At 49.3% G+C, this 57671-nt stretch carries 49 protein-coding genes, 1 tRNA gene and 1 pseudogene (2 of these 51 only partly in view); 31 read left to right on the forward strand and 20 right to left on the reverse strand.

Annotated elements, in window-relative coordinates; translation table 11 throughout:
* The 3 genes from ACOJUN_RS10235 to ACOJUN_RS10245 all read left to right on the forward strand — a co-directional run.
* On the forward strand, positions 1 to 2275 hold the 3' portion of the coding sequence (locus tag ACOJUN_RS10235) for a hypothetical protein (protein WP_422136528.1). The gene continues 2648 nt to the left of window position 1, outside the view; only the last 2275 of its 4923 coding nucleotides appear in the window; its start codon lies off the left edge, out of view; the stop codon is at positions 2273 to 2275.
* 169 nt (positions 2276 to 2444) lie between these two features.
* Complete coding sequence (locus tag ACOJUN_RS10240; protein ID WP_422136529.1) at positions 2445 to 5477, forward strand: hypothetical protein; 3033 nt, start codon at positions 2445 to 2447, stop codon at positions 5475 to 5477.
* A gap of 121 nt (positions 5478 to 5598) precedes the next feature.
* The gene (locus ACOJUN_RS10245) at positions 5599 to 5820 is read left to right on the forward strand and encodes a hypothetical protein (protein WP_422136530.1); all 222 of its coding nucleotides are present in this window, start codon (positions 5599 to 5601) and stop codon (positions 5818 to 5820) included.
* 506 nt (positions 5821 to 6326) lie between these two features.
* Here ACOJUN_RS10245 and ACOJUN_RS10250 read toward each other — a convergent pair.
* The 7 genes from ACOJUN_RS10250 to ACOJUN_RS10280 form a co-directional block, all read right to left on the reverse strand.
* Complete coding sequence (locus ACOJUN_RS10250; RefSeq protein WP_422136531.1) at positions 6327 to 7100, reverse strand: heme ABC transporter ATP-binding protein; 774 nt, start codon at positions 7098 to 7100, stop codon at positions 6327 to 6329.
* Positions 7100 to 8149, reverse strand: coding sequence for a FecCD family ABC transporter permease (locus tag ACOJUN_RS10255; RefSeq protein WP_422136532.1), 1050 nt, complete (start codon positions 8147 to 8149; stop codon positions 7100 to 7102). The genes ACOJUN_RS10250 and ACOJUN_RS10255 overlap by 1 nt, the downstream gene beginning before the upstream one ends.
* Positions 8150 to 8170: 21 nt before the next feature.
* Positions 8171 to 9064, reverse strand: a complete 894-nt coding sequence (locus tag ACOJUN_RS10260) for a heme/hemin ABC transporter substrate-binding protein (RefSeq protein WP_422136533.1) — start codon at positions 9062 to 9064, stop codon at positions 8171 to 8173.
* A complete protein-coding gene (locus tag ACOJUN_RS10265) occupies positions 9061 to 9489 on the reverse strand; it encodes an ExbD/TolR family protein (protein ID WP_422136534.1) in 429 nt (142 codons plus the stop codon). Before ACOJUN_RS10265 ends, ACOJUN_RS10260 begins: the two co-directional genes overlap by 4 nt.
* The gene (locus tag ACOJUN_RS10270) at positions 9486 to 10172 is read right to left on the reverse strand and encodes a MotA/TolQ/ExbB proton channel family protein (RefSeq protein WP_422136535.1); all 687 of its coding nucleotides are present in this window, start codon (positions 10170 to 10172) and stop codon (positions 9486 to 9488) included. Before ACOJUN_RS10270 ends, ACOJUN_RS10265 begins: the two co-directional genes overlap by 4 nt.
* A gap of 57 nt (positions 10173 to 10229) precedes the next feature.
* Positions 10230 to 10922 carry an energy transducer TonB gene (locus tag ACOJUN_RS10275; RefSeq protein ID WP_422136536.1) on the reverse strand — a complete coding sequence of 231 codons (693 nt, stop codon included), beginning with the start codon at positions 10920 to 10922 and terminating at the stop codon, positions 10230 to 10232.
* Between the two features lie 122 nt (positions 10923 to 11044).
* A complete protein-coding gene (locus ACOJUN_RS10280; RefSeq protein ID WP_422136537.1) occupies positions 11045 to 13096 on the reverse strand; it encodes a TonB-dependent hemoglobin/transferrin/lactoferrin family receptor in 2052 nt (683 codons plus the stop codon).
* A gap of 809 nt (positions 13097 to 13905) precedes the next feature.
* Between ACOJUN_RS10280 and ACOJUN_RS10285 the strand changes: the two genes are divergently transcribed.
* A complete protein-coding gene (locus ACOJUN_RS10285) occupies positions 13906 to 14415 on the forward strand; it encodes a copper resistance protein NlpE (protein WP_422136538.1) in 510 nt (169 codons plus the stop codon).
* 48 nt (positions 14416 to 14463) lie between these two features.
* On the opposite strand, the gene ACOJUN_RS10290 is transcribed toward ACOJUN_RS10285, so the two are convergent.
* Positions 14464 to 15549 (reverse strand): outer membrane beta-barrel protein, encoded by a 1086-nt coding sequence (locus tag ACOJUN_RS10290; RefSeq protein WP_422136539.1) that lies wholly within the window; start codon positions 15547 to 15549, stop codon positions 14464 to 14466.
* Between the two features lie 313 nt (positions 15550 to 15862).
* Here ACOJUN_RS10290 and ACOJUN_RS10295 point away from each other — a divergent pair, with 313 nt between their 5' ends.
* The 3 genes from ACOJUN_RS10295 to ACOJUN_RS10305 all read left to right on the forward strand — a co-directional run bounded on the left by ACOJUN_RS10295 (position 15863) and on the right by ACOJUN_RS10305 (position 19602).
* The gene (locus tag ACOJUN_RS10295; protein ID WP_422136540.1) at positions 15863 to 16906 is read left to right on the forward strand and encodes an endonuclease/exonuclease/phosphatase family protein; all 1044 of its coding nucleotides are present in this window, start codon (positions 15863 to 15865) and stop codon (positions 16904 to 16906) included.
* Between the two features lie 126 nt (positions 16907 to 17032).
* Positions 17033 to 19312, forward strand: a complete 2280-nt coding sequence (locus ACOJUN_RS10300) for a TonB-dependent hemoglobin/transferrin/lactoferrin family receptor (protein WP_422136541.1) — start codon at positions 17033 to 17035, stop codon at positions 19310 to 19312.
* 158 nt (positions 19313 to 19470) lie between these two features.
* The gene (locus ACOJUN_RS10305) at positions 19471 to 19602 is read left to right on the forward strand and encodes a hypothetical protein (protein WP_422136542.1); all 132 of its coding nucleotides are present in this window, start codon (positions 19471 to 19473) and stop codon (positions 19600 to 19602) included.
* A gap of 64 nt (positions 19603 to 19666) precedes the next feature.
* Here the strand turns inward: ACOJUN_RS10305 and ACOJUN_RS10310 are convergent, their stop codons facing one another.
* Entirely contained in the window at positions 19667 to 20080 is a 414-nt protein-coding gene (locus tag ACOJUN_RS10310; protein WP_422136543.1) for a hypothetical protein, read from the reverse strand.
* A 564-nt stretch (positions 20081 to 20644) separates the two neighbouring features.
* Here ACOJUN_RS10310 and ACOJUN_RS10315 point away from each other — a divergent pair.
* The 10 genes and pseudogenes from ACOJUN_RS10315 (at position 20645) to ACOJUN_RS10360 (ending at position 28042) form a co-directional block, all read left to right on the forward strand.
* Entirely contained in the window at positions 20645 to 22036 is a 1392-nt protein-coding gene (locus ACOJUN_RS10315; protein ID WP_422136544.1) for a tyrosine-type recombinase/integrase, read from the forward strand.
* A 79-nt stretch (positions 22037 to 22115) separates the two neighbouring features.
* On the forward strand, positions 22116 to 22679 hold the full coding sequence (locus tag ACOJUN_RS10320) for a hypothetical protein (RefSeq protein WP_422136545.1): 564 nt from the start codon (positions 22116 to 22118) through the stop codon (positions 22677 to 22679).
* A gap of 95 nt (positions 22680 to 22774) precedes the next feature.
* A complete protein-coding gene (locus tag ACOJUN_RS10325; RefSeq protein ID WP_422136546.1) occupies positions 22775 to 22972 on the forward strand; it encodes a helix-turn-helix transcriptional regulator in 198 nt (65 codons plus the stop codon).
* Positions 22973 to 23144: 172 nt separating this feature from the next.
* Positions 23145 to 23438 (forward strand): hypothetical protein, encoded by a 294-nt coding sequence (locus ACOJUN_RS10330; protein ID WP_422136547.1) that lies wholly within the window; start codon positions 23145 to 23147, stop codon positions 23436 to 23438.
* Positions 23435 to 23644 (forward strand): annotated as a pseudogene (locus tag ACOJUN_RS10335) (primase-helicase zinc-binding domain-containing protein); the annotation flags it as partial. The gene ACOJUN_RS10330 and the pseudogene ACOJUN_RS10335, both read left to right, overlap by 4 nt.
* Positions 23645 to 23670: 26 nt before the next feature.
* On the forward strand, positions 23671 to 24390 hold the full coding sequence (locus tag ACOJUN_RS10340) for a toprim domain-containing protein (RefSeq protein WP_422136548.1): 720 nt from the start codon (positions 23671 to 23673) through the stop codon (positions 24388 to 24390).
* Positions 24387 to 25541, forward strand: coding sequence for a helicase RepA family protein (locus tag ACOJUN_RS10345; protein WP_422136549.1), 1155 nt, complete (start codon positions 24387 to 24389; stop codon positions 25539 to 25541). Before ACOJUN_RS10340 ends, ACOJUN_RS10345 begins: the two co-directional genes overlap by 4 nt.
* Positions 25542 to 25694: 153 nt before the next feature.
* Complete coding sequence (locus tag ACOJUN_RS10350; protein ID WP_422136550.1) at positions 25695 to 25922, forward strand: hypothetical protein; 228 nt, start codon at positions 25695 to 25697, stop codon at positions 25920 to 25922.
* Between the two features lie 17 nt (positions 25923 to 25939).
* The gene (locus ACOJUN_RS10355; protein WP_422136551.1) at positions 25940 to 27472 is read left to right on the forward strand and encodes a hypothetical protein; all 1533 of its coding nucleotides are present in this window, start codon (positions 25940 to 25942) and stop codon (positions 27470 to 27472) included.
* Between the two features lie 150 nt (positions 27473 to 27622).
* Positions 27623 to 28042: a hypothetical protein gene (locus ACOJUN_RS10360; protein ID WP_422136552.1), complete on the forward strand. Its 420-nt coding sequence runs from the start codon at positions 27623 to 27625 to the stop codon at positions 28040 to 28042.
* Here the strand turns inward: ACOJUN_RS10360 and ACOJUN_RS10365 are convergent.
* Positions 27967 to 28632: a hypothetical protein gene (locus tag ACOJUN_RS10365; RefSeq protein WP_422136553.1), complete on the reverse strand. Its 666-nt coding sequence runs from the start codon at positions 28630 to 28632 to the stop codon at positions 27967 to 27969. The two genes, ACOJUN_RS10360 and ACOJUN_RS10365, sit on opposite strands and share 76 nt — an antisense overlap.
* 222 nt (positions 28633 to 28854) lie before the next feature.
* Between ACOJUN_RS10365 and ACOJUN_RS10370 the strand changes: the two genes are divergently transcribed.
* The gene (locus tag ACOJUN_RS10370; RefSeq protein ID WP_422136554.1) at positions 28855 to 30318 is read left to right on the forward strand and encodes a phage major capsid protein; all 1464 of its coding nucleotides are present in this window, start codon (positions 28855 to 28857) and stop codon (positions 30316 to 30318) included.
* Between the two features lie 91 nt (positions 30319 to 30409).
* On the opposite strand, the gene ACOJUN_RS10375 is transcribed toward ACOJUN_RS10370, so the two are convergent.
* Positions 30410 to 30486 (reverse strand) — tRNA-Ile (locus ACOJUN_RS10375).
* A gap of 463 nt (positions 30487 to 30949) precedes the next feature.
* On the opposite strand from ACOJUN_RS10375, the gene ACOJUN_RS10380 reads away from it, so the two are divergent.
* The 5 genes from ACOJUN_RS10380 (at position 30950) to ACOJUN_RS10400 (ending at position 37326) form a co-directional block, all read left to right on the forward strand.
* Positions 30950 to 32002 (forward strand): DUF2333 family protein, encoded by a 1053-nt coding sequence (locus ACOJUN_RS10380; RefSeq protein WP_422136555.1) that lies wholly within the window; start codon positions 30950 to 30952, stop codon positions 32000 to 32002.
* Positions 32003 to 32393: 391 nt separating this feature from the next.
* A complete protein-coding gene (locus ACOJUN_RS10385) occupies positions 32394 to 34499 on the forward strand; it encodes a GMC family oxidoreductase (protein ID WP_422136556.1) in 2106 nt (701 codons plus the stop codon).
* Between the two features lie 299 nt (positions 34500 to 34798).
* Positions 34799 to 35110, forward strand: coding sequence for a stress response translation initiation inhibitor YciH (gene yciH, locus ACOJUN_RS10390; protein WP_422136557.1), 312 nt, complete (start codon positions 34799 to 34801; stop codon positions 35108 to 35110).
* A gap of 315 nt (positions 35111 to 35425) precedes the next feature.
* Complete coding sequence (locus tag ACOJUN_RS10395) at positions 35426 to 36802, forward strand: sodium-dependent transporter (protein WP_422136558.1); 1377 nt, start codon at positions 35426 to 35428, stop codon at positions 36800 to 36802.
* Positions 36803 to 36876: 74 nt separating this feature from the next.
* Complete coding sequence (locus ACOJUN_RS10400) at positions 36877 to 37326, forward strand: YaiI/YqxD family protein (protein ID WP_422136559.1); 450 nt, start codon at positions 36877 to 36879, stop codon at positions 37324 to 37326.
* A gap of 694 nt (positions 37327 to 38020) precedes the next feature.
* Here the strand turns inward: ACOJUN_RS10400 and ACOJUN_RS10405 are convergent.
* The 3 genes from ACOJUN_RS10405 to ACOJUN_RS10415 form a co-directional block, all read right to left on the reverse strand.
* Positions 38021 to 38434 carry an AAA family ATPase gene (locus ACOJUN_RS10405; RefSeq protein ID WP_422136560.1) on the reverse strand — a complete coding sequence of 138 codons (414 nt, stop codon included), beginning with the start codon at positions 38432 to 38434 and terminating at the stop codon, positions 38021 to 38023.
* 153 nt (positions 38435 to 38587) lie between these two features.
* Positions 38588 to 40513: an acetate--CoA ligase gene (gene acs, locus ACOJUN_RS10410; protein ID WP_422136561.1), complete on the reverse strand. Its 1926-nt coding sequence runs from the start codon at positions 40511 to 40513 to the stop codon at positions 38588 to 38590.
* Between the two features lie 422 nt (positions 40514 to 40935).
* Complete coding sequence (locus tag ACOJUN_RS10415; RefSeq protein ID WP_422136562.1) at positions 40936 to 41538, reverse strand: outer membrane protein; 603 nt, start codon at positions 41536 to 41538, stop codon at positions 40936 to 40938.
* Between the two features lie 428 nt (positions 41539 to 41966).
* Between ACOJUN_RS10415 and ACOJUN_RS10420 the strand changes: the two genes are divergently transcribed.
* Positions 41967 to 43319, forward strand: coding sequence for an aspartate/glutamate racemase family protein (locus ACOJUN_RS10420; protein ID WP_422136563.1), 1353 nt, complete (start codon positions 41967 to 41969; stop codon positions 43317 to 43319).
* A gap of 84 nt (positions 43320 to 43403) precedes the next feature.
* Positions 43404 to 44282, forward strand: coding sequence for a hypothetical protein (locus tag ACOJUN_RS10425; protein ID WP_422136564.1), 879 nt, complete (start codon positions 43404 to 43406; stop codon positions 44280 to 44282).
* Positions 44283 to 44293: 11 nt separating this feature from the next.
* On the opposite strand, the gene ACOJUN_RS10430 is transcribed toward ACOJUN_RS10425, so the two are convergent.
* The gene (locus ACOJUN_RS10430) at positions 44294 to 44548 is read right to left on the reverse strand and encodes a hypothetical protein (protein ID WP_422136565.1); all 255 of its coding nucleotides are present in this window, start codon (positions 44546 to 44548) and stop codon (positions 44294 to 44296) included.
* A 156-nt stretch (positions 44549 to 44704) separates the two neighbouring features.
* Between ACOJUN_RS10430 and ACOJUN_RS10435 the strand changes: the two genes are divergently transcribed.
* The gene (locus ACOJUN_RS10435) at positions 44705 to 46444 is read left to right on the forward strand and encodes a hypothetical protein (RefSeq protein WP_422136566.1); all 1740 of its coding nucleotides are present in this window, start codon (positions 44705 to 44707) and stop codon (positions 46442 to 46444) included.
* A gap of 178 nt (positions 46445 to 46622) precedes the next feature.
* On the opposite strand, the gene ACOJUN_RS10440 is transcribed toward ACOJUN_RS10435, so the two are convergent.
* From ACOJUN_RS10440 to ACOJUN_RS10460, 5 genes are all read right to left on the reverse strand, one after another.
* Positions 46623 to 46883: a hypothetical protein gene (locus ACOJUN_RS10440; protein WP_422136567.1), complete on the reverse strand. Its 261-nt coding sequence runs from the start codon at positions 46881 to 46883 to the stop codon at positions 46623 to 46625.
* 2 nt (positions 46884 to 46885) lie between these two features.
* Positions 46886 to 48178: a lysine N(6)-hydroxylase/L-ornithine N(5)-oxygenase family protein gene (locus ACOJUN_RS10445; RefSeq protein ID WP_422136568.1), complete on the reverse strand. Its 1293-nt coding sequence runs from the start codon at positions 48176 to 48178 to the stop codon at positions 46886 to 46888.
* Positions 48175 to 49983 carry an IucA/IucC family protein gene (locus ACOJUN_RS10450; RefSeq protein ID WP_422136569.1) on the reverse strand — a complete coding sequence of 603 codons (1809 nt, stop codon included), beginning with the start codon at positions 49981 to 49983 and terminating at the stop codon, positions 48175 to 48177. Before ACOJUN_RS10450 ends, ACOJUN_RS10445 begins: the two co-directional genes overlap by 4 nt.
* Complete coding sequence (locus tag ACOJUN_RS10455; protein ID WP_422136570.1) at positions 49980 to 50999, reverse strand: GNAT family N-acetyltransferase; 1020 nt, start codon at positions 50997 to 50999, stop codon at positions 49980 to 49982. Before ACOJUN_RS10455 ends, ACOJUN_RS10450 begins: the two co-directional genes overlap by 4 nt.
* A 117-nt stretch (positions 51000 to 51116) precedes the next feature.
* Positions 51117 to 53030 carry an IucA/IucC family protein gene (locus ACOJUN_RS10460; RefSeq protein WP_422136571.1) on the reverse strand — a complete coding sequence of 638 codons (1914 nt, stop codon included), beginning with the start codon at positions 53028 to 53030 and terminating at the stop codon, positions 51117 to 51119.
* 110 nt (positions 53031 to 53140) lie between these two features.
* Here ACOJUN_RS10460 and ACOJUN_RS10465 point away from each other — a divergent pair, with 110 nt between their 5' ends.
* The 5 genes from ACOJUN_RS10465 to ACOJUN_RS10485 all read left to right on the forward strand — a co-directional run.
* A complete protein-coding gene (locus tag ACOJUN_RS10465; protein WP_422136572.1) occupies positions 53141 to 54436 on the forward strand; it encodes an MFS transporter in 1296 nt (431 codons plus the stop codon).
* Positions 54437 to 54442: 6 nt separating this feature from the next.
* Positions 54443 to 54829 carry a hypothetical protein gene (locus tag ACOJUN_RS10470; protein ID WP_422136573.1) on the forward strand — a complete coding sequence of 129 codons (387 nt, stop codon included), beginning with the start codon at positions 54443 to 54445 and terminating at the stop codon, positions 54827 to 54829.
* Between the two features lie 228 nt (positions 54830 to 55057).
* Positions 55058 to 55888, forward strand: coding sequence for an ABC transporter ATP-binding protein (locus ACOJUN_RS10475; RefSeq protein ID WP_422136574.1), 831 nt, complete (start codon positions 55058 to 55060; stop codon positions 55886 to 55888).
* Positions 55888 to 56793, forward strand: a complete 906-nt coding sequence (locus ACOJUN_RS10480; protein ID WP_422136575.1) for an iron-siderophore ABC transporter substrate-binding protein — start codon at positions 55888 to 55890, stop codon at positions 56791 to 56793. The genes ACOJUN_RS10475 and ACOJUN_RS10480 overlap by 1 nt, the downstream gene beginning before the upstream one ends.
* On the forward strand, positions 56793 to 57671 hold the 5' end (the start) of the coding sequence (locus tag ACOJUN_RS10485; protein ID WP_422136576.1) for an iron ABC transporter permease. The gene runs 1128 nt beyond the window's last position; 879 of the gene's 2007 nt are visible here — the first part of the coding sequence; its start codon is at positions 56793 to 56795; the stop codon falls past the right edge of the window. The genes ACOJUN_RS10480 and ACOJUN_RS10485 overlap by 1 nt, the downstream gene beginning before the upstream one ends.

Consider the following 57671-nt stretch of genomic DNA (forward strand, 5'->3'; position numbering starts at 1 on the left):
GAGTTATGAAAATCAACTGACCCTCACCTTTGGGGGACACAATAAAACGGTGGTTGAAGCATTGTTCAGGGAGCTGGCAGAGCTGGGCATTGACGGGGAGCGGCCGGATACCAGTGATCTGGAGGCGATATGGCTGGACGCCCTGGCCGACTACCACGGCTGCCTTGGTAATATGAACCGTGCCGTGGCAGCGGATATCAATACCCCGGTAAACACCAGCAAAAAAGCGTTTCTTAAACGGTTGCTGAATCTCAGTGATGAAGAACTGAAATGGGACACCCACTCTCGTATTCGCGCAGGACGTTGGGTGCAATTCCTTCCGGGGTTTCCCCATGGCATTTCGGCAAACCCCGCAAGGAACTTCTGCCTTGGGCACAATTTAAACTTTCATGCAGAGGAGGAGCGGAACAGTGAACAGTTTTTGCTCAGCCTGGAAAATGAAGCTGCCCTGAACTCTTTTGAAAGACGTAGTCAGATCGGTATGGAACCCCATGATATCGGTGCGATGCATACGGTAACAAGGATGAATTGCGACACAAAATACATATTTTTCCGAGTCATGGAGGGGCTGGAGGATAAGTCCAGATACAAACCTGGTGGGGCCATGTCTTTGCGCCTGACTTCTGAAACACTCGGTCGTATGGATGCAGAAATTTATAGAGATGAAAAGCATTATGGGAAGGAATTTTCTGGTTTGGAAGCCTTCACACGTAATGAAAAAATCATTACGCGATCGACCTATGACTACCGAAGTGTGATTGAGCACAGTAGTTTACAAGAGACTCGTTTTTCCAATCCCGTGTCCCTGCTTGACGAGTTATACAAGCTTGAGATGAGTTCTCTCGAAGGACAGCGGCAATTGTTGGGTACACTAAAGAAACGCTTTAGCCACTGGCCCGATGGACGTCCGCTGGAACAGCTTTTCCGGGAATCCTGGTCAATCTATTACCACGAGTTAATCTCTGAAGGCAGCGAGTATCACGAAGGCATCAAAGGACTCGTCAAGTGTTGTGGCAAAGAGCAAATACAGTTGCTGTTTCAGCAAAACCCACAACTGTTGGAGGGCAAGCTGGATTCCCTGGATGGTCTTACGTTAAATAGTGAGGGTCGTATAGAAAGGATTGATTTCAGCGGCTGTTCAATGGAGGGAACAAGACTGAAATCCACTCTTTTTAACAAATGTAAATTTAATACAGAGTTGTTAAACAGTGCCAAAGTTGACTATGGCTTTTTCAGCAAATGTTCTTTTGAAGGTAAGCGGTTTTCATCATTGGTATTAGACAAGGTTCGCTTTTACGCTCCAGCTGGTAAGGATGGCCTGGTACTTGAAAGTACACACCATCTTTCCCGAATCATATATCAGTCGTGTATTAATCAAAACAATGAGTTCAATCTGGGGCAATGGCTGGATGTGATGATAAAAAGTGATTTTCTACACTACGACTCAACACCGCTGGAGAATTTAATCAGTGATGTGCTGTCCCAAAATATTAATGAAATTAAAAGCACTTATCCAAAAAAACTTTGTCAAATTACTGATGTACTTTTTTTCTTTGAATTTGAAAATACTGCCAATGCAGTAAGTTTTATCGAAAATAATCCGGAATTCTGTGATTGCAAAATCAAAGATCTCAAAGATTGGTATTTTGATTTAAGAGCGACCTTCCTAAAAGAAGTACGTTGTGTCAACATGCGATTAAGTCCATTGGAAAGATTATTTGCCAAGAATCGCCTGAAACACAATGATTCTTCCCGGCAAGCGGTTTTGGCATTGATATTAAATGTTATTAATCTTGTTCTGTTCCCTGAATACAATGATAAATACATAGACTTTAGCGGTAATACCAACAGCGCGGATGAGCATGACGATTGCTTGAAGGATATTCCTGAGGTCAATCGCGAAAGTACAGAAAATAACTCCATTTTATCCCTGAAAACAGACGGCTTGCCTCTGGTTAAAATGCGAGAGTTCAAAGCTCATTTTTGTAAATTACACCTTAGTGAGTGCCGGGAATATTTTCATCGACTCTGGAAAGAATGCTCAGAAGAGAGTCAATTAACAATAGCCAAACACTGTTTGCGTCATCAAAATATTGCCGTTAGTCCTATAACAACCAAGGAATTTATGGATTTGTTGTCTAAAGACCAGGACGAGCAATATTGGCTGGAAATCTATCTCGCTAACATGGGTAAACATACAAAAAATGAGGATGAGTGGAACCGCTTGATTCCGGAATATTTTCGAGGGTGGGCTAATAATAACGAATTTTATTGAGCTCGAATTGCCTGCCTGCGAGCCTATGAATGACCAGTGACCAGGACACCCACACCTTTTTCAGCCTGCCTGCGAGCATATTACGCATCGTCTGGATTTTTAGCCCTGACAATGGAGGAAACCAACTGGTTAGGTACTTATTACAAGGACAGCAGTGAGGGCTAAAAAAATGGATTCGCTCCCCAGGAAAACAGTAGGTGGAACAACAGAACAGCTATCTTTTGCCGGTTGTATCCCTTCATCTGACAATAGTGTTAACAAAGGCGTCGCCTTTGCCACCAGGAAAGTGAGTGAACTTGAAGAGGTCATGCTCCCCGGTGCTGCTTCTGAAAAGTGGAATCAGGCAATCAAAATTGATTGTCAGGCCGGGCATAAACGTAATGTAACCGTTGCTGATATTACTTCGAAAATCAGTGGCACATCACTGGCAACGCTGACCAGTGAACCGGTAGAAAAGTGTCCGAGTATAGGCGAAACCGAAACTGAACCAGCCCATTGGCCGGTCATTGATCCATCGTTGATTGAATCCACTCAGGTAGCAAAAACGGCCTTGCTTCAGCCTTATCGCCCATCACACATCTCACCTTCTGCCCAGACCATTGCCCGCGAGGTTCACGGTCTCCAGCACAGTTGCCGGGCGGCGATCTGGGCAGTAGCCCTGTTGCAACAGCGTAAACTGCACGGCGATCGCCTGGCGCGGGAATTTCCCGACCAAATGATACCCTTGCTGATCAAAACCTGCCTGTTTCACGATACTGGCCGTGAAGGCGATGGTTTCGATACGTTGGAGTGGGAGCGGGCCAGTGCTGACAATCTGAGGGAACATCTGCGCAACATCTGCGTGGATCAGTCCCCGGCCTGGCAGTGTGGTGAAGCCATTTGCCACAAGGATAATCCGAAGGGCTGCGAGCATCTGCCCGAGGCGATACAAACCCTGCGCAGTCTGCTCCACGATGCAGATACGCTGGAAGTCATGCGGATCAGAAGATGTTTTTACATGGATCGGCTGGAGTGTTTTGCTGACTGTCAGGATGATCTCAAGAGGCAAGACTGGCGCCTGCTGGCCGAAGAGGTCTGCCGGGTGATTGCCAGGCAGGGTGACCTCTGGTGTCCGATCAAGTTGCAGGACAGTGAAGCAAACCACAAACATTTCTTCAGCATCGGTGCCGCCACCCGCTGTGAAAACACTAAGAAGCAGTGGGAGCACCATCCTTCGCCCTTTAGTTATCAGCTGTTTAGCATAGGTGAACAGTCCGGTGTTGTTCGGGAGTTGATTACGCCCTATACCGGACAGCTGACAGAACCACCGGCATCGTCCTTCTCTCTGGCAAAACTGACTCCGCAAGCTGGTGCCATGAAAAGTGCTGCCATGGAAGAATGTCATAGCACCTGGCCAGCGGCGCTTCACAACGACCCCGTTAGCCAACAAGTATATTCCGTCAAACCGGCGAGCTGTGAGCTAAGCGCCCGCAACCAGCTGCTAATGGCTAACCTTGCCGGGCTGCTGGGCATCACAGTCCCTCAGAGTTTTGTTCATGAGGAGCAGGGTCATTTTTATGTGGTCAGTCCCGTTCCCGAACAATGGCAGGGCAAGCTCAAAGGCGGCGAGGCGACGCTGCGCTCTCTTTCTTCAGAGCAGTGGGCCAGATTATTGCTGATTAATGTGATTGTCGGTAACGAAAGCATGGTGAACAGTGCCTGGGAGGGCATTGAACTAACCCCGGAAGGGGAGCCGGTCATGTTCCATTGGGATTATGCCGGGATGGCAACTCGCTACCCGTGTCCTGAAAAACCAGAGCCCGCCTCGAAAACGGATGACTTTTCCTCCATGCCCTTGCTGCTGAATAAACTGCGGAACCCTCAGGCACTCCTCTACCGTGAGTTAACCTCTGAAGACAGTAAGCATCACCCAGGCATCAAAGGTATCGTCAGCTCTTGTGGCGAAGAGCGCATACAGTTGCTGTTTGAACAAAACCCACAACTGTTGGAGGGCAAGCTGGATTCCCTGGATGGTTTTGAGCTGAAGAGGAAGAGTCGTATAAAAAGCATTGATTTCAGTGGCTGTTCAATGAAGGGTACAATCCTGCCATCCATTACATTTCAGCAATGTAAATTCAATACAGAGCTGTTAAACAGTGCCATTGTTGGCAGTTGCTTTTTCGCCCGATGTTCTTTTGAAGGTGAGCGGTTTTCATCATCGGTATTAGACAATGTTCGGTTTTACACTCCAGGTGGTAAGGATGGCGAGGTACTTGAAAGTACATGCCAGATTTCCCGAATCCTGTATCAGTCCTGTGTTAATGAGAACAATGAGTTCAATCTGGAAAATTGGCTGGAGGTGATGGGGAAGAGTGATTATTTATGCTATTTCTCAACATCGCTGGATGATTTAAGCCGGGATATTCTGTCCCAACATATTGATGAAATTATCAGAACTTATCCACAGCAACTTCATAAAATCATTTATGGACTTTTCTCCATTGAATTTAAAAGTACTGCCAATGCAATAAATTTTGTCCGGAATAATCCGGAGTTCTATCATAGTCAAATCAAAGATCTCAAAGATGTGTATTTTGAGTTCAGAACCACCTTCCTGAAAGAAGGAGATTATAATAGTACGAGTGGAAATCCACTTGAAGAATTATGCCCCCTCAATAGCCTCAAAGACAATGACTTTTCCCGGGAATCAGTTTTGTCGTTGATGTTAAATGTTATGAACCTTGTTCTGTTCCCTGAATCCAATGACAAATACATAGACTTTGGCGTCAATGCCAACAGTACGGATGAGCATGATGATTGCTTGAAGGAAATTCCTGAGGGCAGTAGCGAAAGTATACAAAACAACTCAATCTTATCCCTGCAAATAGATGGCCTGCCTCTGGCTGAAATGGAAGCTTACAAAGCTTTTTTTTGTAATTATCAGCTCAAAGTGTATCGGGAATATTTTCATCAATTTTGGAAAGAATGCTCAGAAGAGAGTCAATTAAGAATAGCCAAACACTGTTTGCTTCATCAAAACATTGCCGTTAGCCCCTTAACAACCATTGAATTTTTTAATTCGTTGCCTGAAGGCCATGACGAGCAATACTGGCTGGAAATCAATCTCGCTATCATGAGTAAACATACAAAAAATCAGGATGAGTGGGACCAGTTGCTATCGGAATATTTTGGAAAGTGGGGTGAAGACAACAGATATTATTGAGTTCGAATTGGCTGTTATGGTGCGCCTGTTTTTTGAATCTGTACGCTTATTTTTAGCAAAATCGTCGTAAACCCTCGCCCAATCGAGGGTGTCGCAAAACTCTCTCCGGCGTGGGAACGCGTTGACTCCCGTCATTGCCAGCTTCATTCTCGTCATTCCCGGCTTCATTCTCGTCATTCCCGGCTTCATTCTCGTCATTCCCGCGAAGGCGGGAATCCACACTGACTCTCCACCAAAACCATACTGCCCGTTGTCCCCCTGGCCTTGTCATCCCCGAGAAGGCAGAGATCCACCGTTGGCGCTGGATTCCCGCCCTCGCGGGAATTACGACTTCAGAGCGTGAGGACGAGCTGTTGAAGTTTTGCGACACCCTCACAGCGTGGGAACGAGTTGTTGGGCTTTTGCGACACCCTCAATCGGGCGGGGATATAAGACGGGAACGCAGAGCGTTGCGGTTGAGTATTTGTACGTGGTTGGTTATATTTTCCATCGGTCTGTCTCTATGCAGAGACTCACGGTGACGAAAACCAAGCACTGTTAACAAAAAATTAAGGCAGAGACAACTGCTCAACCGCCCTTGAAGAACCAGACGAGCCCATACCTGAGTGACCCGTTAAGGCTGCGGCAAATCAAACAAAAGACCAATAAATAACCGAGGGGCACCCGGTCACTGCTGATGGAGGCTTCTGTGTAAGTCCAGTCGCTATAGGCTGGCTGTAGCCTGTGAAGTCAGAAGCCTCGCCTGACAAGGCGGGGAGTGTCACTTGCGTAGGTATAAAATTAAAGGAACCAATTTCTCATCCTGGCGTTCGAGGGGGATGAGAAATTGTGAAAAGATCCCAACAGAGATTAATTATTGATAACCAAAGGACAGCCATGAGCTGGATGCTCCGAAATCGTAACATCCACATCAAACACAGCCTGTAACGTTTCTGCGGTCAACACTTCATGGGGTGTTCCCTGGGCTGCTATAGCCCCTTCTTTTAGAATCATCAGACGGTCTGAGTAACGGGCTGCCAGATTAAGATCGTGCAGAATAACCATTACACCTACACCTTTCTCAGCCTGCTTGCGGGCCATTTTCAGAGTCAGTTGCTGATGAGCCGGATCCAGTGCTGAAGTGGGTTCGTCCAGCAACAGGTAGCGTTTGCCAAAATCCGGTTCGTCCCAGATCTGGGCCAACACTCTGGCCATATGAACCCTCTGTCGTTCACCACCGGAAAGGGTGGTGTACCGACGATCTCTCAGATGCAGACCATCGACTTCTGTCAGTGCCGCCTCAACGATGGCCAGATTTTCTGTCCGGTCTGTAGCACAGGGAATGCGTCCCAGAATAACCACTTCTGCAACCGTGAAAGGAAAGCTCAGTGAGGAAGACTGAGGTAACACGCCCAGCATAAGAGCTTGTTGTTGCAGTCCCCAATCAGTTCTGTCATTTAACAGTACCTTTCCTGAAGAAGGCTTTTGCTCTCCACTGATGACTTTCATCAGGGTGCTTTTACCAGCCCCGTTAGGGCCCAGAACTGTGACTATTTCACCGGGAGCGACTGTAAGACTGACGTCATCAAGCAGTCTCTTTTCAGCAATCTGCACTGTGGCATTTTCAACCTTGAGACAACTCATCAGGCGATCCTTTTGCGTTGCTGCCATAGCAGGGACATGAAGAACGGAGCACCCATCAGGGCGGTGACAATACCAATGGGCAGTTCAGCGGGAGCGACAGCGGTTCTGGCGATCATATCGGCTGCCAGCAACAGGGTACCCCCCAGCATGGCTGAGGCAGGTAACAGTGTTTTGTGATCAGGTCCTGCCAGCAAACGAATCAGATGGGGGACTACCAGTCCGACAAAGCCAATGATACCGGCGACCGATACAGAGACACCGACCGCCATGGCCGTCACCAGGATCAATTTAAGCTTGGTTTTCTGAACATCAATGCCCAGATGTCGGGCTTCGGATTCGCCTAGCAACATGGCATTGAGAACCAGTCCGTAACGACACAGCAAGAAAATAACTGGACCTAAAAGGGTGAAACAGAGCAGGACCGAGTTCCAGTTGGCACCACCTATGCTGCCCATTTGCCAGAAGGTCAGGCTTCTGAGAGTGGCATCGTCAGCAATGTAATTCAGGATTCCCATACCTGCGCCTGCCAGTGCAGAGATCGCCACACCGGCCAGCAGCATGGTAGCGACAGAGGTGCCGTTGCTGGTGGTACCCATTTTATAAACGATCCAGGTCGTAAGAACGCCGCCGCCAAAAGCCAGCAGTGAAACGCTGTAATCCATAAGCAGTGGGCTGGAGAATCCTGCGAAAAGCGCCGATCCTAAAACAATACCGATACCCGCTCCAAGGGCCGCGCCGCTGGATACACCGATGATACTGGGATCAGCCAGCGGGTTTCTGAACAAGCCCTGCATGGCAGCACCGGCAATGGCCAGAGAGCCGCCAATCATGATACCCATCAGTGTTCTTGGCAGGCGGATGGATTCTACGATCAGACGTGTCTGGTCGGATACCTGACTGTCAGTGATGCCCAGTCTATCCAGGAAAATGCAGATAATATCCAGAGGGGCAATGGCCACCGGACCGGTGCCCACGGACAGCACCATGACAGTTGGCAGGGCCAAGGCCAGCATTATCAGCAACAGTGCCGATTTACGACTAGGGTTCATTGTTGTTCTCAGTGACGGTGATCAGGATTCCGGATAAAAGGCCTTGGCCAGACTCAAAGCTGTTTCTCCGGTTCTGGGACCCAGACCTCCCAGCAGTAATCGACCGTCTACGGGAATAACACGGGCATTTTTACCCGCAGGCGTCTGTTTCAAAACAGGCTGGCTGTCGAACAACTGTTCCATGGTGAGGCCACGACCACGATCCGAATAGATAATCACATCAGGAGCGAGGGTCAACAGCGATTCATTGGAAAGAGGTTTATAGCTGTTGAACTGAGCTTCTGCAGGATTAAAACCACCGGCCAGCTTGATCAGGGCATTGGCTTCGGTACCGGCACCGGAAACGGAGGGGTTTCTGCCTTCCATGGCCAGCAGGAACAGGACTCTGGGTTTATCTTTGCCTTCGGCCAGTTGCTGTGAGGCTTTCAGGTCGTTCTCGATGGATTGCCAGAGAGCGTCGCCTTCTTTCTCTTTATCCAGCAATTTCGCCAACGAATGTATTCGCTTGTGAATGCTTTCGGCAGAGTTGTCGGTGGCGTAGGATTCAACTTCCAGACCCGCCATTTCCAGTTGAGTGATGGTGGTTTTTGGACCCATGTCGTCTGTGCCAATGAGCATGTCAGGCTTCAGTGCCAGAATACCTTCGGCAGAGAGCTGCTTGTGATAGCCGAGTTTGGGCAGTTTGTTAACCTGAGGAGGGTAGTTACTGGTGAGATCCACTGCTACCAGCTGGTCACCAGCACCCAGTGCGTAAATGATTTCAGTAATACCACTGCCGGCAGAAACAATACGTTTCTCCTCTGCTGAACGGTTGTTCTGGGCGTTGGTCACTGCTGCCGTTGTGAAGAGAGACACTGGCAGCAGGAAAGCCATTGCCAGAGAGGCCAGAAGCTTCTTTCCAGGCACTGTGTTCATGGACTTTTCTCCTCCATAAGGACTTGTGCGGCAGTGATTTCGTGCTCACTTAAAAACATCATTAGCTCAACCAGGTTACCCAGAGGTGCTTCCTGATCACCCGCGATCAGGACCGTGGTGTCAGGCGCTTGCTTGACGCGGGCCAGCAGCGCCTGACTAAACACTTTAAAACTGTCGTATTTATTCTCTGCCAGTGCCCAGGGCTGACCATTTGCCAGAATACTTACGGTCAGTGTTTCAGGCTCCTCAGTCAGGGCAGCTTCTTCACGGCTGGCTTCAGGCAGATTCACAGGCAGACTCAGGGTTTGCACATTGGCTGTGAACAGAAGGAAAACCATGACAATAAAGACAACATCCAGCAGCGGTGTCAGATCCGCTGCGGAAAAAGAGGCGTTTGTTTCGTCACTATCGGAAATACGAATCATGCTGGAACGGCCTCAGGACAGGTGCCGGTTTCCTGATTAAGGGCAATGCCATCGTCGTTCATTTTCAGGCCTTCCAGCAGCAGGTTGGCATGGTTCAGGGCAAACTCCAGTTTGGACACATAGTGATTGGCCCAGATGCCAAAACCGTGAGCGGCTGCCAGGGATGGAATGGCCACCATCAGACCAAAGGCGGTGGTGAACATCGCTTCCCAGAGGCCGCCAGCCAGAATATCCGGTGTTACCGGGCCCTGTACTTCAGAAATTCCCTGGAACATACCAATAAGGCCAAGAACGGTGCCCAGTAGTCCCAACATAGGTGCCAGAATACCAATCAGCATCAGTGGTTTCAGCCAGGCATGAAGGGTGTTTTTTTGTTTCAGGAGCCAGAGGCCTGCTACTTCTTCACGCATCTCTTTTTCGCAGTCATTGTGGCTCAACAGAATAGCGATACCCTTGCGAACACCTTTTCCGGCAACAAGGTTTTTGCAGAGTTTGTTCTGGCTATTATTGCAGTGGGAGCAGCCGCGAACTTCATTGAGCAGGGTATTCATGCTTTTTTTATTGAGGCTGGGCAGCAGCGTAAAAGTGATCAGTCTTTCCAGGATAAGAGCCAGACTGATGCAGGAGATAATGATCAGGGGCCAGCCCATGAGTCCCAGGGAAGAGATCTGTTCCAGTAACATCAATTAATACCTGTTTTTTATCTTCAAAATCTTCTATTTTGGGTGAGCCAGAGGCTGTTAATTCAGTTGGAATGCCACGGGAATATGGACCCGGGAAGCCACCAGCCGGTTGTTACGCTTCTGGGGTTCGAACTCCCAGTCTTCAACCGCTGCAATAGCCGACCGGTCGAGTAGCCTGAAACCGGACGACTCCAGCACTTTTATGCTCATTGCATGGCCTTCAATATCTATCAGGACTTCCAGCATAACGACGCCCTGCTGGTTTCTTCGTTGCGCAGTGCGCGGGTATTTGGGAGGGACGGACTTGCGAATAGCAGGTCTGGAGACGAAAACAGGCTCGTTGCTGAGACCTTCTGCTTCACTCTTTTCTGTGGCGGTTTTGACTACCTGAGTCTCTGCTTCTTTTTTGGGCGGTTCCGGTTTTTTCTCGACCACCTTTTCTGGCTCAGGTTCTTTTTTAACTTCGGGCTTTTCAGGTTGCGGCTCTGGTTCCGCTATCTTGACGACGTTTTTCTTTGGCTCTGGTTTCTTGATGGGCGTTGGTTTTTTCTCGACAGGTTTGGGGGTATCCCTGACAGGCTCCGGCTGGGGAGCAGCCTGCTGCACTGAAGAAAAGGTCATTCTGATGGGAGCCCTGATGCTGCCCTGAGCCACTTTAGTCTGCTCAACTTCCTGCTGACCATGGTAGATAGCCGCTGCCATATGTACGGAAATGGAGATGATCAATGTGAGTAGCAGCGTTCGAGACATAATCGGTTTACTTGTGCATTGGCGAGTGAAGATTACTGCAACTTTAAGACGTATTCAATAAGTCAAATGATAATAATTCGCATTTATTGGGTGCGCTGCAGTAACCGTCACAGGGTTAAAAGTCAGAACATATAGCGCACGTTCAGCTTGATATTGCGACCCGGCTCGTAGAGTGTTTCCCAGGCAGAAATGTAGTACTCGTTCATCAGGTTGTTGACTGTCAGATCGGTCTTGATGCCTTTCAAAGCGCCGGTAGTTGGCTCATAACTAGCGTAAAGGTCGACCAGATCGTAGCTGTCGTATGAGGACTGGCCGTCGTAATCGGAACGAATATCTTCCTGAGCACTGACATAGGTGTACCGTGAACCAATTTTCAGGTCACCCTGCAGCATCAGGTAGGCAGCATCTGCAACCACTTTGTCGGCCGGTATGTTATCCAGATATTCACCCGTCTTTTTATCTTCGCCACGGGTCTGGCCGTAGGACAGGCCGAGCTGGATATCCTGGTAACGATACTGGCCGGCCAACTCAAAGCCCTTCAATTGAGCTTCATCAACATTCTTCCAGGTTGTTTTGGTTGGAACACCAAAGATGTTTGGATCATAAACGAACTGGGTAATGAAGTTATCCACATCGTTCTGGAAGACGTTGGCTGTGATGGTCAGTTCATCATCACTCAGAAGGCCAGCAAAATTCATCCGGGCTGAAATTTCCTTATTCTTCGCTTCTTCAGGTTTGAGGTTCGGGTTGGGTACGAACCTGTTGGTGCCAACTGGCGTTGCAAAGTGAGTTCCTGTAGAGAACATTTCTTCCATATTCGGTGCGCGGAAGGCTTCATTGTAACTGGCAGTCAGAGTCAGCCAATCAGTGGTGTCCCAGATCAGGGCAACAGAAGGGGAGACTGCGTTGTCAGACTGTTTCTTGTCTTCAATGTCGGAGTCAGGACGGTTGTCCTTGGTCTCAAAGCGGTCATATCGAACCCCGGTTTGCAAAGTCCATGCCTCTGCCAAAGGAACATCTGCCTGAACAAAAGCACCTGCAGTGGTGGACTCGCCATCGAGATTTTCCGGGCGATTACCTTCATTTCCGAAGTCATCACGAACTGTTTCAATGGTGTTTTTGTAGGCATCAAGACCATAGGTTAAATCTAAATGAGTCAGCTTTGATACGTTGGTAAACGCTGCACCCAATGTCTTGTATCGGGTATTATCAGTCTGCTCGTCTTCAATACGATACTCATCAAATTCAGTATCGGTGTAAAACAGCTGGAACTTGCTGTCCACCAAAACGCTGTCAGGATTAAAAAGATAAGCAGCAGACAGGTTGGTGTTGGTGGACTCTTGAATAATCAATGGGGAGTCCGTATCTACAGCCGTTGCGGGATTGCTGGGAACTTTGGCATTGGTTTGAGCCTGCTGAGCTTTAAACTCAAGACGACTGTCGTCATTCAGCTGCCAGCCCAGTTTGGCCATACCACCCTGTTCGCGGGAGCCGGAGTTCTCAACCTCGTCTCCATTCCCTTCGCCGCTGGTCCCTGTTTCATAGTTACCACCGTCGTTATAGTAGCCATTGAGCAACCAGTCGAAGTTGTCATTCACACCATAAAGCGAGCCGCTGGTGCGGGATTCATTATTGTTACTGTGGAAGCCTTGGGATACATAGCCACCCAAAGTTTCACCGGGTTCCAGCATTTCTTCTGCGGATTTGGTGTTTTGCACAACGACACCGCCGATAGCACCTGAACCCCACAGGTTACTGGATGGACCCTTAACCACCTCAATAGATTTCAGCAGTTCCGGGTCTGTGAAATAACTACCACGGTGGCCGTTGGAGAAGTTTTGGCGGGCACCATCGGTGATCTGAAGAACACGAGTGCCTTCCAGACCGCGAATATTAATGTTCTGGGAGCTAGTGCGCGGGCCACCACTGACGGATACGTTTGGCAGAGACTGGACGGCTTGAGCCACAGACTCAGGTTGTTCCTGCTGGATCTGATACTGGTCTACGACTTCAATCGTCTGGGCTACATCGGTGATGTCTTTTTCAGATCGGGTGGCAGTGACTGTCACCTGATTGAGAAGGGTTGCATTGGTCTGAGGTGTGCTGTCTGCGTAAACAAAACCGGAAGACACTGCCATGACAGCAATTGCCAGTCTACTTTTGGTAAACGTCATTGTTGGCCTACGTGTACTGCTATTAGAGGATTCTTTATAGGGATCAATCACACAAGCGCAGTGTTCTGAATACCCCGAAGCGCTTGTGATGATGTTGCAGGATAATATGCAAAACACAACCTAAACGCAAATCATTATCATTTGTATAAAGAAATTGGTTTTTGCGATTGTGATATTTTTGGTTGCTCTGTAGGTTTTTTTTTACAGGTTTGTAATTTTCATTCTGCTTTGCTTCCTGCCGGGAGTCTGTCGGACTTAAGCGTCCGTCTGGGCGACCCCGTCTGGGCGACCCCGTCTGGGCGACCCCGTCTGGGCGACCCCGTCCAGGTGGACGCTTAAGTTCGACAGGCTGCTGGTTTTCGGTTGCCTTATTCTGTCTTGCATCTAAAGTGGTAGCTTATACACTGTGCAAATCTCGCAAAGGTCTCGGTATGTTTGTAACTCTCGTTCCGCCAGTGTTTGGAGTTGTTGTACGAGCAACATATTTCAGTCCTTCCTATCTGGTCTGGGGCAATTATCCAATACATCATCAGCAGCAAATAAATTTTTGTAACAGGTTTGATTGGCTGGATCGGCCCACTGGAATTTTTATCCACGGGATTAGATTTTCAACGAACACGGGTGATGTTTTCTGGGGGTTTGATACATATTTTTTCCGTGAGCAGGTACTACTGGACTGGCTAGTGAATTTTATTCCACTAGCGTCCTTTTCTAATGGGTTCTAAAGTCAAATGAGGCCTGTTCCAACATGATTTTCGCTTGGCGAATAGGCTTTAGTGACACTCCTTGCCTTGTCAAAGAGGTGTGAAATGAAAAAGACACTACTGGCGCTAACTGGTGTGGTGATCATCACAGTGGGCTGTCAGGATGAGAAACCGCCGGAGACAAGTGCGGTTGACGGTCCTCAGGCAACACATCAGAAAAACGCAATTGATGTAGCTCCAATCGAAGAAGAGCAGCTGACCAACACCGATACTTTTGTCGATTCTGGTCAAAACGCGCAAAACGCTCTGAATTGGATTGGCATTTACGAAGGTAAACTTCCCTGTGCAGATTGTGCAGGCATCGACACAACGCTGACACTCAATGAAGACGGCACCTACTCACTGGTTGAGTTGTATGAAGGCAAAGAAGGCGACCCAATCAAATCTGGAGGTAAATTCACCTGGAACAAATCGGGCAACGTCGTCACCTTGGTTGACGAGTCAGGTCCAAACCAATACTTCGTTGGTGAAAACATGCTTATGAAACTGGATGTGAACGGCGAGAAGGCAACGGGTGATTTAGCTTCACGCTACAATCTGAAAAAGATGCCCTGATGGTGACACTTGGCAAAGGAGAGTTCGAATGAACTCTCCTCGCCAGAACTACTGCTCGATCTTATGCTTCAGAGTGGCTTCAACCCGGCGGTTGGCGGCACGTCCTTCAGCTGTTTCATTGCTGGCAGCAGGCTGATCTTCGCCGTAACCAACGGCTGTGATGCTGTCGCCTGCAATACCATAATCATTGATGAGAATGTTGCGAACTGCATCTGCACGACGCTGTGACAAGTTTTTGTTGTATTCCTCAGCACCTCTGTTGTCGGTGTAACCTCCAATCTCCACAGGTACTTCAGGGTAGGCTTTCAGGAACTGAACCACTTCGTCGACGTTATCAATCTCGCCGGTTACCACGGCAGAGTTGGTAGCAAAATTGACGCTGAGCTTCATGCTGATGTCTTTTATCAGTGCGATTTTGCAGCCATTGTCGTCGACTTTGCGGCCTTCGGGAGTATTCGGGCACTGATCCATATAATCCGGAACACCGTCTTTATCGCTGTCCAGTGCACAGCCACTGGCATCAACCGTCGCACCGGCTGGTGTATTTGGGCAATTATCACGACTGTCAGGTACACCGTCCTGGTCGCTATCTGCTTCAACAGGCGCCGGGGCAGGAGCTGAACTTCCACCGAAGGCATAACTGATTCCGACGTTGACCAGACTGTCCCAGGTGCTGTCGTCGGCTCCGTGGATGCCACGAACATCCCCGCGCAGCGACCAGTTTTCGTTAATGGCATAGCGAACACCAACACCGGCGTTGGCCTGTGTTTCCTGAGAGTCATTGAGCTTGCCTTCAAATTCCCCGTGGCCCACACCCAGAATGGCAAAAGGTTGCCACCTGGCTGTCATGGGTTTGAAGTAGTAGAGAGCATCCAGGTAATACTGGTTGACATCGGTATCCCCAATTCTGCTGTCAGCATTGCTGTCGAGAAATCTCAGTTCTGTGGCCCATTGGTCGTTAAAGCGATATTCACCCCCCAGAGTCAGTGTGGTGGCATCGTCCAGATTGCGATCAGAATCAAAATTCTGAAGACCAATCGCAGGGTTGATATACCAGCGTCCTTCGTCAGCATAAACCGAAGCGGCCAATCCGGTGGAAATTACAAAAGCCAGTAACTGTCGTTTTTTATACACGGCTACATTCCTTGGTGTCGTTGGGATGTAGGCGAAGTGTACCTATTTAATGTGCATCTGTTAAATGTCTTTGTGGCGTTAAATGAGATTTCTACCCATATTAGACGACATAGACTTTGTAATATTGTAATGCCTTTATCCAAAAGCAGGTCGTTCAACCTGTACTGAAGTTCTGTATAAACGCGATAGTCAAAAAGAAATTGTAAGAGCCGCAGAAAACTGCGGTCTATACTGGGTATCCATGGTCGGCAATGAGAAGCTGGTTGAGAGCAGACTCTGGCCGATCTGACGTTTATCCAGTCAGGGTGGAACTATGCCTTCAGATTTGAAGACCACTTCTTTTCATTCGTGGTTATTGTTGATCACTGTGTTACTCAAGCTGGGGCTGGCAGCCGGTTCTGCTTTTGCCAAACCCTCTGTTCAATGCACCGGAACACCGGAAAAGCTTGAAGCCGGTCAATCCATCAAAGTGATGACCTGGAATGTGCAGTTTATGGCCGGAGGCATCTATGAACTATGGAAGCCCCCGCAGCAACTCGAAGCTCTGGCTCTTGACAAGCAATTGTCTGTTTTTCATCAGGTAGCAGACCTGATTGAAGAAGAGAACCCTGATATCCTTCTGCTTCAGGAAGTCGACGTAGACCCCAGAGTCAGGATGAACCAGATCCAGTGGTTGAAAGACGCCCTGCCTGTAAGGTTTCATTGCAGTGCCTTCACCGCTTATAGTTATTTGAACGAACGGGCCTCACCGAATGTCCGGAAAGAGCCGGGTGGAGTGAACCTGCTGACCTTATCCCGGTTTGCTATTGACAGTGTCGTCAGGCATGACCTTCCTGCCATACCTGATCAGTCTCTTTATCCTGCGACCACTCAACGGGCCCTGCTGGAGACCGAAATCAACCTGGGAGCCGGGTCACTGACGGTGATTAACACGCATCTGGATGCTTTTGCCCAAGGGCTGGATATTATGCAAAGGCAGGTAAAGCAATTGGCTGAGCGGCTGGACCGGATGGGGGCCGACTCCCTGTGGATTACCGGAGGGGATTTCAATTTGATTCCGCAGGGACAGTATGAGCACCTCGATGACTCCGAGCAGTTCTGGTATCAGAAAGACTCCGAGTTATCCGTACTGACCGACAGGTTTCCGGTTGTTCCAACGCCTCAACAGGCTTCTGGAGAGGAAAGGCAACGGTGGTTCACTAGTCGAACCCGTCAGGATCTGGGTCTGGATCGGACGCTGGATTATCTCTTTTACTCAGCAAAGCTGGATCTAGTGAAGGCCAGAGTGGTCCAAAAAGCTGAAATGCTCTCGGATCATGTGCCTTTAGTGGCGGAGTTCAGATTGCAGAAGAACTGATTTATTTTCAGGATTAACCTGACTGATCTCTCAATTATCAGTCCTGTTCGTCATACTCGGTCACTGACTCGGGAGACGCTGTAACAATCGCATTGACGCCCGAACTTCAGGAATTGCTGTTAAACAATGAGCCTACCTGCGATTCAAAAAACACATCTGGCCCTGGCCGTCATGGCAGTAGCAAATGTCACAGTCAAGGCTGAAGAAGCTTTGCCGTCTATACAACCCACTCTGCTGGACCAGGTGACTGTATCAGCGACACTGACTGAACAGAATCTCGATTCGGTGGCCAGCAGCGTGGATGTCACCACGGCGGATGACATTGAAAAGAGAATGGTCAATGACATTGATGACCTGGTTCGTTACGAGCCGGGGGTCAGGGTCACAAATGATGGCAGAACCGGTGCGGGCAGCTTCAATATTCGTGGGATGGATGCCAACCGGGTCAAGATTACTGTAGACGGAGTGGATCAGGCCAAAGCCTTTGATTCCACCAAAATGTTTTTGCGTTCCCAGCGAAATTTTATTGACCTCGAAACCATCAAGGTCGTTGAAGTCTTAAAAGGTCCGGCATCGACCGTACATGGTAGCGATGCTATTGGCGGTGTTGTTGCTTTTGTCACCAAAGACCCGGCAGACTTTCTTCATCCCGAAGGTAATGACGCCAACGCATCACTGAAGGGGGGATACTCCTCTGCTGACAGTGCCTTTACTGAAACAGCAACGTTTGCTAATCGCAGTGATGATCTGGAAAGCCTGCTGATTTATACCCGTCGCGATGCCAAAGAAACCCGGACCCATGGTGGTGCCGATGTGAAGGGTGAGGCCAGGGAAGAAGCCGACCCCAAGGATATTAGTGTCAATAACGTACTGGGCAAGTTACAGTACCAATTGAACGACGATCATCGTATGGGGCTGACAGTTGAGTGGCGGGAGCTTCACTCTGACACTGATTTATTGTCAATGGTCGGTGTACAGCCCACTGGAAACCCTTCTCCTTACAGCAAATTTGAAGCAGAGGACTCAACAAAACGTCAACGCCTTGGCGTGTTTCATGAGTGGGAAGCGTTCATACCGGTTTTCGATACGCTTAAGTGGACCCTGAACTGGCAGGAAACCGAGACTAATCAGATTACCTACGATGAAATGCTGGTCGAGGTCCCGGGCCCTTCGAAATGGAAAACCCAGGCGAGAAACAAGGATTACATCTACAGGGAAACCAGCTGGCAGCTGGATCTGAAGATGACCAAATGGCTTGACTTCAAATCCTCCGATCACCTTATCAGCTATGGACTGGAGCTGGGAAGAAAAGAGCAGAATAACCTGAACAAGACCACATACGTCAAAAATCCAGCTGGTGAAGAGAATGACATTAGTCGTTATGCGCCGCTGGCGACCGTTGAATCTTCGGGTATCTATCTTCAGGATGAAATAACCCTGCTGGACGATCGTCTGACCGTGACACCAGGCATTCGTTATGACAGTTTTTCACCAGAAACTGAAACGGATCAATACTATAAAAAAGCATATAAAGACAAATCATACGACAGTTGGTCTGGAAAACTGGGCGCTGTTTACAAGTTCACAGACGTATTTTCAGGGTTTGTACAATACAGCCAGGGCTTTGGCACACCTGATTTATTTGCGATGTACTTTGAAGAAATCGTACCTGTCGGTTCAATGAACATTCATGTCATGCCTAATCCCGATCTGGAGCCCGAGAAAAGTGACTCTATTGAAGTAGGATTGAGAGCGAACGGGCGACTTGGAAGTGCAGAAATCACTGCATTTTATAATCGGTATGACGACTTTATTGAAATGGTTCCCCTTGGAACAGTTGGGAGAGATGTTCAGTACCAGTATCAGAATCTGGATGACACAACCATCAAGGGTCTTGAGTTCAAGGGCCAACTCTGGCTGGATGAAGCCATAGGGGCGCCCATTGGAACAAGTTTTAAGACAGCGGTTGCCTGGAGTAAAGGTCAGGGTACTTTCTCCAATGATAAGGGAGAATTATTTAAAGACGATCCTTTAAACAGTATTGCTCCGCTCACCGCTGTTATTGGACTGGCCTATGATTCACCCGATGACAACTGGGGCGGGGAAATGATGTGGACTCTGGTCGCCGCGAAAGATAAAGACGATATCTCTAAAAGCGATATTGCTTCAGACGAGAGTGAAGCAGGGGGCGAACAGTTTGCAACACCTGGCTATGGTCTTGTAGATATGACCACTTATTGTAAGCCCATTAAAGACGTGATTCTCACTGCCGGTATTTTCAACATTACTGACAAGAAATACTGGAAGTGGGATGATGTACGCGGTCTTTCTGACACCTATAAGGGCCTTAACCGTTATACCCAGACCGGCAGGAACTTTTCTGTCAGTGTGAAGTGGGAGATATGACCAGGCTGTGTCACAACTCTGGTTCCCTTGGGAACCCATTCCTTGCCTCAACCTGAAAACTTCCTTTAAAACACACCATTATGTTGCGAATGTTGCCGCCACTCATCATTGAATAGAAGCGCATAAAACCGTCCAACGATCATCGAGAGAACCGGCCCATGTTCGCTCAGGTAGAAAAACGTTTTGATCAGCAAGACCACAAGATCGAGGCTTACCAGTCTGAGAACTGCAAACATTTTGACAAAATAGAAGAAACTCTCGCCATCATCGTAAACCACCTTCGTAAATAGCCACGCCGCCTGGCAACTCGCTTGACGGAGACAGCTACGCTGCCCGTCAGCTCTATGGGTTAGTCTACTTTGTCATACTCTCCATCAGGTCATCAGTAGAACCGTTAATATCAATATTCGGCATGATACTTTGTGGCTTCCAGATGATTCGGTTGTGATAAACACTCACACCAACACCGTTCGTCTGTTCAGCGAAGTATGTGACATTATCGGACAACCCCAAGAAGTGCTTTTTAAATTCATTGGGACCCGTCTTACAGGTGACCTCTAGCTGCCTGTTGCTGTCTTTGATTGAACACTTGCCCTCGAGCGAAAGCATATAGTCGCCTGTAATGCCATTGTAAAAAACAACTCTACGATCAATTTCAAATTGATCCGCTGCTTTCGATAGATTCCTGGATGCGAGTTGGGCATCACGATCACAGCCAGACAGCAATAGAGCCAGTAAGACTGATGTAGAAAAAAATAGCTTTTTCATTTTCTTATTCCCTCTCATTTTTATAGTTCAAATGTCCCCGCATTGCTTAGGCATCGGGCTTAAGTCCTCCCCGAGGGCCGTCATGCACAGGAGATTGCAATCTCTAAGAGACTCTGCACTTGTGCAGAGCCTTTAGTGTGCTTTTGCAACACCCTCTTTACGGCGGGGAGGATGTCAACTGGGGCGGCGGTCACTGCCTTTAAGGGCTCTGGAGATTTACTTACACACTCACTTTTTAATACCGTTACAGTCCGACACAAAGTAGGTGCATTAGTAGGCACAATAAACGAGACACAAAAAAGCCCGTAGTGTTCACTGACGCTACGGGCTTTGCTGTATCTGGTGGGCCTTCCGGGACTCGAACCCAGGACCTGCCGATTATGAGACGAAAGTACAAAGCCTTATGGTATTTTATGGGGATTCGCTTATAATTCCTAAGTCCTTGATTATTAAGATATACCGCTATGTTTTATTCTATAAGTGTTTTTTTGTACCCGTATCTTATCCCGTTACAACCCTGCCCCTTACCTGCCCCTTTGCCTGCCCTGATTGGGAGGGCAGGTTATGAGTAATCTAACGGACCTTGAAGTAAAAAACTTGTCAGAAGACAGTTACAAAACAGAATCCTTAGGCCGTGGTCGCGGAGCCTTCATGATTCGCAAAAGAGGTAAAAGCTATCAGGCGTTCTATCGCTACTGGCGAGGTAAGCAAAAGGCAATGGTGCCTATTGGCAGTTATTCACCACCCCGGACCAAAGCTTCAGGACTTAGTCTGAAAGAAATCAGGGAAAAGGCGACTGAGCTGGCCACCCTGCGCCAGCAAATCAGCCCCCAGGACTTGAAAGAATATCTTGAACAGCAGGAAGCTGACCGGCAACAGCAGGCCGAAGAAAAAAGGCGTCAGGCTGAGATAGAATCTTCTTATGGTACTTTAGAAGACCTATGCACCAGTTATCTTTCAGATATGGAGATTAAAGGTCTTAAGTCCGTCAAAACAGTACGTAATGCATTGAATCTATATTGTCTTGAGGCTTTTCCCAAGCTGGCCAAAGCTAAAGCCCGAGACATAACACCGGACGATATTGTAGCGATTATTCGTAAAATGATGGAACAGGGCATTACTACAACCTGCAACCGCGTCCGCTCATACTTGATGACGGCTTTTAATTATGGGATGAAAGCTGATCACAATCCACGGCAACTAACAGAACACGGTAAGCGCTTTAACATAGATTTCAATCCAGTCATGGCTGTACCAAAACAAGCTGATTATGAGCGGGTCAGAGATCGTCGTCTGTCAGATGATGAAATTTATGATATGTGGATAAATGTTCATCAGGGCAAGTCATCATGGTCGCCTGTTTATGGTCTTTTTGTTCGGTTCTGCCTGGCCTGTTTTGGCAATCGTCCGGAGCAGTTGAATGATGTCAAATGGTCAGATATTGATTTTCGGATGAAGACATTAAGATTTACTGATTTCAAAGGGAAGCACGGTACACCCAAAAAACGCATTATTCCATTAACGCCAACAGCCTTGGATATATTAGAGCAGGTCAAGTCAGTATCGGGTGATTATTCATGGCCTTTCAGCACATCCGGTAAAACACCGATTCGAACAGACAATGTGGCTAATTTCTTGCGTGCTTATAATGACTGGCGAAGTAAGCAGTTGAAAGAAAAGAACAGGGAAGTGCCAGACACCTGGACACAGAAAGATTTAAGAACCACTGCAACAGGCCTGCTAACCCGATTAAGAATACCCAAGGAGCAACGCTATCTTTTACAGTCCAGAGAAGACGGCAGCGTAGAATCAAAACACTATGATCACGATGACCGGCTTGAAGAAAAATGGGATGCCGCGATGATATACGATGACTGCCTTCAAAAGATTATCAGTGGTAAAGCATCTGACACTTTGGTAGACCTTGAACACTACCGGCAAATCAAGGGACATTAAAAACTATACTGCTGAAAGGTAAGGGCACGGCCAGCGACACCGTGCCCTTTTTGTATCTGGATAACAGCAGGGCAGTGCTATGACACCAGACAGGAAAGATTATAGCCTTGATGAAGTGGCTTTGATGAAAGCCGGTATTGATCCGATGACGTGCCTGGATAGTGTCCGGTGCGCCGTAAAACGGCAATTGCCCGGCTGTTATCAGGCTGAAGCGTATCTGATGCAACTGATTGAACAGGTCGAAGCCGGGCTATTGAAGCGAACACGGACAGAAGAACCACCGCCGTATGTATTAAGTTTGGATGATGACGTCTATATCAGCAAAGAGGATGCTGAGAACTGGCAGCCTGAAGCGCCAGTACTATCACCCGCCAACGCTAAAGCTAAGTCATCCAATACACCGGGTGAGCTTACCGGCAAGAGCAGAACTGCCTTTTTGAAGTTAATAAAAGCGTTGTGTTTGTTAGTCGCCAGATACGAACAGGGTCAACCAAAACCCGGTCATTTCAAAGACAGAAAAATCCTGTCGGATGATGGGTCAATTAAAACCCAAGCGTTAAGGGAATTACTACAGGAGATAGACCCTGGTACACCAGGCAGGGCTGAACAATTGATAAAAGAAGCCTTTAAGCCATTCAATTAATTTCTGCATATACCCACTATTTTCTGCATATGCAGTTTTTTTTAAGCATCTTCGTCTTAACTGTCGGTTGTCTTTTATTACTGAGGCAACCTGTTATGCACCAGAAAGATTACAGTCGGCAATACCTGACCTATAAGCAGGTCTGTTCACGCTATGGCATCGGGTCCACCACCCTGTACCGCTGGATTGAGCAAGGGCGACTGCCGGAAGGCGACAAGATCGGACCACGGGCGCGGCGCTGGAATATCCGGGACCTGCTGAAGTGGGAGCGGGAAAGGATGGGTGAAGCATGAAGACTTTTCAAGTGACGGCCCACCCGAAAAAGGAGCATTCAGGGAAGGCCGCCCTATCCAGCACACCCTTCATTCTAGCCAATATCATCCACGTCTGGATGTTATTCATTGCGTCGCTTGTTGCTGAAGCTGAACGCCTTAAGGTTCTGTTGATTGACCGGAGGGCGCAGGGATGACTATCAAAGCTGTTCGCAACCGTTATCGAGATTATTCACCTTCTGTCACCGTTGAGCTGACCCAAAAACAGTTGAACGCCATTTACACGGCATGCAGTGAGCTGACCATTATCCGCTATCAGTATTACCACCTGATTGAGCACCCGGAGCAGAAGAAAAACATCAAGATGAGCGTCAGGCAGCTGGTCACTTACGGAGCACTTGACACCCTGGAAGATGCCCTGGAACACGCCTTCAGCCTGGGAGACATTGACAGCGAATTAAAACCACCGCAGGAGGACAGCGCGTGAGCCATCGTAACTTCACGGCGGCTGTCAAGGGTGCTGCCTTCGGGCAGTGGCCCTTCATCCTGCAACAGCTGGTCGGATTAACTGACCTACAGGTCGATACCCGAACCCGGTCCACCGGCACGGCCTGCCCGCATTGCGGCGGTCACGATCGCTACAGTTTCAAATCGGCTGATAACGGCGACTGGGCTTGCCGTCACTGCAGCGGCGGCGATGGTTTTGACCTGCTGATGAAGTGCCACGGCTGGTCTTTTCCGGAGGCCGTCAACCGGGTTGCCGGGCTGCTGGGCGTGAGTCAGGAGGACACCGAAGAACAGACACGGCTTCTAAAGAAGCTGAACAGCGGCGTTGTGCGCATGAACAACAGGCCCGGCAGAAGGAGCTGGAGCTGGCACAGCAACATCAGCGCAAGGCTGCTTATGCGCTGTACCGGTGGAACCATTCATACCCGGCTAGCCCGAATCACCCGCACCTGGTCGCCCGGCATCTGCCACCGTTCGACCTGCGCCAGTGGCAGCACCCGTACTATGGCGACTGTTTGCTGGTGCCCATGGTCAATGAGGCGTGGCAGCTTATGAACCTTGAACAAATCAACCAGGACGGACAGAAGCGTCCCATCAGCGGCGCACTGAAGAAAGGGCTTTTCTATCAGTTCGGGCGACAGACATGGACCCTGTACATCTGTGAAAGCTGGACAACCGGAGCGGCCATTCATCTTGGCAAACCTTGCCAGCCCTGTGTCATGTCAGCCTTCAGCCGGGTCAACCTGGAGGCAGTGACCGCCATCGCCCTTCGTCTGTATCCCGACAGCGATATCGTGATCGCTGCTGACAATGACCCACCCGGTATCGAGGCCGCTGTGCGCGTCGCCAGACGATACAACCTGAAAATTGTTCTGCCCACAGGAGCCGGTCAGGACTTCTGTGATTCGCTAATGCAGGAGTGCACCCCATGAGTCTTCAAGATGAATTACAAAATGAGCTTAGCCCGGATGAGGCGCTGGCTTTTCATGCGCTGCGCCTTGAGCAACAGAAGCCAGAACCTGAAGAGCCACCACGACGGCCAAGAATCATTTCTTTGTGGGAGGCCGCCAATCATGTCAAACAGCCCGACTGGCTGGTGTATAAGCACGCGGAGCTGAACACCCTGTCCGGCCTGTTCGCACCGCCTTCCAACTGTAAAAGCCTGGCTGCCATTGACCTGGCGTGCTGCGTTGCAACCGGCAGGGACTGGCACGGTTACAGGGTCAGCCAGGGCGGCGTCGTCTACATCGCCGGTGAAGGCAGCGCGGGCCTTAAGAAACGCACCCGCGCCTGGAAGATTCGCCATAACAGCCACGAGCAGCAGATCCCGCTGTATCTTTGTGAGCATTCAGTCAATGGCCAGTCGGTCACTGACATTCTGGCAGTGTGCCTGGATGTGGAGCAGCTGCACGACATTCAGGCAACGCCGATCAGGCTGGTCGTGGTCGATACCGTCGCCCGGAATTTTGGCGCGGGCGATGAAAACAGCGCCAGGGATATGGGTTCGTTCATTCAGCATATGGACACCATACGCAACCGCTGGCGCTGTCACGTGCTGTTGCTTCACCATACCGGGCACAATGAACGGGACCGGGCCAGAGGATCATCGGCCTTTAAAGCGGCCCTGGATGCCGAGTATGTCATTCGAAAGGATGAAAGACTGGTTGAGCTGAAGAACACCAAGATGAAAGACGCGGACGAGCCGGACGCGATTCAATTTGAACTGCATTCGGTCGATCTGGGCATTCTGGACGACGACGGTCAGCCGGTGAACAGTGCTGTTCTTGACCTGACCGACAAAGCCATGCCAGCACCGGCAGAGCCACCAAAAAGACCCAGGCTGTCAGCCAATTACCAGGCCGCGCTGCATATCCTGGAGGGCATATACAAAGAATACCGGGAAAATTTATCACGACATGACAAGAATCCTGATAAGGCCCTGGTGGAAACCGTCCACTGGCGGCAGCGCTGCATCGATGCGGACATAACCACCAGCAAACATTGGAGCCGGATACCAAAAACCCTTGAGGAAAAAGGTTTTATCCTGCGCAGGGATATGCACACCTTTTTAATTGATGATTGATTCACCCTTTTCTGACACTCCCCACCCCACCCCAAAACCCTAGTAAAGTGGGGTGGGGTGGGGAGTAAGGAAAAACCGCTGTAACCCTTGTCTGCCAAGGAGTTTCTTTGATCAGACAGACCATTCATAAATCGGCCGATTGAGGAGCCTGTTATGACTGATAAACCCAACCTTAACGATGACCTGGAACAGTCCATAAAACACCTGATGGAAGTCTTCAGTCGGGAGTTTGGTATGGACCCAACCATGTCCGATCTCGCCGGGCTGATGCTGGCCAAAGAAGTCAGTTTGATGACCCTGGCACTGGATCGCATTGAGGGTCGACTGAATGAGCTTATCGAACCGTTGAGAATCCATCAGCCGACTGAAACCGAGCACTGAAAAGGGAGTATCCCGTCATGCCCAGAAATTTAGCCCTTAACATCAGCGTCGGCGCGCTGCTGGACAGCAGTGTCGTCAAGACCTTCAAAGCCGCCACCGACTCCAGCGAAAAGCTGGGCCAGCAGCAAAAGGCGCTGAACAAGGAAATGCGCCAGCTGAACGCGGTGCGCCGCTACACCGACCAGCTGGACAAGCTGCGCAAGGAAGCCAAGGCCAGCGGCAGTGTGTCCGACACCCTGGCCCGCAAACTGCGGCTGACCGAGACCCGGCTCAGTGCCGCCAGCGAAGACGCCCGCCGGATGGGCCTGAACATCAGGGACCTGGGTCAGGCCGAAGCGAAGCTGAACCGCCAGCTGGCGCGCAACAACCGGGCGCTGAAGGTGCGGCAAAAGCTGGGCACCAGTATCAAGCGACTGAACCAAGGCGCCGGGTTTGTCAAACAAAAGGCCGTCACCGGGTCACTGATCGGCGGGACCGCGATCGGCGCCGGGCTGACGGCGCTGACCGTCACCAACCGGCTCAGTGCCGAACAGGCGAATCTGGCCCAGGCGGCGGGACTGAGCGCCAAACAGATGGCCATCTGGACCGCGATCGTCAGCCAGGTCGGCGGCGAGGCCAGTGACGTCAGCGACCTGGTGCAGGAGCTGAACAACAAGTTCGGTGAATCCAAAGGCCTGGGTGAACAGACCACCGAAGTCCGGGACGCCCTGCACATCCTGCGGCTGGATTTTGAACGGCTGAAGCGATTGCGCCCGGATGAGCAATTCAACGCCATCATCCGCCAGGCGCAGAAGATCGGCGGGCAGGAAGCGATCTCCGGTGCGGACGCGCTGCTGGGCGGAAAAGCCAGTGAATTTGTCGGCTACATCAACAGTCTGAAAACGCCGTTTGATGAACTGATCGCCCGCCAGGAGACGCTGTACATCGGCACACAGGAAGGCGTCCAGGGCGCGCAGGCCTTCACCACCGCCTGGCGTGAACTGAGCTTCACCCTGGGCCAGGCGTTCAGGGAAATCAATGGCCTGATCGGCAAGGACCTGGCGCCACAAATGCGACAATGGTCCAGTGAGCTGGCGAGCTGGTTCCGTGATTCCCGGAACGAAGTCAAGAAGTTCAGCGAACAGATGGGCACAACGCTGGTGAACCTGGGCGACGGGCTGGCCCAGCTGGCCCTGCACCTGCCGGAGATTGTCGGTGCGATGTCGACCCTGTCCGGCCTGGTGCTGAAATGGTTTGGCGGTCGGCCCAAGCCGGGCAAGAATACCTTCACCCATGAAACCGGCGCCGCCGAATCCGGTGATAACCCGATCTATCAGGAAATGCGCCGGCAGCTGAAGGACTTTGACCGCGATCAGCAGGCGCGTGAGATGATCGAATCCCGGCAGCCTGCCGCCCGGAATGTCAGCCAGGACAACCGCGTGACCTTCAACATCACCCAGCAGCCGGGCCAGAGTCCGGAACAGCTGGCCCACCAGATTGAACAGCGCATCCGGTCGGTGCAGAACGATCGCATCACCAACGACGCCTATGACCAGCCGGAGGCCATCTGATTTTTAAATTGCACGCATAAAAATTTGCGCATCGGCGGCGGTCTGCGTTCAAAAAGCTGTAGCTATTTAACACGCCCTCCCTGTTAGAACCGCAAGGGCTGCCGCCGAATCTATACTTACCCTGTTGTCTTCCTGTCATGATCCTTAGCCATGCCCAGAGCCCGCAAGCCCACCGCCGTGCACCAGCTGCAAAACACCTACCAGCCCTGTCGTCATGCCGAGCGCAGGGACAGCGCCGCCAGCAACCGCCAGCGTCGTGTTATCCCGGCCTGGCTGCCGGATGACGTCAAGGTGATCTACCGCAAGCTGGCCGAACGCCTGCCGCCGCTGGACAGCATTGATGAAACCACCCTGGCCCAACTGGCGCTGCTGAAGCACCAGCTACAGACCGACCCGGACGGTTTTCGTGTCCAGCAGCACAGCCAGCTCAGGCAACTGACGGCCACCGTCCGCCAGTGGGTAGCAGCGCTGGACGATGATGATAAAGCAGCCGGTCAGACTGAATCCCTGGACGACTGGATGAAGCGCCGGTCCAGGATGAAAAAACAGTATCCGGTGATTGTTGACTGATGTCGTCCCGCCACGTCGGCGGCGACCGACACCTTGACGTCGCCGGCCTCGACTTTTTCGATCAGTTCGGGGATGCCCTGGCGTCGGACGGTTTTGGCGGAATAGATGCTGCGTTCTGACACATTGAATAGTTCAGCGGCTTCATCAGTGGTTTTGCAATTCTGCAAATTTGCAGAATTGAATTGTCCCACAAGTCGATTGGCCACCTTGCTGGCCACCATCGCCCTTTGGCTTTCCGACAGGTGCCGCCGGTGCAGGTTCAGCGACACCACGAAATTCAGTGGAATGCCCTGGCGACGGACGGTGCGGGCATGATGCACCGCCCGGTCGGATACGGTCATCAGTTCGGCGGCCTGGGACACGGTCAGATCAGTCTGCCAATTGGCAGACTGATCGGATTTGCGGTCACCGCCGTTTTTCACCGTGGCGATTTTTTCCGCCACCATCGCCCGTTGGCTTTCCGACAGGTGGTCGCCGTCATCCTGACCGGATGATCTGCCCGTCCGGAAGATGCACCCGGCACCGGCCCAGTTCGACCGTCGCCAGGTGGTACCCGTCCCGGTCGCGCAAGTACCAGTTGTTACGTTCAAAGTTCGAATACCACCGACAGGGTAAACGACGGTGGTTGCTGACTTGCTGATAGCGTTTCACCGCGTCCTGGTAGCTGGTTTCAATCAGTGCCTGCATACCTCACCTCACGCTGTCGTGTTTGTCCTGAATGTCAGGTAAAACCCGGATACCGGGCTTTCAGCCGAACATGGCCTGTGTCGCCTACCCTATAACTACCCTTTCAATTTACAGGAGTCTTCATCATGAAGATTACTAACCAAACCCTGTTTGAGAAGTTCGCGCCCGAATCCCTGGACGCATTGCGAAACTACTGGTCAGCCAGCACCGGTGTGATTGAGTTTCGATCCACGGACCTGGGCAATACCCTGGAGCAGGCCGAACAGTTGAAGGACTGTCTGGAGGTCGTGAAACAGGACGTGCTGGCGTTGGCCAGCGATGTTCACAAGTACCCTGACGATGCCATGAACCCGGCCCGACAATCGGTAATTCGCGAGCTGAAAGACTATGCCGACCGGTTAGCCGATTGTATTGATAACGATACCCGGATCAACCTGCCACCGCCCGGAACCGGTGAAGCCATCAGGGACGAGCTGGGAAATCCCGTGACCCTGGACAGACAGCGACAGGCTTCAGAGCTGAGCGAATTCGAACCGCTGACCCAGGACCAGCGCATGAGCGACTGGTGCCATAAGTTTGTGCGTTCTGAAGACCTGGGCGATTTGAAGCTGGGCGGCTATGTCCGCGCCTGGCTGACCGGCGAGCACAATCAGCAGACCCGGCGCACGATGACCAGCACCGGCACCGGCGGTGTGCTGATTCCGACCCCGCTGGCGGCTGAGGTGATCGACCTGGCCCGCAACAAGTCGCGCGTGCTGACGGCGGGTGCGGTGGTCTGGCCAATGGACAGCGCGACCCTGACCGTACCACGCCAGACCGGCGATGCGTCCGCCGCCTGGCGGCCCGAGCTGGGTCACATCCACCGCACCGGCATCAGCCTGGAGCCGGTGGTGCTGAAATCGTGCAGCCTGGGTGCGCTGGTGACGCTGTCGCGTGAATTGCTGGAGGACGCCATCGGCCTGAACAGCTTCCTGACCCGGACCCTGAGCAACGTCATGGCCGAGGGCATTGACCAGGCGGCACTGTCCGGTGCCGGTGCCGTCGACAGTGAAACGTCCGAGCGCATCGAGCCGGTGGGTGTGCTGAACACCGCCGACGTGCAGGTGATCGACCTGAGCGCCGCCCTGGACAGTTACGCGCCGTTTTCACAGGCCGTGACACGGGTCCGGCAGGTCAACGGCGAACCCAGCGGGCTGATGATGGCGCCGGTCAATTTCGGTTTGCTGGATGCCCTGACCGCCACCGATGGCCAGCCGCTGATGCCACCGGCCAGCTGGTCACAGGTCATGCACTACGACACCAACCAGCTGGATGAGCACACCGCCATTGTCGGCGACTGGTCACAGCTGGCCATCGGTGTCCGCCATAACCTGCGGCTGGAATACGCCACCACCGGGCAGATTCCCAAGGAAGGCATTCAGGAGGAACTGAGCCTGTTCAGCCAGAACGCCATCGCCATCCGGGTGCTGTGGCGTGGCGATGTCGCGGTGCAGCGTCCGGACCAGTTTGTGAAGATCATTAACATGAATCCGGCGCCTGAATCGGCATCGACTGAATCGGCATCACGGAAGAAAGATAAGGTGGCTTAGTGCTGTAAGAAACCTGCCCTTTTACCTGCCCTAGATTCGTAGACACAAAAAAGCCCGTAGTGTTCACTGACGCTACGGGCTTTGCTGTATCTGGTGGGCCTTCCGGGACTCGAACCCAGGACCTGCCGATTATGAGTCGGATGCTCTAACCAACTGAGCTAAAGGCCCCATTTTGACACCAACCCCGTAATCTTTCCTGTTGGTAGCGTATAACGCACAAGACTTCAGGGCTTGGTTCTTAGTGGAGGTGAATTATAAGCATATCAGGGCGCTCTCGCCAACCCTCTGATTTTAATAAAGCTTTTATCGATCAAAAAAGGTTCTTTAACAGGTCTTGAAGTGTAAAAGAAGCATCATTGGTGCCTGCTTTTTTGTCAGCGCCTGCTGTGTCTTGTCGAAATAAAAGCAGTGCCTCTGTTGGATGGAAGTCCGGCAGGTCATGAAGGATTGTGGCAGGGGCATTTTCCCGCCCTATCAGCAAAGCGCAGCAATTTTGCGATAGCCTCGTAGTGGGCGAGAGCTCACGGCGTTTTGCCAAGCGGTCATTCACATAGTGCAATGACTGCGTCTTTAATACCCGCACTGAATAGAGGATAATGAACAGGATTCAGATTGGAGCAATGAGGAATCTATGGCTCTGGAAAAGATAAAAGAGCGTCTGTCTTCAGTAACTGAGGGTCTCACGAGCACCCTGAGTGGTGGTATACCTGGGGCCAAAATGATTGCTGTTGCTGTTGGTGTCCTGATAATTGGCCTGACTGCTTTAGGTATTTACTGGAGTATTGAACCGGATAGTTTTTCAGTAAAAGCCAATACTGAGCAGATGGCACAGGCCAATGACCAGGAAGTTGTGGTGGGTTACACGACTACGGCTACGCTTTATCGTATTGCGGACACGCTGCTGAGCAAATCCGGTGGCTATACCCGAAATGATATCGGTCCTCCCGGTGTGTTTATGGATAATATGCCAAGCTGGGAGCTGGGTGTGTTGGTTCAGGTGCGTGATATGGCGCGCTCTCTTCGTAAAGATATGAGTCGTTCGCAGTCCCAGTCTCAGGAAGATCGCGATCTTGCCATTGCCGAGCCTCAGTTTAACTTTGATTCCAGGAGTTGGATTCTTCCTTCCAGTGAAAAAGAATACCAGCGTGGTATCGATAAGCTGGGCAATTATATGCGTCGACTGCCCGATAAGCAGGATCCCGCCCAGTTCTACGCCCGTGCCGATAACCTGACCCGCTGGCTGACCGATGTTGAAACCCGTCTGGGCAGTCTTTCTCAAAGACTCAGTGCCAGTGTCGGCAAACCGCGTATTAATACTGATCTGGCAGGGGATGCGGAAGCTTCCCAGTCCACAGAAGCAGAGACGCTGGTGGAAGTGAAAACGCCCTGGACCAAAATCGATGATGTTTTCTACGAAGCCCGTGGTTCTTCCTGGGCACTGATTCATCTAATGAAGGCGATAGAGGTCGACTTTGCCGATGTACTGGAAAAAAAGAACGCTACGATCAGCCTGAAGCAAATTATTCGGGAACTGGAAGCTACTCAGGAAACAGTCTGGAGTCCATTCATTCTTAACGGTAGCGGATTTGGCATACTGGCCAACCATTCACTGGTCATGGCCAATTATATCTCTCGCGCCAATGCCGGCATTATCGATTTGCGCCGACTGCTTGAGCAGGGGTAGATGCACTGTGAATTGTTAGTTCTGTTTTTAATTTTTCCTGAAGCCGCAAAGCGGCTAAAAATGCTACAAAATTAGCAAAATCGTCGTAAACCCTGGACAGGGCGGTGGGCATTCACAAAGAGCCGCCCGATAACGGGCCTGGTATACCCACCGTAAATATAAAAAAATTCGAGTAGGTTAGATCCTGTTCGAATGTCCCTCAGACTATTCTATTTATTTGTAATCAGGTTAGGGGATCTAGCCGCGATTATTTGGTATTGTTGCTTTGTCCTCACAGGGTGAGCAGTTCTCAAAGGAATGAAGAGCAAAGTCAAGGCTATTGAGCCGAGCCATCTTCGCTCAGGATTAGCACTGACAATTATAATTAAAATATTATTAAAAGGCTGTTTAAGTGAAGCTAACAAGATTTAGTCTATTTTTCCTGGCCATTATAACTTCAGGTTGGTCCAGTGCTGCTGAAGCAATTTCCAGTTCTGATTTGTACTGCATGATATTTTATTGCGAACCCGAACCCGAGTATGACTTTGTTGTCGTAGGTGCTGGTTCAGGTGGTGGAACTGTTGCATCACGACTGGCGCACCTGGGGCATTCAGTATTACTCATCGATGCAGGTGGTGATCCGGCTGATAGAAACCCAACCTACCCCATTCCTGCCAATCACCCCTTTGCAAGTGAAAAGCCGGGCAGAAGTTGGTCTTATTATGTCGAACATTACAGTGACCCAGCGAAGGCTGCACGTAACTCTAATGCGATGTGTCGGATCAATGATGATCCCGGGAAGCGCGTGAGCTGTATTGTTCAGGACAATGGCAACTGTGACTGTCCCTCCGGAACCTCGCGAGAAGGCATTTTTTATCCTCGAGGCACAGGGATAGGTGGTTCTTCAGCGAACAATGCCATGATCAACGTGCTGCCAAAAAATTCAGACTGGGATTCCTTGGCTCAATTGACGGGCGATGACTCTTGGTCGGCTAGCAATATAAATAGTACTTATCTGCCTATTCTCTACGATTGGGCTTCTATTGAAAAATATGAAGCGGACTGGCTGGTTAATGATGTACATGGTCAATATGTTCAAGAGATGGTCGAGTCTGCAGTATCAGTTGTGAATCCTCCTAATTTTGACAGTAATAAATCCATCGTTGAAAATCTGAACGACAATAACCTTCTGGAAGCATCGGTAGCTAACGAGGAAGAAGGCATGTGGGTGTTGCCTGTGGCTCACAATGATGGCTTCAGGGCGAGTGTTCGTGAACGAATCTTGGCAAGCGCCTGTATGGAAGATCCCTTAAATCCAGACGGATTGTCGGACGGTCAGCGTGAAAATAAGTGTAAAAGTGATGGTCTCTGGGACTATGACAATGATAGTCCGCTGTTAGTTGTCCAGTACAATTCTTTGGTCACAAAGGTGTTGTTTGATAGTCAGGATAGCAAGAAAGCGACGGGGGTTGAGTATGTAGTGGCTGAAGGTGCATACAAAGCTGATCAAACTCATAAGGATGCTTCGGGCCAAACTCGTGATCAAGTCTTTGCTGCTAAAGAGATAATTCTGGCGGCTGGTGCCTACAATACACCGCAGCTGCTTATGTTGTCCGGTATTGGTGATCCTGAAGTATTTAATCGAGCTGATATCAACATTTCCCTGCGCCATGCATTACCGGGAGTAGGGAGAAATCTTCAGGATCGATATGAAGTCGGCATGGTATATGAGGCACCCGCCAAACTGGAGTGGATCGAGAATTGTTTTTCATTGTTGAGTAATATTCTTGGTGAAGGCTGTGTAGCGTATTTGACGGGTGCGAAGGCGCTGAACACACAAAGCGAGAAATCGGTGTTATCGACTAATCTAAGCTTTACGTCGATACTGACAAAGTCTTCAGCCGACAAGCCTGAAGAGGACCTGCATATCTTTGGCCTGGTTAATCAGTTTACGGGTTACTTTGATGGCTACAGTGCGGCAGGACTTCAACCAAAACGATTCACCTGGGTGGTATTGAAAGGTCATAATGAAAACCGTGGTGGTGTTGTAACACTTAAAACGGATAGTCCTTTTGATCGACCTTCAGTTAATTACAACTCCTTCGAAGACGGTAATAAGAACACATTAGAACTGGGTGGAAATCCGAATTCCGGTGAGACTGACCTGGCAGGTGTTCTTGCGGGCGTGAAATTGGTGCGTGATATTGTTCAGAACGCAGAAGCTACTTATGGAACGCAATACCAGGAAGTCTGGCCGGGGAGATCGTTGCAATCCGATGAGGAACTCAAGCAGGCAATTAGAGATCGAGCCTGGGGCCATCACGCATTCAGTACTGCCGCCATCGGTAGAGAAGAAGATACTTTTTCGGTGCTCGATAGTGACTTTCGTGTGCGAGGTATCGAAAATTTGCGCGTCGTTGATGCATCAGTATTCCCAAGACATGTGGGTACTTTCCCGGTACTTGCTGTTTACATAATGGCTGAAAAAGCCGCTCACAATATCGACAAGGCAAACTAGACAAGCATTACCAAGATTTGTATTGTCCAGATTCATCTGACACCCTCGCTGTCCTTTCGAGGGTGTCGCAAAACTGCAACAGCTCTTTCCTTCATTCCGCGTGGGAATTTTATCATCCTGAAAACCGGGCTCTGCAACTTGAGATAGCCTATGGTTTTTTGCGCTGGGACCGACAGAGCCGAAAAGCATGGCAGCTATATTTTTGCGACAGCCTCTGAAAGTGATGGGCTTTCTGCTCTTTCTGGTGAGATTGAGCAAGTCACGGAAAAAGGCTGGCTGAAAAGAGATTGAGGTGAAGAATGAGCAGCAAACTGGTTTATTCGACCGATAAGGGTCGCATCAAGGAAGAAAAGCCCAGGGAAGAAGTGGGTGATGGCAACGTCCGTGTCCGCCCTGAAAAGAAAGGTCGTGGTGGTAAAGTGGTCACAGTGATCAGTGGCTTGCCTCTTGCGGGTAATGACCTCAAGGCCTACGCCAAAACATTGAAAAAGCGCTGCGGCGGTGGTGGTTCTGTAAAAGACGGCAATATCGAGCTGCAGGGAGATCATGTGGATGTCATGGTCGATGTGCTCAAGAAAGCTGGCTACGATGCCAAGCGATCTGGCGGTTAACTTCGACAAAAACTTCACGGAAAAAAACGCTCTTTTTTTTCCTGAAAGCGCCTTTTTTTTTGGAGAATTAAAAAATAATTCTCTCAATCTGTTTGTTTTGTATACACTGGATAAATGTTTTCTTTGAGATATAGACTCAGTCTTCGGGCTTTATGTTGTACATGTGTACTAAGTTCATGCAGTGCTCCGGGGAGATACAACGAATAAGGACGTTTTTGTAAGGAAATTTTTCATCCCGGATGGATGAGATTTTCTCGGTACAAATAGCCATGAGTGAAGGACATTATTTTTCATGGCATAAAAAGGTACACTTGAATGGACCATGAAAACACTGCGTACGGACAGACTCCGGAGAATGCTCCACAGTTTACATCCAGACTGGGTTTCTATCTTGCGGCTGTGGGCTCCGCTGTAGGTATAGGCAATATTTGGGGATTCCCTGCCCAGACTGCCGACAATGGTGGTGCTGCCTTCGTTCTAATCTACCTTTGTTTCTCTTTCCTCCTTGCCTGGCCGATGCTGGTGGCTGAACTGGTAATTGGCCGTTATGGTCGCTCAGACCCGGTTAGTACCCTCGCAAGTGTCAGCAACAGATATTTTTTCAAGCTGCTGGGTAAGCTGACTGGCTGGGTTTCAACAGTCACAGTTCTGCTGATCTATACCTTTTACGCCATCATTTCCGGCTGGATCATCTGTTTTGGTCTGGCTCCCATAGCGGTGGCTCTGGGTCTGGACAGTCTGGCCACCTCACTGACTTCATTTAATCCTTTGCCCACCATGATAGCGGCCTGTGCATTCATGGTCATAGTAGCGGCCATTGTCTCCGGCGGTGTTGCTGATGGCATTGAGAAATGGTGCAGCCGTCTGATGCCAATGCTGGTGCTGCTGATTCTGCTGCTGATCGGTTTCACCATGACACAGGAAGGAGCCCTGAAAGGTCTTCGGTATTTTGTGCTGCCTGATTTTTCCAAATTGTTGAATAAGGATCTTCTGATCAGTGCCCTGGGTCAGTCATTTTTCTCCATGTCTCTGGGGGTAGGCATCATGGTGGTTTATGGTGCCTACCTGACCCGCGACTGTAATATTCCGGTGATGGCTGCCAGTGTTGCCGTCACTGATACGCTGGTCGCAGTGATGGCCGGTTTGCTGATTATTCCGGGTATGTTTGTTGCGCTGAATCACGGAATTGATATCTACACCGCAGAGGGTGCTCTGAAAAGCGCCGACAAGCTGGTGTTTGATGTTTTGCCACAGCTCTTTCTTCAGTTTGGTTCACCGGGTATTTTGCTTTCCCTGGCCTTCTTTCTTTTATTAACCATTACGGCTTTGACCTCAGCAGTTTCGATTCTGGAAGTACCGGTAGCGGTTTTTCAGAGACGACTTCATGTCCGCAGGACTGCCAGCTCCTGGCTGATCTCGCTGATTACTTTCGGGGTTAGTGTCTGCGTGATGATCTGGTTTGATGTGCTCTTTGACTTTGTGGTCAACCTGACAACCCGCTATGCTATGCCTCTGTTAAGCCTGGTCGTCTGTATCTATGCGGCCTGGATATGGTCCAGAGATCAAAAACTGAAAGAACTGCAGAAAGGATATCCGGATATTGAGCACAGTCTTTTCTGGAAGATCTGGCCCTGGTACATCCGGTTTTTCTGCCCGTTCATGGTGATGGTCCTGATCTTTTTCACTTTTTGATGATAACCGGAATTCAGACCGAAATGGTATTAAGTACAGGTTCCTGGTTTCCGGGTTAAGAGCTTTCTCACAGAATGAAAATTTGGGTTGATGCCGATGCCTGCCCGGTGGTGATCAAGGAAATACTATTCAGAGCCGCCGACCGAACCGAAACCCCACTGACTCTGGTGGCCAACCAGCCACTCAGGGTTCCGGGGTCACGCTTTATAAAATCCCTGCAGGTCGCCTCCGGCTTTGATGTGGCAGACAATGAGATTGTTAAAAGAGCCGAGTCAGGAGACCTGGTTATCACCAGCGATATTCCTCTGGCCGCCGAAGTGATTGAAAAAGGTGCTGCTGCGTTGAGTCCTCGTGGTGAACTGTTCACAGAAGACAATATTCGGGCAAGGCTGAACATGCGTGACTTCATGGATACACTTCGCGCCAGTGGTATTGAATCCGGCGGGCCTCCGGCACTGAGCCAGAGTGATCGCCAGCAGTTTGCCAACCAGCTGGATAAGTGGCTGGCAAAGGTTCAGCGCTGAGCGTTCATCATAAATTTGCTCGAAGGCATTTGACAAAATTCTGGAAGCTGGGAGATTGATTTTTATCAATATCCATATGCGGTGGGATCTTTTTGGACCATTCTTTCTTTTTATCCAGAGAGTGTGGTCCTTCAAAGTCAGCAGTGAAGTTATTTTCACACCAGGCCAGTAAGCTGTTCAATTCTTCAGAAATAGCTGCTTGATTTTTGTCATCAAGATCCGGAAGAACAACTACAGCTCTATCCTCATTGGGTGCTTTGGAATATGCCCTTAGTCTGACAAGGCTGTTAGCTCAGTTTGACCTTCAACCAGAATTTCAAAATGCATGCTTGGCTTCCTTGCCAGACCCATTATTGAGCTCCAGAAAAGAGAATGGCCAGCCTGTTTTTTTGGCCTCTCCGTCTCTGTCTGAGTCGCCCGCTAGCAGCCTGTCGGACTTAAGTGTCCGTAGCGAGGATTGCAAGAAATTGAGGATAAAAATCTCTGTTTCTGAGGAGAATAGCGAGCTATTTGACGAAGAAACAGGGATTTTTAGACCAATTTATTGCAACCGCAGTAGGACAGTCTTAAGTCCGACAGGCTGCTAGGAGCCTGACCGAGAATAGCGCCCGTAGCGAGGACGGCAGAAAATTGAGGATGAAAATTCGGTTTTGTGAGGAGAATAGCGAGCTATTTGACGAACAAAAGCGGATTTTCAGACCAATTTGCTGCCGCCACAGTAGGGCAGTCTATTCTCGGTCAGGCTCCTAGCAACTATAGGTCTTCCATGACGATCAGTACCAATAGATAATTCATACGTGATAGGGCGTTCGTTTGAGGATTCTCTATAGTAGATTTCAAACTCGATGTTATTATCCGATCCTCCTGATCTGAGGCGTTCAAATCCACCTCGTCCATTTCTATGACATGCCTCATCAACGCCGAATTTCAGGCAATCTGCAAGAAAACCAAAAGCATCGAACAAAGAGCTTTTTCCAACGCCATTCTTGCCTACTACGACTGTCAGAGGGGTAAGTGACTTTCGTTGTCTATCCTGCCAGGTTTTTCCAAGAGTCACATCTCGTAATGATCTGAAGTTACGGATTTTTAGACCTTCAATAAGTGCCATAGCGTATGAACTCTAACTGTAGTGAGACATTTTTTTAGAATTCTACATGAATAGGAATACAGATATAGTTCTATGAAATTAGAACTATATCTAATAAAGCCTCGCTTCAGAAACAAACTAATTCGATCAAAAGGGAGCATTGAAACAGGGCTTTTAAGTGGAACTTAGCAGCTGCTTGACCACCGCCGGATCAGCCAGTGTACTCAAGTCACCCAGATTATCTTTCTCGCCCTGGGCCAGTTTACGCAAGATGCGTCGCATGATTTTGCCAGAGCGGGTCTTGGGCAGGGCAGGGCATGGGTGAAGTATCTCCGGGCGAGCGAATGAGCCGATTTCACTGGCTACCAGATTTGAAAGTTCCTCCATCAAGTCATCGTTGATTTCAATACCGTCCATGGGTGTCATGAAGGCATAAACAGTTTCACCCTTCACTGGATGAGGAATTCCCACTACGGCTGCTTCTGCAATCGCCTCATGCAATACCAGGGCGCTTTCTACTTCTGCCGTGCCCAGTCGGTGACCCGCAACATTAATTACATCATCCATTCTGCCTGTGATCTGGTAATAGCCATTTTCATCCCTGCGGGCTCCGTCTCCCGTGAAGTAATAACCCGGATACTGGCTGAAGTAAGTGTCAATTGCTCGCTGATGATTGCCATAGACGGTTCTGATCTGACCTGGCCAGGAACCAGTGATCACCAGACTTCCCTGACCGGGCCCGACAACCTCATTACCCTCATTATCCAGAATGGCAGTACGGATGCCCAGGAAAGGCCGTGTTGCATACCCGGGTTTTAACGCGGTGGCTCCCGGCAAAGGCGTAATCATCATGCCACCCGTTTCTGTCTGCCACCAGGAATCGATAATGGGACAGCGTTCTTCTCCCACGATCTGGTAGTACCAATGCCAGGCTTCCGGATTAATGGGTTCGCCCACGGTTCCCAGAATTTTCAGACTGGCTCGTGAAGTTCGTTTAACGTATTCATCCCCCTTGGCCATCAGAGCCCGGATTGCCGTAGGCGCTATATAGAGTGTATTCACCCGGTGACGATCTACAATTTCCCAGATTCTAGAAGCATCGGGCCAAAAGGGGACCCCCTCATACATGACCATAGTGGCACCGTTGGATAAAGGACCATAGGCAATATAGGAGTGGCCGGTAATCCAGCCTACATCAGCACCACACCAGAAAATGTCACCTTCGTGGTAATCAAAAACGTAGTGAAATGTGACCGTGGTATGAAGCAGATAACCCGCTGTGCTGTGGAGGACACCTTTAGGTTTTCCGGTGGAGCCGGAAGTATAAAGAATAAAGAGGGGATCTTCAGATTCCATGATCTCAGGTTCACAGGTAACGGGCTGGTCTGTTGTCAGCTCCTGATAAGAAATGTCGCGTCCTTCCTGCCATTCAATCCTCGCTCCGGTTCTCTCATAAACCACTACAGTACTGACATCAGGACAGTCTTTCAGAGCTTCATCGGTATTCTTTTTGAGAGGGATATGTTTCCCTCCCCGAACGCCCTCATCAGCAGTGATCACTGCCCGGCAGCCACAGTCGAGAATACGGTCACGAAGGGAGTTTGGAGAGAAGCCGCCAAAGACTACGGAGTGAACAGCGCCAATGCGTGCACAGGCAAGCATGGCATAAACGGCCTCAGGAACCATGGGCATATAGATACAAACCCTGTCCCCTCGGTTGACACCTCGCGCCTTTAAGCCATTGGCCAGCCTGCAGACCTCATCATGCATTTCCTGATAGGTAATTTTACGCTGCAGGTCTGGCGTGTCACCTTCCCAGATAATGGCTACCCGGTCGGCACGATTTTCCAGGTGTCTGTCTATGCAGTTGACGCTGGCATTCAGCTGTCCACCTTTAAACCAGCTCACTTCACAGCTGTTGAAGTCGCCTTCATAAATGGCATCCCAGGGGCGATACCAGTCCAGATAGCGTTCAGCCTTTTTACCCCAGAACGCTTCCGGATTCTCCAGAGAATAGTGATAGAGCGCCTGATATTTTTCTTCGCTCATCCATGAGTCTTGAAAAGCCTCGGAAACCGGGTAGATCGTTGCCTGGGTCATGGCCTCTCACCTGCCTCGTTTTTATAAAGTTAACCCAGTATAGAAGTGAGTGCGTTTGCGGGCATTATATCCTGGCTTTTTTGACCATCTCCTTGAGAGGGGCAAGCGACTGACATCCTCCCCTACCTGAATAGGGTGTCGCAAAAGTAGTGAAAAAGCGCAAGTTACAGGAAGTAGATGAGCATGCTGGGCCACTTTTTAACTAAACTCGTGAAATTCTCCATCCATACCTCCAAAGGTCAGGGTGTCCCCGTCGCTACGCTTCCGATGAGAGGCTATGGATAGAGAATTTCGCCCTTTCCGTTAAATGCAGCGTCCACGCTTCCTGTCGTCTTTTTCAGAGTCCTGAAAATGATCAAGCTGCAACATTAACTTACAGTCGGTTTGTCTGGTTTTTTGGTTGTTTGTTTATTCAGAAATTGTCAAAAACTATAGATGGCACTGAGAGACATCGAATGCGCTTCTGGTTTGTTTTCTACTTCAGCTCCATAGTCATAATCAATGTCATCGAACTGGCTATATCGGTATTCAGCCCTGAGTGACAGGGGGAGACCGGCTTCATTTTTAAATTCGACACCGAAGCCACCATGCCAGCCGGTAACCTTGTCATCCCCTTTATTCCCGTCAGAGGTTTTAGCTTCTGACTTTAATTTACTCATTCCGAAACGACCATAGACGTTTACAGTCTCACTGTAAGCGTGGCCTATAATCAGGCTTGCACCATATTCATCTTTAAACCGGACCTCTTCTTCAAAGGAACTCAACTTATACTCAGCCTTGGTTGTGTGATGGTTATATTCAGCCTCCAGTCCCACATACATAGCACGGTCAACAGGGAAGTTATAACCGACAAAAGCACCATAGATACTCCCCTGATTACCAAAAGAATCAATCTTCAGTGATCCGTACTCCATCTTACTGCTGATTGATTCATAGCCAGCTTTAGCGCCAATATAGAAACCCTCTTCAGATGCAAGCGCAGAACCTGCAAAGGTCAGGGCTATAGCTATCATGATTATTCTCATAATTACCTTCCTCAGTGTTGTTGACTGAACACCGCCATAAGTATGTGCTACCTGAATCTCAGTGTGGTTTTTTTACATTGCAAGACAGCATTGGATAAACCAATAAGCAAACCTCAAGGAATAAGTACTCAGCCATACGGAATCGAATATTTCTGGCTTATTGGGCAGGTGCTCTGCAAGGCGCAACGACGGGAACATAGCAAGCTATGTGACCAGAGTTGCAACGCATCACGACTGCATGGATGCAGGAGCTAGAGCAACGCAGGAGCAGTTGCCGCGAGTGCCTGAACAATAAGTCAGAAAATATGATTTCGTATGGTTGAGTACCTCATCGTTTCTGATAAAGATAATTCCCTGCAAGCCGAGAAAATTACAGGAGAAAATAAGCCGGGACACAAGGCAGCATGAAAATTGGTTCTCAAAAAAGCATGCCTTCGAACCCAGTCGAAAAGGTCAGTAGAAAGTCTTCAGCAAAGGCAAGCACGGGCCACACCAAAGGACGCAGCGTCACAACAACCGCTCTGGTAAAGCCGCCATACTTATCCCTTGGTGAAAAAGCAAAATCTTCAAATATCGTTCAGGCATTGAGAACGGTATTTTCCTTTGGATTAATAAAAGATCGAAATATTACGGTCGTTCAACCTGATGGCACCAAGCTCAAACAATCCATTAGCATCAACCAACTGGCCAGAGAAGGATATATTAGCGTTGACCAGAAGGCACAGTTGCTGGCTTTTCAAAGCAGTAGAGAGCGAGGAGAGAAACTGGCGGCAATTCTGCAAGAGGTTGATCAGCAACTGTTGTCCACTAAGCCGCAAAAGAGTGAAACTGAGCATGACTGGACCCGGCGAGTGATTTCCGAACACAGTATTCAGCCAAGAAAAAAATACTGTCAACAACGGATCAGTCTTGAAATAGAGCCTGACCAGATAAGCTATTACAACGATCTACAGCAAACCATCGCAAAGCTCATCCCTAAGGAAAGCCAAAGGCCAACCATCGACCTTCATATCGTTGGTAAATCCGCTCGAAAAAACAATTGCCAACGTAGCCAGCTGGGGGTTCTTGGCGGTATGGGTCCGCTGTCAGATGCCAAAATAGTGACCAGAGCTTTGGATGATTTTTTCACAAAAGGAGGAGATAAAGATCATCTGGTAATGAACCTGTTTTCCTGCCCACCACCCCGGACCTTGTGGGAAGTGATTGCCAGTGGTTCCAGCTTCATAGATAACATTCGAACATTTGCAGCCCGTCGGCACCGGAGCTACGTAATAGCCAGTAATGCGGCACATGCCAAATGCCCCACATTAAAAAAACTGGGCATAAAGCCACTTTTGCATCTGGTGGATCAGATAGCGAGCAGAATTGCAAAAGATCAGGTGCCCTCTAAAAACACGACGACATTGGTTCTGGAAACGACGCAAGCTTATAAAAACAAACTTTATTCTCTGACTCTCAGGCAGCAGGGGGTAGATTCGATTAACCTGTCACAAACTGACCAGAAAGTTTTGCAACAGCTGATAGATCATACAAAGAGAACGGGGGGGAGCGATAAGCAGGAGGAGCTGTCTTCGATGATCCGTCAATACGTCAACAGTGAGAGAAAGGCGGGCAGGGAAGTGGGGCACGTGCTGTTAGGTTGCACAGAGCTACCAATGGCTCTGGGTAAAGAAAAAATGGAAGAACTCGAAGCAGAGTTACAGGTTAACCTTGTGAATACGGAGGCCGTATTCGCCGAAATATTCGCCGATAAGCTAACTGAGGCATATGTTGAAATCTGACCGAATGTTTTTTCGTGTGAGGGGGTTAAAACGAAGCTAACCTTAACACGCTTAACTCTCCTAAGGTTTAAGAAGTTCAAGCTCATGAATCACGCAAAATTTTTTAAAAGTCTTTTATTGTTCGTGCTGTCGTGTTTCGCAGGGATGCAAGTGGCTAATGCGGAGCTTAACAGTCACGCTAAGGAGCACGACGGCGTCCCCTTGTCTGTGTATAGTGCTGACTGCCCCCACAACCAGATATGCACTGGTGATATCGTGCAGATTGGCATGGCTGATTTCAGTGCGCATAGTGATATTACCATGGTCCATACTATGGTTCATGTCGCCAAGAACGCATATGACCTGTCGGAAGGTTACACTCAGATGGCTAGCATCGGATCGTTCTTGAATGGTTTCTACTATCGGGTAAAACCCGGTAAGACTTATTACTTCAGGGCTACCTACTCCTACAGAGAATCAAGTGGTCACTTGGGACGCGTCACCCGGGATTTATATTTTAAATCCAGAGATGATTCCCACAATCCGGGCGGATACGGTGAAGATGGACCCATATACGCAGGCGATCCTGGAACCATAGGGCTTCCGTCGATACCAAAATGCCACAGTGGAACGGCAGGGGAATTCTGTGCCAACCAGGTAGTGCACATCTTCTGGAATAATAATCGTGGTCAGGAAGCACGCGTAATTGATGTTGACCTTTACATTGACGGCCAACACACCAAACACGGAGACGGACCCTACTATGGAGGCAATTTCCAGGACTTCTACTATGTACTGCCTGACTCGAAATACAGCGGAGTACCGGTGAGGTTCCAGGTTACTTGGAAAGTTTGGGGCTGGGACTCCTCTGCTCACTTTGAAAACTCGCAAATACTGGTAAGCAAATATACGCCAGAACGGGCCTCTGCATGCAAACTAAATGACCATTGGCTGAAATGCCAAGATCGTTCATCTGGTCGCTAGCTTATAAGTATTCAGCCATACGGAATTGGCTCGTTCCCACGCTCCAGAGGGTGTCGCAAAACTCCAACAGCTCGTTCCCATGCTCTGAGTTCGTCATTCCCGCGAAGGCGGGAATCCAGCGCCAACGATGGATTTCTCCCTTCTCGGGGAGGACAAGGCCAGGGGAGCACCGGGCAGTATGGTTCTGGTGGTGAGTCAGTGTGGATTCCCGCCTTCGCGGGAATGACGACTTCAGAGCGTGAGAACGAGCTGTTGAAGTTTCGCAACACCCTCCCCAGCGTGGGAATGCATATCAGACTGACAGATCACTTGAAATTAAACATGGGAACGAGTCAATTAAAGAAGTTATCCCAGAGTCAGGAAAATCTGAGCTTTTTGTCTAGAATAATCCTTTTTCTTCTATTGGAGCTTGGTTATCAATAATGAAGAATATGTGCTGTGTCTTTATTTATGGCAGCATTATTTTGTCAGCTGGCAGTCAGGCTGCAATTTCTTACGTTTCGTCAATGATCTCTGGCGTTGGCATTGATGCGATTTTTTCCTCTTTTTTATCCGACCCTATTCGTTTGCCCAAGACTAAGGTTGTTCCGCTTTTGTTGTTTCAGAAGGGAAAAAAAGGTTCGATAGTCAGTTCGACTGTCTCTGAATTGAGAGGATTACAGCCAGATAAAGGAACGGTGTTTTCTGCCTATCCATTCGAATTAAACCGTTTTGGCAACGAAAACAGGGAACAGTCTAAAACCGATGTTAAATCACCATCACCGCAGCATAAGCAACAAAGTAAAAAGCAAAGTAATAAAGGGCAGAGTAGTTCTGGCTATTCAGATTCCTCAAGCTCTGGTGCAGCATCAGCATCGGCTTTCGGAAACGATGAGAGTTATGTCAGGCATCTTGAAAAACTGAAAGAAATACTTAAGGCTGCTGAAAAGTCATTGAAAACAATGGATCAGAAAAAAAATATTGATGACTTTTATGCAGAATTGCAGGAATTGTATCGGGCAAACCCCAATCTTTTGGAAGAAAAAGGTTTCCTGGAGAACAAGGAATACCGTTGGAAAGGGATTTTGAGGCTGCTTCAGCTTCATTTTCCCGGAAAGCTGGAAAAAGGTGAATTGACACATATTTCATTAGACTATCCTGCGTTTAAGACATTGCCAGCAGTCTTAATCAGATTATTTACCGAAGTTGTGCTCCCTGAGTCTGAGTTACCTGAAGGGTTGCCCAACTATGAGCCAGCTGACAGACTTGTGGGTACTGCCAAGCCGAACATTATAAAACTCATGAATGTTTATCTTGGTTCCCATCAGTGTCTTCGTCAGCTACTTGCATTGTTTATAACCCAGCTGCCATTCATTACTGTAGAAGAACCAAAAAATTATGTTTTTCAGGATAAAACAGGTCATGTCTGTGTTGTTTCTACCAGGAGAAATAGTGAAGGGCATTATCAGTTTTTTTTCGTTGATAGTCTGAGTATTTTTAAGCGCTTTCAGGCAGAAAAAACTTATTCACCCATGTCGCATTTTGTCAGTTTAGCGTTGACGCTGGCGATAAAATATCACGGCTTCACTGATTCCCGTTTTTATTTTCTGCCTCGACGCCAGGTTACTGACTTTGGTTGTGAGTCATTTATGATGCACGATTTGGAAACATTGTTGGAATTCCCTGTCTTGGATCAAAACGTTTATTATGCGGACAAAGAATCCCTTACTAAAGATATTACAATGTCGTTTTTATTGCAGATAATGTATCTGGAGTCGGCCAAACAATTGGGTCGATTAGTAATTAATGGTGAGATTAAGGACTTTATCGAAACAGCAGACAAACCTGCCTTTGATGCGCTGGACCTCGACTTCTTTATTGTTATGGCGCTCCGAACCTGGAAGGAATCGGGGTTGGAACCAGATTTGGTTCAATTGTATCAGTTACGCCAGTTTCCTCTGAGGTTTGCACACCTGACCCAGGGACAGCAGAACCTGAATCGGTTGCTGGAGCAATTTCCTGAAGAACGTCAAAAGGAGGTGAAGCAGGTGATCGATGAAACTCGGGGCCTGTTAACCGTCGATGGAACTCTCCGTAACAAGGTGAACCTGGCTGCTACTCTACTGTCGATGAAATTAAATATTGAGTTGTTGGACAGGGACTGCCAGGGGCAGAGAAAATAAATCAGCGATGGCCGCAGTTATTGCCTATAACAAAGGAGCAGAGAGATTAATTGTACTTAGGAGAAGGCGTTTTTTTTAGCATAATTGGTCATAGCAAACTTTACTTTCATACGATTGAAGCAATCATTAATGCCTACGGAAATTATATTGGAATGCCTCTCAAGTACTATGAGGTAATTTATAGAAATGATGAACCACCGCCTCCTCCTTCCGCAGGAGCAGCTTCAGCCATGTAACAGGGGATATACGGACATAAAGATCCCGGTAATCGTTCAACAAAGTCATGAAGTTCATTTGCGCGACGGAGTTCGGGAGCCGAGGTGGTAGACGGGTTTTTACTGAGTGCAGGAATGAACTGGATGACGATCAGTAAAACAGCAATGACGCCGACCAGTCCTACAAAATAATTACCCGTCTTTTTCAGGGTCGTTGAAAACAAATTTACCACCCAATCAAACTGCCTGGCTGACTGATTGAAAAAACTTCCCGCCCTGCCAGATCATTAATGATGCTTGCTGATCGCCAGGCGGTCAGACTCAGTTGTGGCTCTGCAATACCATGACTGTGCAGACCTGCGTTGACGGCGTAAATGCTTCTGTTGTCCGGACCATCCCAATCAACGGCAAAGCTGGAAGAAAGTTTGAAACGCTGGTGTTCGTCAAGGTTCAATCTGGACTGAATTGGCTCCAGATAGCGGGGCAGTAGATTCTGAAAACCTGTACAAAGAATGACGATATCAGCAGAGAGCACTTCATCCTCTGAAGACAGCGAATTGGTGAGCTTGAGGTCGTAAAAGCCACTCGAAGATTCAGACATGGCCGTGAGGGTCCGGTCAGGCAGCAGTTTCCAGTTTACCTGACTCCGAGACAAGTAGGTGCGGTCATAAAGTTCCCGGTAGATTTCCAGCAGGTATGCAGGCGTAATGCCGTCGCTGGCCAGCTTCTGATATTTGACAATGGTTTCTTTTTTTTCCTCAGGCAGGGATAAAAAGCGGCTAACATAGCCGGGCGTAAAATATTCATTGGTAAATGGACTTTCATCCAGAGGCTCAAAGCTGGCCCGGCGGGAAATCCACTGAATCTCATCAGCTTTACCCCATTGTTCACGCAGACAGTTAAGGAAGACTTCTGCACCCGTCTGGCCGCCCCCAATAACGGCAACCTTTTTATTGCGAAGATCAGGCTGGCGGGTCATCAGTTCGCTGGCATGGAAGCAATGCCTACCCACCAGAGCTCGAGCGCAATCAGGTATGCAGGGTACTTTGCCTGTTCCCAGACATAGATTACGAGCTTTAACCTTCTCCTTGTCCGAGCGCAGCACGAAGCTACCCTCTTCAAAGCTGACTTCCCTGATCTGCGAGTCAAACTGCAAAGACTCCAGGTTTTCTGCGACCCAGTTCATGTATTCGACAAATTCGCTGCGGCTGATCACCATCTTTTCAGTGGCTAAAAAAGAATAAAACCGTCCCTTTTCCACCAGGAATGACAAGAAAGACCAGCGACTGGTGGGTTGTACGGCAGTTACCAGATCTTTCAGGCAGGAGGTCTGCATGTGAGCACCAGGCAACATAAGCCCCGGGTGCCAGCCGAAGGCGGGTCTTTTGTCAAAGAAACGGACCTTTAGCTCGGGAAGACTGTCCAGCAGTGCTGCAAGACTCAGGTTGAACGGGCCAGATCCCAGTCCGGCCAGATCCAGAGGGGCGGTTTCATCTTGGTAGTGTGTAAAGTTCATCATTCTTCCCTGAGTGTTATTGCCAGAGGGTTCTTGAGAGGGGTTCCCAGTTCTGGCAGAGGGCGTTCGCTGGTGTCGCCATAGCCGAGTTTGAAACGAACCCGGTTCAGACAAACCCGGGCCATTTCCGGTGTGAACAGATCAAACAGTTTGAAGCGATTTTCCAGTTCGGGATGTGCCTTTATATACGACTTAAGTTGTTCACCCAGTAACTGGTAGAAACGGGACTCGGAAAAGCCTTTTTCAGCCAGACAGGCAGAGATAAAGCGAAGAACGGTCACAAAGTGACCGGTCTGCAAGTCGTGAATAAGGTGAGCAGCAGGCAGGCGAGCAGTGACTGAAAGGGCGTAATCACTCAGAGTGTCAAGTTCAGGGAAGTCCTGATCGATCAGTCTCAGGTCACCCTGAAAATCCTTCAGCGCTACTCTGACTGGCAGATGATTATCCAGAACCAGAGTAATATTCTGGCCATGAGCCACCAGACCAACACCGTATTTACACAGCAGGTGATAAAGAGGAACCACCACCAGATCAAAAAGCTTTGATAACCACTGTTCTGTTGTTAATCCCGAACGATGAATGTACTCGCAAATCAATGGATAGCCATAGCCGTCTTTCTGGAACAGGGTAGAGATCAGGATAGCCCGTTCCGATTCTTCGGTTTTAGCGTGAACACTCTGGCGCCAGATGCAGCCCAGCATTTCATGATAACGGTAGGGAGCATCCGCTATCTGTTGGAACTGAGGGTTTGGATAATAAGCCCCGGCAGGCTCTTCCAGAATAATGGTTCTGCGGTTGCACAGGGTTGGATCAGACGCAGCTATTTCAGAGAGCCAGCTCGAAACCATGGGACCTGCCTGGATATATCGACCGGGAATACCCCGGTAGCAGGAGGTATTTAAAATGGAGAGTGGCAGTTTGATGTTCAGTTGCTCTGGTCGCTTCTTATTGGACAAAGTTCGAAGAGACTGTTGTGGAAGCATAGGGTCTCCATAGCTTCCCAGATGAACGATGTGACCTGCAGCAATTTCAGAAGCGAACAGGTTGACCAGACGGTTGCGCCATTGCCAGGGGTGCACCGGCATAAGGAAAAAGTGGCTTGAATCAATATTGAGTTGACGACATCTGGCGTACAGCTCTGCCTGCTCCCTGCTGTTAAGAACAGCGCTGATCAGATCATTTTCCTGAAGGTCGACGGCCAGAGAGAGCCTACAGTTTTCACGGCTCAATGCCACCCACTCAAGTTGGATTTCGGGCAGAAACTCAGTAGCGTAATCCTGATAATCCTCCTGTCCCCAGCCGAGGCGTCCTTTGCTGACGGTGACTTTGGGATGGCCATCCAGATAACATTGCAGTTCGTCATCCTCCAGCTCGATCAGTTCGGCTGCACTTTTCTGGTGATAGTTTTTCTGAACCTGTACCTCGGCCATTAGCGTATTGGCCAGTTCTTCGAGGAAGTTTGCCAGTGTTGTTGAGTCCAGTCCCAGCTCCTCCCTGGCGTCTATAAAAAACTGACTGACTTCCAGCGCTGAGTCGATGCAACTGTCCAGATAGCTACGGGAAATGGACGCAGTATCCACTATTAATTGATCCCAGATGGTTCTCCAAGCATAAAAGCGATAGTTCACGCCGCTTTTCAGTTCAAGGATAAACAGTCCGCCACTCACTTCTTCAGGAGCAATTGCTTTGGGGATGATGGCTTCTTCCCAGCTCAGCTCACTGAGTGTTTTTGCTAACAACCGACGGTTAGCTTTCTGCCAGAACTCAAGGCACTGATTGACAGGTAAAGCCGTAACAGCCTGATTCATAACCGGATCTCCTGGAAGAAACTCTCCCGGTAACAGTTGACCAGTGCCGCACGTTTGTGAGGGAAGTCAAACTCTTTGACCAATGACCAGCCAGCGGGACTCAACAGCTTCAGCAATCTCTTGTTGTCAGCTCTGGGCTCTCCCACCAGACGAGTCGTTCGGGGCTCGTCCAGGAACAGGAAGTGAGTAATGCACTTTGTCCAGCTGTTGGAATATCTCTCGCCCAGAAATTCCAGATTCCCTACCAGAAGGTGAAAGCCACGATCCCAGGGCTGGCAATCGTAGTAGGGAGCAATACGGTCTTCCAGAGCCCAGTAGAGTTCGAAATACCCGAAAGGCTCACCGTTGATGCACCCGATCATTGGCCAGGTTCTCCGGTCTTTCAATGCTGACTGAAGATAGGCTGTCAGTTCTTCCCGGCTCTGGGCCATCTCCCAGAACTCTGCGACACGAGGCTGATTCATCCATTCATGGAAGAGATCAAGATCCTGGTCCGGATCAAGGGTTCTGAAGGAGACAGTGAGGTCATTTTGATAGTCATAACGCTTATAAACGACACCTTTAGGCTGTTCCTGACGAAGTGGATGCGTGACAGCTTTTTCGTTTTCAGTCCAGATTTCAGGTATCGTCTGATGATCTCTCTGATAGTGCCAGAGTGTTCGGTCCTGATAGAGGCCTGAGCGATAACAGGTAGCTTCCTTTGAGCTTTCTTTATGGCTGTGTATCAGCTGATTATCTTGAAGCCTTTCAGCCAACGAAGCTGCAACCTGAATTTGGAAGAGATCCGGATTGCGGGAAAACAGGTAATCCAGACTGGCTGCAATAAGGTGATTGGGTACATTCTCAGGGAGATCGGATTCGTTAGCTGCAGTTATTAAGGCACTATCCTGCTCCGAGATTTTTAACAGCAGAGATTGATTGTTGTCATGCACCGTCAGGCTATTGGATGACAGTAATTGCAGAGAAATCTTGCAGTCTGATGCCCCTGGCAGGGTAATCGTTGTTATTTTAGTCATTGCTCTTCCGTAAGAGTGAGTCTGAGTAGCCTTGTGCGAAGAAAAACAAGGTGCGTCATGCTCAAATATGAAAATGGCATTGCAAAATGTTTTTCACGATAAAATTAATGGGGTGTATTACCGGACAACCTCACTGAATGCCTGCAAGGGGTTTCTCATGGAGTGATAGACATCCATCGGGTTCTTTAATGTGTTCTCGTTAATGTTGCAGTAGGTGCAGTAAAAGTTACCTTTTGACCAGAGCTCTCTGCTATCGAGCATGTAATCAAGGCAGCTGGTGTCCCGGCGGCCCTGCTTGCGCAGGTTGTCCAGAAAACGGTAGAGGGAGGACAGAAGCTCTTTCTCCGGAAGAATATTGCTGGCTCCCAACACGCTGATAACACCAAAGGTGGAATTAATCAGCAGATAGTAAGTAAATAGCCGGTTGCCAAGCTGTTCACTGACGTGGTGCTCTTTTTCTTCATCAGCCAGAGGCAGGTGTGCTTGCAAGAGTTCTCTGGCCAGGCGGCTGTACCCCGTGCCCTGACAGTCGCGGAAATAGACGGTTTCCGGGTAACCCTCTGGCATTCTGAGCAACAGGTTTTGTTGATGTGCGCCCATTAGCAGACCAAAGTCTGATTGAGCAACGATCATGGGCTCTAAAACTTTGGAAAGATATTTTCCAAACCACTTTTGTGCGACAGCTTCAGGCCTGGCCCTTTCCTTTACAGCTAATTCCCGGATCAGAGCAATCAGTCTGGGCTCACCTACCGGGTTGTCCTGGGTAAGACTGGCCAGTAACTCAGTGCACTGGTTGACGGTTTCCCGGTTGAAAGGATTTTCCCGAAGCACCATCATGGTTTCAGGCAGCACCTGGCCGTCTTCTCCCTTGATGGCGGCATGAGCCGGTTCGGTAATGATTTCGAAGTCCGGATACAGGCTTTTTAAATCATTACCCAAAGGAGTCTGGTATTTCACCTGATGGATTTCCTTACCTCGAATCACTTCTTTGGGCAGCAGGTGACGGATCGAATTAGTCAGTTTGACGCTGAGTGAATACTTCAACATCAAGGAGGCGTGTATTCCATGGATCGCCCGTACTGAAGAAGTAGCACGCCATTGGCTACCATGCAGACCATAGTTAATAATTTGGCCTTCACTGAGCAACTGCCGTATATAAGCATTCTTTAACCATTGCTGAGCCTGCCAGGGGTGAGCGGGTAACAGGGTGTGGTGTTCGGAAATGTCTTCAGGAAAACGACCGGAGAACTCCGGATCTTCAGAAGCCAGTTGGCGAGTCAGTTCATGGAATGAATATTCATGAACACTGTCTGCTTCCAGCAGGTTGGCATCAATAGAAAACCAGTGCAGCTGGAAGCTGTTTCCGTATTCAGGAATATAGCGCTGTGAGTCTTCTGCGGTAAATTGATCGCGACTTTTGGGGGTAGGGTGAACGGAGTGACCTGCCAGCAGGGCTTGCTCTGAAGATTGAAAATCTGTGCAGCCGGAAAATAGTTGGTCAAGTTCGTTTTTTCTTAATTCAAGAACAGACGCCATATTCTCAACGCTTCTTTTAACACGATTAAAAAACAGTTGTCTCTGCCCGGCGTCACTGTTCCATAAAGCATTGTCTTTAACGATTAACTGAACACTTTCAGTGAAGGATAAATCAGTGATGGTGTTGTTTTTTTGGTTAACCAGGGCAATGGGTTTGCAGAACTGATGCCTGCCGCTGATGGATAAATATTTAATATAAATCAAAAGCCGACAGTCGCTTTTGTTCAAGGGGATTGAAGCAGTGGCTTCAGCGTCAACAGGCGGCTGCCAGTCTGAACTTATTGATTGACCACTCAACCACTTCTTGTGGCTACCAACTGGCTCTAATGACCAGTCTTTCCATTCCCTGAGCAAGGCATTAAAAAAGCAGCCAGCACTCAGGCTTTCAGCTTGCTCATGACTATTGCAGTCGTACGTAAGCTCATGTCCGAACCTTTTATAGGATGAATCGTATACAGCTTTGATGGTTGTGGTTTCTAAAAGCGGTGTGGACACTGATTTCATTCTCCAGAATGATCTTATTATTCAGCACATAATTTGGAAGACCTTAATTACTGTTACGAGGATTTTATTTAAGGTCTGGCTCAATAGGGCTTGAATTGTAAATGAGAATTGTTATCATTTGCAACAGATCACAACAACAAACATCAACCATGCAACAAAATGAGCTTGGCCCTGTTATAGCAAAACCCGTTTATGAGACCGGAGACTCCATCAAAGAGTTCAGCCAGTTTGGGTCGGTATTTATGCTCGGTGCCGGGCAGACGACGCTATTGATCTGCCTGCCAGCCATTGCTGAAGAAACCGGTTTAGGTTATGGCCTGCTGACGCTCATGGTGGCACTGGGAACCTGTCTGTTTATTTTCACTTCGCCCCTATGGGGAAGAATAAGTGACCGTTTTGGACGCAAGAGAGTGGTTCAGTCCGGGCTCTTTGGTTTTGCGGCCAGCTTTTTACTGCTGGCATTCGCGCTTCACGGTCTGGGCTCTGGTCTGCTGAGCAGAGAGTTGGCCATTGGTTTGATGTTTTTCGCCAGGACTATTTATGGTCTATTGGTATCGGGTTTGTATCCAGCGGTTCAGGCCTGGGTTATAGACGACAGTAATCATTCTAACAGACTGCCTGGTCTAAGCCGGATTACAGTCAGTATAAATGCCGGGCGTCTCATAGGTCCTGTGATTCCGGCAATGTTGATTTCCCAGGGCAGCCTGTTCCCTGTTTTAGCACTGGTAGTTTTTGCTATCCCCTTGCTAATACAGGTCTCAATATTAACCAATGACAAGCCTTCAGAAGTCAGGCAGGAAAAGGGTAGCGAAGAAAAGAACCCGTTCAGGCAAATGCTGAAATCACTCTGGCCTGTTTTGCTGGTGGCCTGCTCTGTAACAACGCTCTTTGGCCTGTTGCAGTACCTAATAGGTCCTATTTTGCAGGAGCGTTTTTCTTACGACGGAGTATCAGCATCAAGAGTACTTTCGATGCTCATGATGGTGGCTGCTTTTTCGACGGTGGTTGCTCATTTGCTGGTATCTCGTTTTGCTCAGGGCAGGCTGATTCTGTCATTAAAAGTCGGCAGCGTTTTATTACTGTTCGGTAGTTTCCTGCTGATCACCTCCACTCAACTGATATGCCTGATATTCGGACTGGTCATCAGTGCCGCTTCGATTGCATTACTGACGCCTGCTTACACGACACTGGCGTCAGAACAGGTAGGTCAGCAGGGCGTTCTGACAGGAACCCTCGCTATGATTCATACCCTCGGATATACCATGGGAGCGCTTCTGGCCGGACTGGGAGGATCACTGGGCATTCAGATGGCAGAAGTTTTCTGCATTTTTCTGGCTGTTCTGCTTCTGATGATTTCCTTTTTATTAGTTGAATCTCCAAAGAAACGGAGTTGTTAGGTTTACATGAACTCAATTCAAATGGTGGGCTGGCCCATTGTCACAGTCAGCTTTAATCGCCCGGCCTGCGACGATGATGCTCGCCAATGGCTAGTGGATCTTTCTGGGCTGCTGGCAAGAGAGCAGCCATTCAGTCTCATTATTCAGGCAAAGCCCAACAGTGAGTTTTCACCGGAAGCCAGAAGAGAACTGGGGCTCTGGTTTAAAGAGAACAGGATAAAACTGGGAGCGTTTTGCCGTGGTATTGCCCGGGTTGTGCTTTCCGAACAGGAGGGTGACAGAGTGGTCAGTGACAACATGAAAAAGGCTATGCCTTTTCCCATGGTGTCCTGTCTCGATTTTGATCAGGCTCGTGACTGGGCGATTGAGCGGTGCCATCAAACGACAGTTTAAGCTTGATGGTGTAAATAATAACTATTATCATTCGCAACCATTATCCATTGGTTGAGACAATGGCTATCAGCATTGCACGACTGCATCAGGACAATATCAGGCAGTCTGAAATTGAAAAATAATTATTGAGTGAATGGTCAGTCCGGCTCAACAGAGAGTACGGGAGCTTGCTTCAGTTGTCTGACAGTAAAGCGATCACACTTCCACAGAACAAAAGAAACTGAGGCCATGGAGCAGACCCTAACGCTTGACCAGGCATGTTTGCGGGTGGGAACAAAAACCATTCTGCAACCAACCCATCTTGACATCACGGCAGGAAAAATTACCGCTATTCTCGGACCCAATGGCTCGGGTAAAAGTACCCTGCTGAAATTGCTCTCCGGTTTGCTTGAGCCCAGTGATGGGCGGGTGCTTTTGGGAGGGCAGTTGTTGAAGTCACTCCACCGTAAAGAACTGGCTAAAAGTCTGGCGTTGTTGCCACAACACTCACCGGTTCCACTTGGTATGTCGGCAACGGATCTGGTGGCTTGTGGCCGATACCCCTATGCAGGCCCATTCGGGCGATTGAAAAAAGAGGATCACAGGGCCGTCAGTTCGGCACTCTCCAGAGTCGGTATGGATCATTATGCCGGTGAACAGGTTGATCATCTCTCCGGTGGTGAAATGCAGAGAGTCTGGCTGGCCATGGTGCTGGCCCAGGAAACCGGCATTTTACTTCTGGACGAGCCGACCTCATGGCTGGATATCGCTCATCAATTGCGCCTGCTGAATATTGTCAGACAGCTGAATGATGAAAAGCAGACCACCATTATCTGGGTACTTCACGACCTGAATCAGGCCCTTCAGTTCAGCGACGAAATAGTGCTTATGGATCAGGGGCAGGTGATTAGAACAGGTGCAGCTACAAAGGTACTGGATAAACGCATTATCTCGGATGTATTTGGGGTAGAGACCTGGGAAGTGCAATTGGAAGGCAGAAAAAAGTCGCTCTTTTTGCCCTTGGGTGAGCATCAGGCTGAGCCCGTGATCCATCGTGTTTTGAGCAAGGAAGTCGCCTGATGTTTGCAGTCCTGAAAAAAAGCTGTTGTTGCCTGCTGTTTACATCGGTAGCAGCGATGGCTTCAGTCACTGAACCCGATCTGGCCGAAACCCCGGAAAAGATTGCAGCACTGAACTGGACCCAGGCTGAAATGCTGCTCACCCTCGGTGTCGTACCTGCAGGGGTGACTTCCATAAAGGGTTATCGGGAGTGGCAGTCCGATGATCCGGTTATGCCGGCAAGTGTTACCGAACTCGGGCAGAGAGCTGAGCCGGGTCTGGAAGCCATAGCGGCTCTCAAACCGGATCTTATTCTTGGCTATAAATGGCGTCATAGTCGTATAGTTTCAGAGCTTAAGAGCATTGCTCCAACCGTTCTTTATTCCCAGTACCCGAGCCAGAAAGATCCTTTGGATTATTTTCTGAGAATGCAGGGTATTTTTCGTTCAGTGGCACATATTCTGGGGCGCGAAGCTCTGGCAGAAAAGAGACTCAGGGAAATGGAGTCTGAGCTGGAACAGGCCCGCAATATGATCAAAGCAGCGGGACTCTCCGGCCAGAAAGTCGTTGTGGGTAAGTTTGTCGGTATGGGACTGGGACTTCGAGTCTACGGCGATTTGTCTCTGGCGGGTGCCATTGTTAACAGGATTGGTCTGGAAAACAGCTGGCACTCTTCATTACCCGGACGGGATTTTACCCATGTTGACCTCCTCAAACTGACCACTATTGGCGACGCCAGTCTGATCATTATTGGCAGTCAGCCCGAAAATCTGCCAACGATGGCGCAATCATCGGTTTGGAATGCCCTTCCGGCTGTTGAAGAAGGCCGGGTCTATTATCTGCCCGCACTCTGGTCATATGGTGGCCCTGAGTCGGCTGCTCGAATGGCCAAGGCTTTTGCCCGTTACCTGGCTCCGGAGGTGTGATGTTTATTCTGGAGTCTGTAAACAGTTTTTATGAAGGCGTTAAAAAGACGGCAGTGACATTGTTTTTGTTCATCCTTCTGGTCACTGTTTCCCTGACAGTGGGGCCTGCCGGCATTGATCTTGATTTGTTGAATGGATTGCCGTTCCTGCAGCAACCCGCCGATCATGCTATGGCCTCTGAAATAGTGACCTGGCTCCTTCTGCCAAGAACATTGATGGCATTGTTATGCGGTGCCGCACTGGGGGCAGCGGGTGTGTTGATTCAGGGAGCGACAAGAAATCCCTTTGCCAGTCCGGCAACACTGGGAGTGAACTCCGGGGCCATGCTCGCCGTAGTGCTGGGAACTGTTCTGTTGCCTGAACTGACCGACCAGTACCCAGTTGTTGTCGCCTTTTCGGGTGCTGCGCTTACCACTTTACTGGTGTTCAGGCTGGCCACAGCTATCAGTGATTCACCGGTTAACCTTGTTCTGATTGGCATGGCCATTACCCTGTCACTGGGTGCTCTCAGTGCCGGTATTCTGATGTTTTTCGAGAATCGTCTGGAGGGCCTGTACACCTGGGGGGCAGGGAATCTTGCCCAGTTTGACTATCAGGCTATCAACAGCAGCTGGCCGATCTTTACCCTGATGATTCTCTTTGCCACATTGCTGGCCCGACGTCTGGACCTGATTGAGTTGGGCAGAGATCAGGCCGAGAGTCTGGGGATAAATGTAAGACGAACCGTTGGCTTGTCGCTGGTGATTGCTCTGCTTTTGTCTGCCACTGTCGTCAGTCAGGTGGGAATGATCAGTTTTATTGGTCTGATTGCCCCGCACATTGCCCGTGGTCTTGGTTATCGCTCAGCATGGAAACGTCTGCTGGCGGCCAGCCTGACA

The organism is Endozoicomonas sp. ALD040 (assembly GCF_049275945.1).
Taxonomy (GTDB): domain Bacteria; phylum Pseudomonadota; class Gammaproteobacteria; order Pseudomonadales; family Endozoicomonadaceae; genus Endozoicomonas_A.

Excerpts from the sequence above, each read along its gene's own strand:
- ACOJUN_RS10240 (WP_422136529.1), top strand. The coding sequence starts at position 2,445 with ATGGATTCGCTCCCCAGGAAAACAGTAGGTGGAACAACAGAACAGCTA.
- ACOJUN_RS10250 (WP_422136531.1), bottom strand. The coding sequence starts at position 7,100 with ATGAGTTGTCTCAAGGTTGAAAATGCCACAGTGCAGATTGCTGAAAAG.
- ACOJUN_RS10255 (WP_422136532.1), bottom strand. The coding sequence starts at position 8,149 with ATGAACCCTAGTCGTAAATCGGCACTGTTGCTGATAATGCTGGCCTTG.
- ACOJUN_RS10260 (WP_422136533.1), bottom strand. The coding sequence starts at position 9,064 with ATGAACACAGTGCCTGGAAAGAAGCTTCTGGCCTCTCTGGCAATGGCT.
- ACOJUN_RS10265 (WP_422136534.1), bottom strand. The coding sequence starts at position 9,489 with ATGATTCGTATTTCCGATAGTGACGAAACAAACGCCTCTTTTTCCGCA.
- ACOJUN_RS10270 (WP_422136535.1), bottom strand. The coding sequence starts at position 10,172 with ATGTTACTGGAACAGATCTCTTCCCTGGGACTCATGGGCTGGCCCCTG.
- ACOJUN_RS10275 (WP_422136536.1), bottom strand. The coding sequence starts at position 10,922 with ATGTCTCGAACGCTGCTACTCACATTGATCATCTCCATTTCCGTACAT.
- ACOJUN_RS10280 (WP_422136537.1), bottom strand. The coding sequence starts at position 13,096 with ATGACGTTTACCAAAAGTAGACTGGCAATTGCTGTCATGGCAGTGTCT.
- ACOJUN_RS10285 (WP_422136538.1), top strand. The coding sequence starts at position 13,906 with ATGAAAAAGACACTACTGGCGCTAACTGGTGTGGTGATCATCACAGTG.
- ACOJUN_RS10295 (WP_422136540.1), top strand. The coding sequence starts at position 15,863 with ATGCCTTCAGATTTGAAGACCACTTCTTTTCATTCGTGGTTATTGTTG.
- ACOJUN_RS10300 (WP_422136541.1), top strand. The coding sequence starts at position 17,033 with ATGAGCCTACCTGCGATTCAAAAAACACATCTGGCCCTGGCCGTCATG.
- ACOJUN_RS10305 (WP_422136542.1), top strand. The coding sequence starts at position 19,471 with ATGTTCGCTCAGGTAGAAAAACGTTTTGATCAGCAAGACCACAAGATC.
- ACOJUN_RS10310 (WP_422136543.1), bottom strand. The coding sequence starts at position 20,080 with ATGAAAAAGCTATTTTTTTCTACATCAGTCTTACTGGCTCTATTGCTG.
- ACOJUN_RS10315 (WP_422136544.1), top strand. The coding sequence starts at position 20,645 with ATGAGTAATCTAACGGACCTTGAAGTAAAAAACTTGTCAGAAGACAGT.
- ACOJUN_RS10320 (WP_422136545.1), top strand. The coding sequence starts at position 22,116 with ATGACACCAGACAGGAAAGATTATAGCCTTGATGAAGTGGCTTTGATG.
- ACOJUN_RS10325 (WP_422136546.1), top strand. The coding sequence starts at position 22,775 with ATGCACCAGAAAGATTACAGTCGGCAATACCTGACCTATAAGCAGGTC.
- ACOJUN_RS10330 (WP_422136547.1), top strand. The coding sequence starts at position 23,145 with ATGACTATCAAAGCTGTTCGCAACCGTTATCGAGATTATTCACCTTCT.
- ACOJUN_RS10345 (WP_422136549.1), top strand. The coding sequence starts at position 24,387 with ATGAGTCTTCAAGATGAATTACAAAATGAGCTTAGCCCGGATGAGGCG.
- ACOJUN_RS10350 (WP_422136550.1), top strand. The coding sequence starts at position 25,695 with ATGACTGATAAACCCAACCTTAACGATGACCTGGAACAGTCCATAAAA.
- ACOJUN_RS10355 (WP_422136551.1), top strand. The coding sequence starts at position 25,940 with ATGCCCAGAAATTTAGCCCTTAACATCAGCGTCGGCGCGCTGCTGGAC.
- ACOJUN_RS10360 (WP_422136552.1), top strand. The coding sequence starts at position 27,623 with ATGCCCAGAGCCCGCAAGCCCACCGCCGTGCACCAGCTGCAAAACACC.
- ACOJUN_RS10370 (WP_422136554.1), top strand. The coding sequence starts at position 28,855 with ATGAAGATTACTAACCAAACCCTGTTTGAGAAGTTCGCGCCCGAATCC.
- ACOJUN_RS10380 (WP_422136555.1), top strand. The coding sequence starts at position 30,950 with ATGGCTCTGGAAAAGATAAAAGAGCGTCTGTCTTCAGTAACTGAGGGT.
- yciH (WP_422136557.1), top strand. The coding sequence starts at position 34,799 with ATGAGCAGCAAACTGGTTTATTCGACCGATAAGGGTCGCATCAAGGAA.
- ACOJUN_RS10395 (WP_422136558.1), top strand. The coding sequence starts at position 35,426 with ATGGACCATGAAAACACTGCGTACGGACAGACTCCGGAGAATGCTCCA.
- ACOJUN_RS10400 (WP_422136559.1), top strand. The coding sequence starts at position 36,877 with ATGAAAATTTGGGTTGATGCCGATGCCTGCCCGGTGGTGATCAAGGAA.
- ACOJUN_RS10405 (WP_422136560.1), bottom strand. The coding sequence starts at position 38,434 with ATGGCACTTATTGAAGGTCTAAAAATCCGTAACTTCAGATCATTACGA.
- acs (WP_422136561.1), bottom strand. The coding sequence starts at position 40,513 with ATGACCCAGGCAACGATCTACCCGGTTTCCGAGGCTTTTCAAGACTCA.
- ACOJUN_RS10415 (WP_422136562.1), bottom strand. The coding sequence starts at position 41,538 with ATGAGAATAATCATGATAGCTATAGCCCTGACCTTTGCAGGTTCTGCG.
- ACOJUN_RS10420 (WP_422136563.1), top strand. The coding sequence starts at position 41,967 with ATGCCTTCGAACCCAGTCGAAAAGGTCAGTAGAAAGTCTTCAGCAAAG.
- ACOJUN_RS10425 (WP_422136564.1), top strand. The coding sequence starts at position 43,404 with ATGAATCACGCAAAATTTTTTAAAAGTCTTTTATTGTTCGTGCTGTCG.
- ACOJUN_RS10435 (WP_422136566.1), top strand. The coding sequence starts at position 44,705 with ATGAAGAATATGTGCTGTGTCTTTATTTATGGCAGCATTATTTTGTCA.
- ACOJUN_RS10445 (WP_422136568.1), bottom strand. The coding sequence starts at position 48,178 with ATGATGAACTTTACACACTACCAAGATGAAACCGCCCCTCTGGATCTG.
- ACOJUN_RS10450 (WP_422136569.1), bottom strand. The coding sequence starts at position 49,983 with ATGAATCAGGCTGTTACGGCTTTACCTGTCAATCAGTGCCTTGAGTTC.
- ACOJUN_RS10455 (WP_422136570.1), bottom strand. The coding sequence starts at position 50,999 with ATGACTAAAATAACAACGATTACCCTGCCAGGGGCATCAGACTGCAAG.
- ACOJUN_RS10465 (WP_422136572.1), top strand. The coding sequence starts at position 53,141 with ATGAGAATTGTTATCATTTGCAACAGATCACAACAACAAACATCAACC.
- ACOJUN_RS10470 (WP_422136573.1), top strand. The coding sequence starts at position 54,443 with ATGAACTCAATTCAAATGGTGGGCTGGCCCATTGTCACAGTCAGCTTT.
- ACOJUN_RS10475 (WP_422136574.1), top strand. The coding sequence starts at position 55,058 with ATGGAGCAGACCCTAACGCTTGACCAGGCATGTTTGCGGGTGGGAACA.
- ACOJUN_RS10480 (WP_422136575.1), top strand. The coding sequence starts at position 55,888 with ATGTTTGCAGTCCTGAAAAAAAGCTGTTGTTGCCTGCTGTTTACATCG.